Below are 44,510 nucleotides of genomic sequence, written 5' to 3'. Positions count from 1 at the left end.
TTTGGCACGCTGTTGAGTTCTCAAGGAACGGACGCTTCCTTCGGACCGCCTTCCAGCGGACCCTCCGGGCTTCGTTCTTTCGTGTTTCCAGCTTACCAGACGCTTTCCGCTCCGTTTACCGGGGCTTCATTCATCCGATTCCCGCTGGCGGGATTTCCTGCGAACTTCGTTCCGAAGCCTATCAAGGCTTTCGGAGTGCTCAGTCCGTGGGATTTGCTTCGTCGGAGGGTGCGCATTTCGTGAAATGCACTCGCCTCGATTCGGCGGTGTCGTAGACACTAACGCCCGGAACCGACCGTTGTCCAGTCAGTCCCAACCGTTGAAACCTACTAGCCCGCCCTCACCACGTCAATGGTTTGGCCGGACGAGAGGAAGACTAGCAGGTCAGGGGCCTGTGGATCACATCGGCTCAGGCGGCGACCGGCTGGAGGTCCGCCCGGTCGGCCGCCTCCAGATCGCCGAACTCCCCGCCCTCGGCGGCCCTTCGGCCCAGCACCAGGGCGTAGAGGAGGAAGGCCGCCTCGGCCAGCACGCCGATGGAGATGCGGGCCCAGGTCGGCAGGCCGGACGGGGTCACGAAGGCTTCCAGGACGCCGGAGACGGCCAGGACCGTCGCCAGGCCGATCGACATGCCGATGATCGCGCGGCCCTGTTCGGCCAGCGCCACCGAGCGGGTGCGCGGGCCGGGGTCGATCACGGTCCAGCCGAGGCGCAGCCCGAGGCCGCCGGCCACGAAGACCGCGGTCAGCTCCAGCAGGCCGTGCGGAATGAGCAGGCCGAGGAAGACGTCGAGGCGCCCGGCGGAGGCCATCAGTCCGACGCCGATGCCGAGGTTCACCACGTTGGTCCACATCACGTAGAGCACCGGAACGCCCAGCGCGATCCCGAACAGCAGGCACTGCACGGCGATCCAGGCGTTGTTCGTCCACACCTGTGCCGCGAAGGAGCTGGCCGGCCGGTCCGAGTAGTACGCCTCGTACTGGCCGCCGGGGCGGGTCAGCTCGTCGAGGTGCTCGGGGGCGATCAGGCTGTTGCGGACCTCGGGGTGGGTGGCCATCCACCACGCGAGCAGTGCGGTGGCCACCATGGAGACGATCGCCACCGGCACCCACCAGCGGCGCGCGCGGTAGAGCGCGGCGGGGAAGCTCACCGCGTAGTAGCGGGCGACGTCCTGCCAGCCGTTGGTCCGGGCGCCGGTGACCGCGCTGCGGGCGCGCGAGACCAGTCCGGTCAGCCGGCTCACCAGGGCCGGGTCGGGCGCGGCGGCCTGGACCTTGGCGAGGTGTCCGGTGGCGCGCTGGTAGAGCGTGACCAGTTCGTCGGCCTCCTCCCCGCCGAGCCGGCGCCGGCGGGCGAGGGCGTCCAGCCGGGCCCACTCCCCCTGGTGGGTGGCGACGAAGACGTCCAGGTCCATTTCGGCGGCTCCATGATCGGCGGCGGGCGCGGACGTGCGTGCGCGGGCGGGTGCGTCCGGGCGGGCGGCGGGTCCGGGCGGACACGTGCGGCCCAGCATGCCAGCAACGGCCGCCGCTGCGGCCGCCGGGATCTCACTTCCCGTGCGCCCACTGGGCCCCGTATGTTTGCGGCTGCGGATCAGACTGCGGAGAGCGGGTCAGGGGGGCCGATCCGGGGTGATTCCCTCCCCCGGCACTGCCGCACTCCCAGGCGCGGATCTCCATGGGCGAGCCGTACGGGCTCCAAGAACGTGAACGGACAGGTGTCTTGAGCGACCTGGTGACGGGTGAGGCGGTCGTTCTCGGCCTCCGGACGGCGAAGCTTCCGAGCAGGGCCCTGGCGATCGTGATCGACCTGCTGGTGGAGTTCGCGGCCCTGCTGGTGTTCACGCTGCTGCTGAGCCTCGCCCTGATCGGGCTCGACGGCGCGGCGCTGGCCGCCACGATGATCGGCCTGATGGTGTTCTTCCTGGTGGCCGTGCCCGTGATGGTCGAGACCCTCACCCGCGGCCGTTCGCTCGGCAAGGCCGCGCTCGGCCTGCGGGTGGTGCGCACCGACGGCGGGCCGGTGCGGTTCCGGCACTCGCTGGTGCGCGGGCTGGTCGGCTTCTTCGAGATGATCGTGCTGACCGGCGCCCCGGCCGTGATCACGTCGGTGGTGCACTCGGACGGCAAGCGGCTGGGCGACATCTTCGCCGGGACGGTGGTCGTCCGCGAGCGCACCCCGGGCGCGGGCGGCTCCGCCTCCCCGCTGCCGCCGGTCCACCCGCACCTGCTGCAGGCGATGGGCCACGAGCTGGTCGCGATGGACCTGTCTGCCGTACCCGAGCCGCTCTGGCTGGCCATCCGCCAACTGCTGGGCCGGATCGGCCAGTTGGATCCGACGGTGATGCTCCGGATGTCCACCCGGCTCGCCGAGGACCTGTCCGCCCGGATCGGCCACCCGATCGCGCCGGGGCTGCACCCGGCGGCGTACCTGGGCGCGGTGCTCACCGAGCGCCAGCGGCGGGAGTGGATGCGGGCCCAGGAGCAGCTGTGGGCGGCCGGGCGGGGCCCCGCCCAGGTGCCCGCTCCCCGTCCGGCCTCCGGTCCGGTCCCCGCGCCGGCTCCGACGGTCACGGCCGACGGACGGCCCGTCCGCGTCCTCGGCCTGCCGGCGCAGCGGCCCACACCGGTGGCACCGACCGCGCCCGCCGCACCGCCGATGCCCGTACCGCCCGCCGCCCCTGCTTCGCCCCCGGCCCCGGCGGCTCCGTCCCTCGACAAGCCCGCCGCCGACACCGGCTTCGCCCCGCCCGCCTGAGCCGGCACGGCCCTACCGGACCGCTACTCCTCCTCCGCCCCCACCCGCCAGGCGTTCGGCGGCGACGCCAGCTCCTCCAGCTCGATCCCCTCCGCCGCCAGCACCACGTCCCCCGCCAGGTGCACCACCTGCTGCTCGCCCGTCTCCAGGTCCGCCACCTGGTACCGCTCGACCAGCAGCGGCCCGGAATCCGTCGCGTGGGTGTCGACGCCCTCCAGCAGCCACCCCTGGTCGAGGGTGCGCGGGGCCAGCACCGGCTCGGTGAAGGCCACCAGCCGCACCCGCGCGCTCGCCCCCTCCGCCAGCCTCAGCAGCCGGGCGGTGGCGACCAGGAAGCCCGGCGACCGGCCGGTGAAGGCGTGCGCCCGGTCGTGGCCCTCCGCCGCGTGCTCGCCGCCGGGGTCGGCCGCGTCGGTGCGGACCCAGGCCACCCCGTCCACCGCTCCGCCGCGCACCTGCCAGCCCCCGGCCCGCAGCTCCATCCGCAGCGGCCGGGCGCGCGAGTCCAGCGTGAGGTCGGTGCTGCCGAGCACCCGGCCGTCCGGCGCGTAGGTCTTGGAGACGTACCGCCACCCGGCCGCCCCGGGCGCGCAGCTGAAGCGCTCCTCCCCGAGCGGGACGTGGTCATGAGGGTCGTGGAGCGAGTACCGGCCGTTGGGCATGCCGGCAAGCCTACGTGCGCGCCGCGCGTGCAACCTTCCGGCCGGTGCCCGCATTAGAGCGGCGGACGGCGCGGCTGTGCGTCGCCACCACGACGAGAGGGGGTGCGGATGGCGAAGCGGACGCGCGACGCGGAGTTCACGGAGTACGTGGCCTCCAGGAGCGGCTGGCTGCGCAAGGTCGCCTATCTGCTGTGCGGGGACTGGCACCGGGCCGACGACCTGGTGCAGGAGTGCGCGACCAAGCTGTACGTGAACTGGTCACGGGCCGGCCGGGTCGAGAACCTGGACGGCTACGCCCGCAGGGTGCTGGTCAACACCTTCCTCGCCGAGCAGCGCTCGTCCTGGTGGCGGCGGACGTCGCGGACCGCAACGCCGGTGGACGTCGCCTCGGTGGCCGCCGACCTCGACGTCCAGCTCGACCTGCGCAGGGCACTGGCCGCGCTGCCGCCCAGGCAACGGGCCACCGTGGTGCTCCGGTACTACTGCGACCTCACGGTCGATCAGACCGCCGAGGCGATGCGCTGCTCCTCGGGCAATGTGAAGAGCCAGACCTCGCGCGCTCTCGCCACCCTCCGGACGACGCTCGCCGCTCGCCCCACCACCGCCGAGAGGACGTCATGAGGACGCACGAGCAGCGTGATCTCACCGCCCGGCTGGGCGCCCTCGCCGAGACCCCGGCGCCGCCCGCCGCGCTCGACACCTCGGCGGTGATCGCCCGCGGGCGGGTCCGGCTGCGCCGCCGCCGGCAGGCGCTGATCGGCGTGGTGGCCGGGTCGACCGCCGCCGTGCTGGCCGGCGTGCTGCTGTTGCGCCCGGCCGGCGGGCCTCCCGCACCGGCCGTCCCCCCGCCGACCGCCCCGGCCTCGCCCACGCCGTCCCCGACCGCCACCCCGACGCCGACGGCGTCCACCGGCCCACTGAGCGCCGAGGCCCGCTTCGGCTGGCTGCCGCCGTGGCTGGCCCGACCCGCCGTCGGCTACGCGAACGGCGACGGACGGTCCGTCACCACCGCGGCCACCACGACCGCCGTCGAGAACGCCGTCCCCACCCTGAAGCTCGAACTGCTGCGCGGCCCCGGCGAGTCCCTCGCCCCCGGGGTGCACACGGTCGCCGCGCCCGCGGTCGCCGGCCGGGAGGCCCAGTGGCTGGTCACCGACGCCTCGGGAGTCCCGGTCGGCCTGCGCTGGATGACCGCCTCCGGCCGCTGGGCCGAACTGAGGGCCACACTGTGGACGGGGGCGAAGGTCAAGGAGGACCTGATCAGGGTCGCGGCCGGGGTCGAGTTCGGCGGCCGGGACGTCCCGTTCCCGGTGCGGCCGACCGGCGTGCCCGCCGAGCTCAAGCCGCGGAACATCGAGATCCACCGGCCCTCGAAGGACACCGAGCCCCCGTGGAGCGCCATCCTGTCGTACACCGTCGACGGGAAGTGGCTGAGCGTCACCGTCCAGCCGGAGAGCTTCGGGGTGTTCGTCGACGGCAGGCCGGACGGCGGCACCCCGGTGTGCCGCGTCGACAAGGGCGTCCGGCTCTGCGCCAACGGGACGGCCGCGGGGAGCCCGCCGGTGCAACAGGCCGGCGGACTGGCGGGCCTGCTCAGCCGGTTCACCGTGCTCGGTGCGGACGAGGCCTCCTGGACGGCGACGGGGCCCGCGGACCGGCCCCGCTGACGGGAGCGGCCGACGAACCTGCCGCCGGACGGTTCACCGATCAGTAGCGGTACTGCTCGGCCTTGTACGGGCCGTCGACCGGGACGCCGATGTAGTCGGCCTGGTCCTGGGTCAGGGTGGTCAGCTTCACGCCCAGCGCGTCGAGGTGCAGGCGGGCGACCTTCTCGTCCAGGTGCTTCGGCAGCACGTAGACGCCGATCGGGTACTGCTCGGTCTTCGTGAACAGCTCGATCTGGGCGATCGTCTGGTTGGCGAAGGAGTTGGACATCACGAAGGACGGGTGGCCGGTCGCGTTGCCCAGGTTCAGCAGGCGGCCCTCGGACAGCATGATGATGGTGTGGCCGTCGGCGAAGCGCCACTCGTGGACCTGCGGCTTGACCTCGGTCTTCACGATGCCGGGCAGCTTCGCCAGGCCCGCGATGTCGATCTCGTTGTCGAAGTGGCCGATGTTGCCGACGATCGCCTGGTGCTTCATCTGCTCCATGTGCGAGGCAAGGATGATGTCCTTGTTGCCCGTGGTGGTGATGAAGATGTCCGCGATCGAGACGACGTCCTCCAGGGTGGTGACCTGGTAGCCGTCCATCGCGGCCTGGAGCGCGCAGATCGGGTCGATCTCGGTGATGATCACGCGGGCGCCCTGGCCGCGCAGCGACTCGGCGCAGCCCTTGCCGACGTCGCCGTAGCCGCAGACGACGGCGACCTTGCCGCCGATCAGGACGTCGGTGGCGCGGTTGATGCCGTCGATCAGCGAGTGGCGGCAGCCGTACTTGTTGTCGAACTTCGACTTGGTGACGGCGTCGTTGACGTTGATGGCCGGGAACAGCAGCTTGCCGTCACGGTGCATCTCGTACAGGCGGTGGACACCGGTGGTGGTCTCCTCGGTCACGCCCTTGATCGTGGCGGCGACCTCGGTCCACTTGTTCGGGGTGTCCTTGAGGGTGCGGTTGAGCAGCTCCAGGATGATCCGGAACTCGTCGTTGTCCGCGGTGGACGGGTCCGGCGCGGCACCGGCCTTCTCGAACTCGACGCCCTTGTGGATCAGCAGGGTGGCGTCGCCGCCGTCGTCCAGGATCATGTTCGGGGTCTTGCCGTCAGGCCAGGTCAGGGCCTGCTCGGTGCACCACCAGTACTCGTCCAGAGTCTCGCCCTTCCAGGCGAAGACCGGCACGCCCTGCGGGTTCTCCGGGGTGCCCTCCGGGCCGACGGCGATGGCCGCGGCCGCGTGGTCCTGGGTGGAGAAGATGTTGCAGGAGCACCAGCGGACCTCGGCACCGAGCGCCGTCAGGGTCTCGATCAGGACGGCGGTCTGCACGGTCATGTGCAGCGAGCCGGTGATGCGGGCGCCGGCCAGCGGCTGCGACTCGGCGTACTCGGCGCGGATCGCCATCAGACCGGGCATCTCGTGCTCGGCCAGCTGGATCTCCTTGCGGCCGAACGGCGCCAGGGAAAGGTCGGCGACCTTGAAGTCACCGGTGATGTCGGTCGACATGCGTCTGCTCCTCGCTGATGGGGGTGGGGCCAAAGGTCCGGGCGTGCGTCGCGTGCGTCAGGCCGTACGGGTGCACGGCCACGCCGGAACAGCCGGGTCCGAGATGGACCGGCTTCCCGTTGCGCAGCACAAACCGTCGGAGGACCTCTCTCCCTCGACCGGCGCACACCCTACGGGTGCGGACCGCCGATCGACCGCCATCAGCAGCGACGTTCTGGCTCTGATGACGAATCTACACCGACGGCCCCGCCGGCCGTCCGCCGATGACCGATTTCGGCCCCCGGTCCGAGCGGCGCTCCAGCCGGGCCCCAGGGGCCCCGGCCGCGGGGCCGGGGCAAGGTTCAGTGCGCGTCGGCCGGGCCCGGACCACCGGGCGTGGCGGCCGGGTCGTCGCCCGCCGCGGCCTTCTCGGCGCTGTACACGTCGGGCTCCAGGTAGATCGCCCGGGCGATCGGGACGACCGCGCGGACCCGCTCCTCGGCCGCGTCGATCGCCGCCGCCACCCGGGCGGCGCTGTCCTCGGCGTTGACGGCGATCTTGGCAGCGACCAGCAGCTCCTCCGGGCCGAGGTGCAGGGTGCGCATGTGGATCACCCCGGTGACCGTCTCGCCGTCCACCAGCGCCTCCCGGATCCGGTGCACCGAGTCCTTGTTCGCCGACTCGCCGAGCAGCAGCGACTTGGTCTCCATGGCGAGCACCACGGCGATCACCACCAGCAGGACGCCGATGCACAGGGTGCCGACGCCGTCCCAGACGCCGTTCCCGGTGATCACGGTGAGCCCGACGCCGAACAGCGCGAGCACCAGACCGATCAGCGCACCGGTGTCCTCCAGCAGTACCACCGGCAGCTCCGGCGCCTTCGCGGTGCGGATGAACTGCACCCAGCCCTGCCGGCCCTTGGCCTTGGCGGACTCCCGCATCGCGGTGAGGAAGGACCAGCCCTCCATCGCTATGGCGAAGACCAGCACGCCGACCGCCCAGCCCCAGGCGTCCAGGGTCTCCGGGTGGCTGATCTTGTGCCAGCCCTCGTAGATCGCGAACAGGCCACCGACGCTGAACAGCACGACGGCCACCAGGAAGCCGTACACGTAGCGCTCGCGGCCGTACCCGAAGGGATGCTCCTCGTCGGCCTCCCGGCGCGCCCGCTTGCCGCCGATCAGCAGCAGCACCTGGTTGCCGGAGTCGGCCACCGAGTGCACGCCCTCGGCCAGCATCGAGGAGGAACCGGTGAAGCCGAAGGCGGTGAACTTGGCCGCCGCGATCGCCAGGTTCGCGGACAGTGCCGCGATCAGTGCCTTGGTGCCGCCTTCGGTACTCATGCCTCGAAAGTCCTCACGGGTCGATCAGCTCGTCGAGCGCTTACCGTACCGGCCCGGAGGTTCCACCCGGCCGACCGTCTCAGGACTGCGCGGCGAGCCCCAGGTAGACGGCGGCGAAGTCGGTCAGCGCGACCAGGTCGGCCAGCGCGTGCAGCGGGTCCGGCCGGGCGCTCGCGTACTCGGTCAGCCGGACGTCGTGCGCGGCGGCAAGCCGGTGCGCCCGGGTCACGCCGAAGCTGCGCGGCCCCGCGTCCTCCTCCGGCACCTCGGCCGGGCCGTCCTGCCCGTCCTCGGCCGCCGGGCCGGCCGCGCCCGGGGCGTGCCGCAGCAGCAGCACCTGAAGGTGCAGCGGGTCCGGCTCCTCGACCCGGTCGCGGAAGAAGTCGTCCGGATCGGCACCCGCGCCCAACTGACCGGTGAACATGCCGCGGTGGGCGGTGAGCACCTGCGGCAGCGGCCCGGCCAGCGCCGGGCGCCCGGCCCGGTCGGCCAGCTGGGCGGCGAACCGGGTCGCGGCCGCCCCCGCGATCGGGCCCTCGGCCCACAGCAGCGGGACCGTCCCGGCCAGCCGGGCGGCCAGGCCCTTCGCCGGGTTGGTGTAGGCGGCGGCGTCCGGACGGCAGCGCACGGCGGTGGCGTCCAGCAGGTCGGCGACGGCCGGCAGCGCGTCGTACGGGAGCTGGGTGAGGCCGATCTTCTGGGCCAGCGCCAGCAGCGGGGTGAGGTGGGACCAGAGCGCCGCCGGGTCCTCGGCCGGCAGGTCCGGCTCGGCCGCCACCACCGGCGCGAGGTCCTCGGAGGACGCCGAGGCCACGAAGGGCAGCGGCAGGGCGCGCACCTGCAGAGCGGCCTCGGCCAGCGCGCTGCCGGCCGGGGCGGTGACGACGATCGCGCAGCCGCGCGCGTACGCCTGCTCGGCGAGGCCGACCAGGCCCTGCTCGCCGCCGTCGGCGGAACTGATCACCAGCAGGTCCAGCGGGCCGGCCCAGCCGGGCAGCTGCCAGCCGAGCCCGGCGGTGAAGGCGGGCGGGGCGCCGGCCCGGTCGGCGCGCGGGGCGGCCGCCTCGGTCGGCGGCAGCGGGGTGACCAGGGAGGCCGTGCCGGCCAGCGCGGACAGCATCTCGGCGGCGGTCAGCGCGCTGCCGTGCCCGGCGACCAGGACGGACCGCGGCCGGCCGTCCGGACGCAGCCGGTCGAGCCCGGCCGCCTCGGCCCGGCGCAGCGCGGTGCGGACCCGTGCGCCCGCGCCGGCCAGGGCCAGCAGGGCGCGGTCGTGGTCGGCGCGCCGAAGGGCGGCCGGATCGTCGAGCAGGGTGTCGTCGAGCATGCGGCGAACCTCCGGCTGCGGTCCTCTGGGCGCGCGCTCCGCTGCGCGCCGGGCGGTCGGGGTGGGGCTTTCGCCCCGGGCAACGCCCCCAGCATCAGGCCGGGCGGCGGGCCTCGTCCACCAGGAGGACCGGAATGCCCTCGCGGACCGGGTACGCGAGGCCGCAGTCCGCGCCGGTGCAGACCAGCTCGGGCTGCTCCTCGGTGCCGCCCTCGGCGAGCGCGGCCCGGCACTGCGGGCAGACCAGGATCTCCAGCAGGAAGGATTCGAGCTTCATGGGGCTCTCCAAAGTTCGGGGGTGGCACGGAGGTGCCCCGGCCGATAGGAAACCCTACCGGCCGGGGCACCGGGGCCCGTGATCAGGCTCAGCCGCGGACGACGGCGAGCACGCCGTCGCGCAGCTCGGCCATCTTCGCCGGGTCCTTGGCCTCGACGTTCAGGCGCAGCAGCGGCTCGGTGTTGGAGGCGCGCAGGTTGAACCACCAGTCCGGGCCGGCCACGGTCAGGCCGTCCAGCTCGTCCACCGTGGTGCCCTCGGCGCCGGCGAAGGCGGCGCGGACGGCGGCCGTGCTGGCGGCCTGGTCGGCCACGGTGCTGTTGATCTCGCCGGAGGCCGCGTAGCGGTCGTACTCGGCGGTGAGCGCGGACAGCGTGCCCGGCTGCCCGCCGAGCGCGGCCAGCACGTGCAGGGCGGCCAGCATGCCGGTGTCGGCGCGCCAGAAGTCGCGGAAGTAGTAGTGCGCGGAGTGCTCGCCGCCGAAGACGGCGTCGGTCTCGGCCATCTCCTGCTTGATGAAGGAGTGGCCGACCCGGGTGCGCACCGGCTTGGCGCCGAGCTCGCGGACCACCTCGGGGACGGTCCAGGAGGTGATCAGGTTGTGGATGACCGTCGGCTCGGCCTCGCCGGCGGCGCGGGCGCGGGCAATCTCGCGGACGGCCACCAGGGCGGTGATCGCCGACGGGGAGACCGGCTCGCCGCGCTCGTCCACGACGAAGCAGCGGTCGGCGTCGCCGTCGAAGGCCAGGCCCAGGTCGGCGCCGACCTCGCGGACCCTGGCCTGGAGGTCGACAAGGTTCTTCGGGTCGAGCGGGTTGGCCTCGTGGTTCGGGAAGGTGCCGTCCAGCTCGAAGTACATCGGCACGAGGTCGATCGGCAGGCCGTCGAAGACGGTCGGCACGGTGTGGCCGCCCATGCCGTTGCCGGCGTCCACCGCGACCTTGAGCCGGCGGATCCCGGTGAGGTCGACCAGGCCCAGCAGGTGGTCGGCGTAGCCGCGCAGGGTGTCCTGGGCGGACAGCTCGCCCGGCTTCACGTCCTTGGCCGGGACGGTGACGGTGTCGTCCTCGGCGGTCCAGGACTCGACCAGCTCGCGGATCTCGGTCAGGCCGGTGTCCTGGCCGACCGGGGCGGCGCCGGCCCGGCACAGCTTGATGCCGTTGTACTGGGCCGGGTTGTGGCTGGCGGTGAACATCGCGCCGGGCAGGTCCAGCTTGCCACTGGCGTAGTACAGCTGGTCGGTGGAGCACAGCCCGATCTGCACCACGTCGGCGCCGTAGGCCGCGGCGCCCTCGGCGAAGGCCAGGCTCAGCGCCGGGGAGGAGGGCCGCATGTCGTGCCCGACCACGATCGCGGACGCGCCGGTGACCTGCACGAACGCGGCACCGAAGGCCCGGGACAGGCTCTCGTCCCACTGGTCCGGGACGACGCCCCGGACGTCGTACGCCTTCACGAGCTGCTTGAGGTCGCGCACTGCGGCTCCACCCTGGTCTTAGGACTGATCACGGAACGTCTGGGCCACCGCGCGTCGGATCGACGGGCGCGGTGACGGTAGACGGGCAGCGTACCCGGGCCGGACGAACACCCCGTGCCGGGTTGGTCCCGATCAGGCACGATCCGCCCGGCGGGCCCCGGTCCTCAGTTGTCGGGCGAGCGCAGGACCCGGAGGTGGCCGCGGCGGCCGCCCTCGGTGGACTCGCCCTCGGGGCCGCGGCCCTGACGGGGGTTCTGCGGGCGGGCGGCCTCGCGCACGGCGTTGGCCAGCGCCTCCAGGTCGTCGCTGCTGCGGCGCAGCGGCCCGGCCTCGGCGGCGAGCCGGACGACCTCCCAGCCGCGCGGGGCGGTGAGGCGCTCGGCGTGCTCGGCGCACAGGTCGTAGCAGTGCGGCTCGGCGTAGGTCGCGAGCGGGCCGAGGACGGCGGTGGAGTCCGCGTAGACGTACGTCAGCGTCGCGACGGCCGGCCGGCCGCACGCGGTCCGCGAACAACGACGTACAGAGCTCACGAGGGTGGACGGTACCGCACTCCTCGCCGGGGAGCGAAGACCGCCTGCCCGGAAGGGGTGCCGTGTCGCACCGCGGGCGCCGGGGCCGCGTATCCAACGCCCCGTGCGATTCCCCGCCGGAGTGGTCCACTTCCGACCGTCCAAGGACTACCCTCGGCAGTGATATGGACAGCTCCGCACCGCAGTCATCGACAGGCCCGGCGCGCCGCCCCCGGCACCGCGACCGGCACGGGCGGGGCCTGCGCGGCCCGCTGGCGCCGCCCCAGGTGCCGATCTCGCTCACCCGCTCCGAACTGTTCGACGACTACGTGCGCGAGTCGGTGGAGCGCCTCGAGCGGCGTTGGCCGCAGTTGATCGAGGTGGAGTTCGCCGTCCAGGAGGTGCCGCTGCACGAGCCGGACGGCGCCGACGCCGAGGACGGCGTGCCGCTGGGGCGGGTGTCGCCCGGCAAGCAGGGGCACAAGAGCCAGATCGTGGTGTACCGGCGGCCGGTGGAGATCCGGGCGAAGACCCGCGAGGACCGCGCGGCGCTGGTGCACGAGATCCTGATCGAGCAGGTCGCCGAGCTGCTGGGGCTGTCCCCGGACGCCATCGACCCGCGCTACGACGAGGACTGATCCCTCCGGGGCGGCACCAAGGGTGCCGCCCCGTCGGCTGCTCAGCGCAGGACGACGCCCGGATCCTGGCCGGCCTGCGGGACCTTGACGGTGCTGCGGTCGTCGCGCAGCGCCTGGACGGTGAACATCGGCACGTCCTTGGCCGGCAGGGAGAGCATCCGGGCGGCCACCACCGGGCCGCCGGAGACGGTTTCCACGGTGAGCGCGAAGACACCGTTCAGCCCGGCGGGCTCGGGCGCCGGGAGGGCGACCGTGCCGCCGGCCGGGACCTGGACCTCCTTGGTGGCCGGGGTGCCGCCGCCGCTGCCGGCCGAGGCGGTGACCCGGACGGTGGCGGCCTCGCCGCTGGAGGTCAGGTAGAGCGTGGAGGCGCCGGCCCGGTTGTCGGCGACGGTGGCGCGGGCTCCGACCGGGTTGCTGCCGGTGAGCCAGGCCGCGTCGGTCTTGCCGTTGGCCGCCGCCCGGTCGATCCGCAGTCCGGCCACGATCGGGGTGCGGTGCTTGTCGTCGCTGGGCGACAGCCGCAGCCCGGCGACCTCGTCGCGGGTGACCTTGCCGAGGTCGACGGCGGCCACCATGCCCGCCTTGACGTGGATCGACTCGTTGCCGGCCGGGCTGAACCAGCCGTTCTTGCCGGACAGCTGGATCTTCAGGTCGGCGTCGTCCTCCGGCGGCGCCCAGACCACCAGGCGGGCGGAGGCGGTGTCGGCGGGCAGGCCGGGCAGCACCTGGACGGGGGCCGGGTCGGCCGAGGCCGGGATCCAGTCCGCGCCCTTGCCGCCGTCGGCGGCGTGCAGCGCGGCGCCGACCCGTCCCGAGCGCACCACCACGTGCACCGCGAGGTCGGCGACCGCGCCCTTGCTGATGGTCGACAGCAGGACGGCCTGGGAGCTGCCGGGCGCGACGGTGATCCCGTTGGCCGAGTCGTTGTCGATCAGGCCCTTGTCGCCGTACAGCTTGATGTCCACCACCGCGGCGGAGGACTCGGTGTTGACCAGGCTGACGTAGTCGACCCGGTCGCCGGCGGTGCTGGCCCCGGCGAACCAGAAGCCGGTCCCGGCCGGGGCGCAGGTGAGGCCGGACAGGCCGAGGCCGCGCTGCTCGGTGACCACCGTGGTCTGGGTGACGGTGAAGCCGGGGGCGAGGGCGCCGGTGGCGACCGCCCCGGTGCCGGGCGCGGCGTCGCCGTTGGCGGCCGGGCCGGTGGCCGGGGTTCCGGGCTTGGGCACCGTCAGCCGGGCGTCGGCGGGCGCCGCGTTCTTGTCCTGGGCCGGGGCGGCGGGGGCGCCCGAGCCGGTCGGGGCCGGGGCGGCGGGGGCCGCCGGGGTCGCCGGGGCGGCGGTCGGCTGGGCGGCGGGCACGGCCGGCGCGGCCGCGTCGGAGAGCCAGCCGGCCCCGCCGGTGGCGGAGCCCGTCCCGGGCGGGGTGTAGGCGGTGAGCGTGGTCGAGCCGGTCAGGCTCTGGATCGGCTGCGGGCAGACCACCGAGGTCCGCTCGACCTGCTCGGTGGTGGGGGCGGCTCCGGTGGCCGCCTTGGCCGGGGCGGCCGGCGGGCGCACCTCGGCGATCCCGAACACCGCCGCGAGCACCACGGCCGCGGCGAGCAGGGACGGGGTGGTCCTGGCCCCGCCGCCGGCCCCTGCGGCCCCCCCGGCGAACGGGCTGCGGCCGGGCCGGGCGGCCGGGGCCGGCCCGGTCGGCTCCGCCGGGAAGGCGGGCCCGGCCGGCCCGGCGGCCTCGCCGGCGCCGGACTTCTTCCTGAATGCGGGCTTCTTCATCGCGGGTCAGCTCCCCGATCCGTGCTGGTGCGGGTACCGGCCGGGGCCGTTGGGGTCGTTCGGGTCGTAGTAGGGCTCGCCCTGCTGCTGGCCAGGCAGCCAGGGCTGCTGCTCCGGCTGCTGCTGGTGGCCGTCGTACCCGTGGGCGTCGTAGCCGTACGGCTGCTGCTGTTCGGGCTGGTACGGCTGCTCGTAGCCCTGCGGCCGGGTGCCGTCGTACCCGTGGTTCTCGTAGCCGTGGGCGTCGTAGCCCTGGCCGCCGTACGGCGCGGCGACCGGCTGCTGGGCCGCGTACTGGTCGTAGCTGTACGGGTCGGCCTGCTGGTACGCCTGGTACGGGTCGGTGTACTGCTCGGCGTCCTGGATGGCGGCGGCCGCCTGGACGGCTCCGGTCACCGGCTCGCCGGCGGGCTGCGCCGGGATCGCGCCCGGCCGGTCGTACACCCCGGACTCGTCGGCACCGCCCTCTGCACCGTCGGCGCCCTCGCCGCCTTCGCCGCGCTCGGCCATCCGGCGGGCCCGGCGGCTGCCGGGGGCGGGGGCCTGCGCCTGGGCGGCGGCGGCCAGCGCGGCGGCCGCGACGGCCTCCTCGGGCAGGTCGTCGTCCTTGTGGCTGCGGCGGCCGGGCAGGGCCAGCACCAGGATGGTGAGGCCGAGCAGCACCTGGGCCCAGATCCAGCCGGTGTGGGCGGCACCGCCCTCCCGGGTGACGGCCAGCTTGCCGCCGGCGGCCGGGAGCTTGAAGCCCTGCGCCCAGCCGTCGACCGTGGTGGGCTCCAGCGCGGTGCCGTCCACGGTGGCCTTCCACTCCGAGGCGGCGGACTCGGCGAGCCGCAGCACCCGGCCGTCCGGACCGGCCGGGACGGTGGCGGACAGGTCGCGGGCCCCGGACGGGACGACCACCGGGTTGGCGCCCGGGGCGGTGATCACCGCGCGGACCGCGGGGGTGCCGTTGACCTGCCAGAGCGCGGCGGCGCCGTCCTGGTTGGCCTTGACCAGGCCGGGGGTGGTGTCCAGGACGTCCTTGAAGACGTCGATCACCGGCTGCTGGACCAGCACGTAGGCGATGCCGTAGCCGGCCAGCGCGCTCGCCTGGTCGGCACCGGACCCGGCCAGCAGGCTGCCGACCATCTTGTTCAGGCCGTCCTGGGTGCCGGACGCCGGGTCGACGGTGGACTCGGCCTGGCCGAGCGTCAGCCCGGCGCCGCGCAGCACGGTGTAGCGGACCGCGCCGCCGCTCTTCTCCCCGGTGACGACCAGGGTGCGGGCCCGGTCGGTGGTGCCGGCCTCCTCGGCGATGAACGCGGGGACCTGGTCGGCCTGGCCGCGGTGCAGCGGGCCGCCGGCGCCGGTCAGCGCCCACCACAGGCCGGTGCCCAGCGGCGCCAGCACGGCCGTGGCCACCACCAGGGCGGCCACCGGCTGGCGCCAGCCGAAGGCGATCCCGGCCACGCGGGCGTTGGCGCCGTCGGCGCCGATCGCGGCGGCGGCCAGCAGGGCGATGCCGGCGATCAGGGTGGCCGGACCGGCCCAGGCGGGCACCGCCGGGCCGCCGGAGGCCGGGGTGACGGAGGTGCCCGCCACCGCGACCGAGAAGACCAGGCCGGCACCGGCCGCACCCCAGGCGACGAGCACCGCGCGGCGGCGGTCGGCGCGCAGCAGCGCGGCCAGCGCGGCGAGCACGACACCCGCCGAGAGCCAGATCGGCGGCACGCCGGCGCCGCCCGGGTTGACCAGCAGCAGGCCGGCCGCGCTCGCGCCGCTGCCGTGCAGGCCGGGCAGCCCGGCCTCCAGCAGCAGCCGCTGCGGGTGCGACAGCACCGCGAGCGACCACGGCGCCAGCACCACGACGGGCACCGCCAGGATCACCAGGACGCGCAGGCCGAGCAGGCGCAGCGCCGCGCCGCCGGAGCCGAAGGCGCCGCCGCGCAGCACCGCGACGACCAGCATCGCCAGGCAGAGCGGCACCGCGAGCGCCCAGGTCAGCGGGACGAAGGCGGTGGCCAGGGTGAGCAGCAGGACGGCCATCCAGACCGGGCGCCAGCCCGGGCGGGCGCCCTTGGCGGCGCTCTCGTCCCGGATGCCGAGGCCGGCCGCGATGGCGGCGGCGCGGGCCAGCGGCGGCAGCAGCACGGCGAGCACGGCGGTGCCGATCCGGCCCTGGGCGAGCGCGCCGGTCGCGGCGGGCAGCAGCGCGTAGGTGGCGCTGGCCCAGGCGCGGACCACCTTGGAGTCCAGCAGCGGCCGGGACACCAGGTAGGCGCTGACCGCGGCCAGCGGGACGGCGAGCACCACGATCAGGGTGAGCGCGAGGTCGGCGTGGTCGAAGAGCAGCCAGGAGAGCACGGCCAGCACGCCGAGGTACGGCGGCGCGGCGGCGGTGGAGCCGGTGCCGACCGGGTGCCAGGCGTCCGCGTACATCGACCAGAGGCCGCTGGCCCCGTCGGCCGCGGGCAGCAGGGCGCCGCCGAACAGCTCGCCGCTGCCGAACAGGCCGCGGCAGGCGATCAGGGCGAACACCAGCACGGCCGCGAACAGCACCGGCGCCGGGCGCCGGGCGAGCTTCTTGAGCAGCGCGAACTGCTCGACGACCAGGTCCTCGGCGTCCTCGTCGCCGCCGGCCTCGGCCGAGCCGTGCCGGCCGCTGTCGTCGCCGCCCCCTATCCCGAGCGAACCGACGACGCCCTCGACCGCCAGCCGGGTGGTGGCGCCGGGGGCCGGGAAGAGCGTGCGGTCGTCCAGGGCGTCCGCCGCCCGGGACCGGGCACGGCGCTTGCGCGCGGCCAACAGCCTCGGGAAGCGGACGAGTTCGTGGCCGAGGCCGGCGAGTTCGTCGAAGGCCTGGCGCGGGTCCTTGCCGAGCAGGTTGGTGACGGCCCGCAGCAGGGTGCCGAGCACCAGCCGCAGCAGGACGTAGGGGAAGAGCGCGCCCTTGCAGTTGGTGAGCAGGGTGTAGACCGCGCCGGCCTTGTCCACCCGGTGCGGGTGGGAGGGGCCGCAGTCGATCGCGCGGCGCTCGCGGGAGGACGCCTCGGCGTGCCGCAGCACGGCGTCGGGGGCGACCACCACGCGGTGGCCGGCGGCGTTGACCCGCCAGCAGAAGTCGGTGTCGTCCCGCATCAGCGGGAGGGCCCTGTCGAAGCCGCCGAGCTCCTCGAAGACGTCCCGGCGCACCAGCATGCCCGCGCTGGAGACGGCGAGCACCGGGCGGACCTGGTCGTGCTGGCCCTGGTCCTGCTCGCGGCGGTCCAGGCCGGTCCAGCGGCGCCCGGAGTGGGCGATGGTGACGCCGACCTCCAGCAGCTGGCGGCGGTCGTACCAGCTGCGCAGCTTGGGGCCGACCACGGCGGCGCTGGGGGTGGAGTCGGCGACCTGGAGCAGCCGGCGCAGCGCGTCGGTCTGCGGTTCGCAGTCGTCGTGCAGCAGCCAGAGCCATTCGACCGGCCGGGTCTCGCGGGGGCCGCCGCGGCCGAGGTCGTCCTCCTGGGCGAGCGGGTCGCCGAAGTCGTCCCAGCCGCCGGTGACCGGGTCGTAGCCGGAGGGGTCGAGCCGGTACGGCAGGTCTTCCGGACGCAGGGGCGCGCTGCTCGACACGGCCTCGGCGACGGCGGTGCCGAAGCCGGCCCGGCGGCCGAGGACCAGCGGGCCGCTGTCCGGCAGCCAGTCGGCGAGGGTGTCGGCGAGCAGTTGCGGAGAGTTGTCGGTGGATCCGGTGTCGACGGCGAGGATCCGCTGGACCTGGCGGTCCTGACCGAGCAGGCCGGCCATGGCCTGCGGCAGCCAGCGGGCGCCGTCGTGCGAGACGATCACGGCGGTGACCAGGTGGCGCGGGTAGGCGGGCGGCCGGGAAGCGGTGGAGCCGCTCTGGTGGCTGTAGACGGTCATCGCGTGCGCGGGCCCCAGTTCTCGGTGGACACAGCCGGTGAACGGCAACCGGATGGCGCACCACACTAACGGCTCCGGGTGGCCGCTTCGTCCGGGGTGTGCGTGCGGAGACCGTGAAGGGGGCCCCGGGAACACGAAAGCGCCCCACCACCGCGGTGAGGCGCCCGTACGGCTGTGCGGCTGTCCGTCGCTGTCGAAGGGTCAGCGAGGGTCGGGGCCGCCCGTCAGACCGCGCTCTTCTTGAGCCGGCGGCGCTCGCGCTCGGAGAGACCGCCCCAGATGCCGAAGCGCTCGTCATTGGCGAGCGCGTACTCCAGGCACTCGGAGCGGACCTCGCAGGCGAGGCAGACCTTCTTGGCCTCGCGGGTCGAGCCGCCCTTCTCGGGGAAGAAGGACTCGGGGTCGGTCTGGGCGCACAACGCGCGCTCCTGCCAGCCGAGTTCCTCCTCGTCCTCCGCGATGCCGTCCCCGATCAACAGCTCAAAGAGCTCGCTCATGTGGCGCGCCTCCTCTGCCCCTACTTGGCGTCCCCGTGGTTGCCGTTGCCTCGTGCGGCCGACGACACGAGTGAAATTACAGTTGCGTCACTCTGGCCCAGTCAAGCCGAGCTCTGGTATTGGGGCCGGGATTCACTCCCTGGCACCAAGCCGTTACGAATAGTGTACATATCCGGACACATCGGACCTTCTGCCTCAAGGTCCTGAACAGTGCCGAACCATCCGCAACCATTCAGCAGGTGACGCCCGGTCACCGCCACAGGCCGGTCATCGGGCTGCCTTCCCGGCGATCTTCCCATCGAAACATAGAGAGTGATGAATCACCCCATCAGGGAAAGATCCGGACCTAACCCACTCGAATGCCGCATCCTTTGGTTTGACACCGCCCCCGCGGATGCGGTGTCCTTGCTTCTATGTCAGAGTTCGCCAGCCCCCGGAGCGGTTCCACCCTCCGCCGTGCCGTGAACTCTTGTTGTCGCCTCTGTTCCTGCTGTATCTAGGCGCCCGCGTCCCACCGCGCGCCGCCCCCAGGAAGCACAGAGGCCGCCCGCGATTCCCGTCCCAGGACATCCGGATCCGGCCGATCCCACGAACCGGCCGACTCCTCCGAGGACGACTCCCGTGCGCATGATCCGCATCCGCAAGCGGAACCGCGACCGCAACAAGCTCGCCCACCGCGGCCCCGCCACCGCCCCTACCGGCACCCCCGCCGGCCCCCGGACCCGCCAGTGGGCCGACGGCCTCAGCGACGTCTCCATCGCCGGCGACCCGCTCGCCTTCCCGCACCTGGCCCGCACCGACCTGCCGGCCCACCCCACCACCGTCGCCGGGTACGCCCGGCTGGTGCGCGAGATCGCCGCCGACCGCACCCGCTGGGAGCCGCTCGTCCGCTACGACGCGCTGACCCGCTGGTACGCCCGGCTGGAGACCGGCCCCGGCTACGAGGTCTGGCTGCTCAGCTGGCTGCCCGGCCAGTCCAGCGGCTTCCACGACCACGGCGAGTCCTCCGGCGTGATGAGCGTCGTCAAGGGCGAGCTGATCGAGCGCTCCCTCACCCACGCGGGCGAGGGCGCCCGCGCCCTGCGGCCCGGTGGGCAGCGCGTGTTCTCCTCCGGCTACCTGCACGAGGTCGTCAACGGCGCGCTCGAACCCGCCGTCTCCATCCACCTCTACACCCCGGGCCTGACCGAGATGAACCAGTACGGCGCCGCCGCCGTCCCCGAGCAGCACCCCGAGCAGCAGGCACAGGCCGGGTCGCACTGATCACGGGCTGACGGAGGGTCCGACCGTGGCAGGATGAGTCCCATGCGCATCGTGGCACTGGCAGGCGGAATCGGCGGGGCGCGCTTCCTGCGCGGACTCCGCGCGGCGGTCGGACCGCAGGACGAGATCACCGTCATCGGCAACACCGGCGACGACATCCACCTCTACGGCCTCAAGGTCTGCCCCGACCTCGACACCGTGATGTACACCCTCGGCGGCGGCATCCACGAGGAACAGGGCTGGGGCCGGACCGACGAGACCTGGTCCATCAAGGCCGAGATGAAGGCGTACGGCGTCGGCCCCGAGTGGTTCGGGCTCGGCGACCGGGACTTCGCCACCCACCTCGTGCGCAGCCAGATGCTCACCGCCGGGTACAGCCTCACCCAGGTCACCGAGGCGCTGTGCGTGCGCTGGAAGCCGGGCGTGCGACTGCTGCCGATGAGCGACGACCGGGTCGAGACCCACGTGCGGATCACCGACGAGCAGGGCACCCGGGCGATCCACTTCCAGGAGTACTGGGTCAAGCTGCACGCCGCGGTGGACGCCGAGGCGATCGTCGCGGTCGGCGCGGACACCGCCAAGCCCGCGCCCGGCGTGCTGGAGGCGATCGCCGGGGCGGACGTCATCCTCTTCCCGCCGTCCAACCCGGTGGTCTCGATCGGCACCATCCTCGCCGTCCCCGGCATCCGGGAGGCGGTCGCCGCCGCGCCCGCGCCGGTCGTCGGGCTCTCCCCGATCATCGGCGGGGCGCCGGTGCGCGGCATGGCCGACAAGGTGCTCGCCGCCGTCGGCGTCGAGGCCACCGCGGAGGCGGTCGCGCTGAACTACGGCAGCAGGGCGGCGCTGCGAAGCGGCCCGGGCGAGAGCGGAGACGGGCGAGGGGCGGGCCTTCTCGACGGGTGGCTGGTCGACAGCGCCGACGAGGCCTCGGTGGCCGCCGTCGAGGCCGCCGGGATCGCCTGCCGGGCCGTCCCGCTGCTGATGACCGACATCGAGGCCACCGCCGAGATGGCGCGCACCGCGCTGGCGCTGGCGGAGCAGGTGCGGAAGTGACGCTGGAGGTCCTCGGAGTCGGCGGCATCCCCGAGATCGAGGCGGGGGCGGACCTGGGCGAGCTCATCGCCAAAGCGGGGACGTACCAGGACGGCGACATCCTGCTGGTCACCTCGAAGATCGTCAGCAAGGCCGAGGACCGGCTGCTGCACGCCACCGACCGCGATGACGCGATCGACGCCGAGACCGTCCGACTGGTCGCCCGGCGCGGACCGATCCGGATCGTGGAGAACCGCAACGGCTTCATCATGGCCGCCGCCGGGGTCGACGCCTCCAACACCGCCCCCGGCACCGTACTGCTGCTGCCCGAGGACCCGGACGCCTCCGCGCGGGCGCTGCGGGCCCGGCTCCAGCAGCTCACCGGCCGCCGGCTCGCCGTCGTCGTCACCGACACCTTCGGACGGCCCTGGCGCAACGGGCTGACCGACGTCGCGATCGGCGCCGCGGGCCTCTCCGTCCTGGAGGACCACCGGGGCCGCACCGACAGCCACGGCAACCAGCTGGAGATGACCGTCACCGCGACGGCCGACGAACTCGCCGCCGCCGCCGACCTGGTGAAGGGCAAGGCCACCGGCGTCCCGGTGGCGGTCGTGCGCGGACTCGGGCACCTCGTCACCGCCGAGGACGGCGAGGGCGTCCGGCCACTGGTCCGGCCCTCCGTCGACGACATGTTCCGGCTCGGCACCTCCGAGGCGCTGCGGCAGGCCGTCACCCTGCGGCGCACCGTCCGCTCCTTCACCGCGGAACCGGTCGACCCGGCCGCCGTCCGCCGCGCCGTCGCCGCCGCCGTCACCGCGCCCGCCCCGCACCACACCACGCCGTGGCGGTTCGTGCTGCTGGAGTCGGCGGACACCCGGGTGCGGCTGCTCGACGCGATGCTCGCCGCCTGGCAGCGCGACCTGCGCGAACTCGACGGCTGGGACGAGGCGAGGATCGCCCGGCGCACCGCCCGCGGCAACGTCCTGCGCGACGCCCCCTACCTGGTGGTGCCCTGCCTGGTGACGGACGGCTCGCACGACTACCCCGACCCGCGCCGGGCCACCGCCGAACGGGAGATGTTCACCGTCGCCGTCGGCGCCGCCGTGCAGAACCTGCTGGTCGCGCTCACCGGCGAGGGCTACGGCTCCGCCTGGGTCTCGTCCACCATGTTCTGCCGCGACACCGTGCGCGAGGCGCTGGACCTCCCGGACGACTGGGACCCGATGGGCGCCGTCGCCGTCGGCCGCCCCGCCGAGCCGCCGAAGGCCCGCCCGGAGCGCGGCGCCGACGCCTTCATCGCGGTGCGGTAGGGAGGTTCAGAGACCGCGGTGGACGTCGCGGCGATTGCCGACGTGAACGACGAGGATCACCAACACGTCGCCGCGCACCTGATGGATCACCCGGAAATCACCGACGCTGAGCCGGTAGAGGTCATCGTTGCCGGCCGGCTTCTTGACGTCGGGTCCGTCGGCGAACGGGTCGTCCCCCAGCTCGGTGAGGGCGGTGAGGCAGCTCGGCCATGGTGACGGTCGGATCGTCCAGATGCTTCCGCAGAACGTGTGCACCAGGAGGGTTTCCGGGTCAGCGGCGGCGGTGGTCGTTGGGGGTCAGGCGCGGGCCGTAGCGGGGGGCGTGGACGCCGGTGGCCAGCAGGAGGCGGCATACGCGGTAGCGCTGGGGACGGTAGGGCTCCAGCAGCGCCAGCATCTGGGCGTCGTCGCTGCGGGGGCGGCCGGCCAGGGCCCAGCCGACCAGATCGGGCAGGTGGAAGTCCCCGACCGAGACCGCGTCCGGATCGCCGTTGCTGCGCTGCAGGGTCTCGGCGGCCGTCCAGACCCCGATGCCCGGGACGGCGGTGAGGCGGGCGAAGGCCTCCTCGTGGCCCATCGCCGAGGCCTCCTCCAACCGCGGCGCCAGCCGGACCGCGCGCATGATCGTCGCCGAGCGCTTCGGGTCCACGCCCGCCCGGTGCCACTCCCAGCTCGGCACCAGCGCCCACTCGCGGGCCGACGGTGCCACCCGCATGCCCTCGGCCGGGCCCGGCGCCGGGGTGCCGAAGTCCCGCAGCAGGGTGCGCCAGGCGCGGTAGGCCTCGTCGGTGGTGACCTTCTGCTCCAGGATCGCCGGGACCAGCGACTCCAGCACCAGACCGGTCCTGGCCAGCCGGACCCCGGCGGTACGGCGCTGGGCGTCCCGCAGCGGGCCGGGCGGCAGGACCAGCGCCTCCGGGGCGTCGTCGGCGCCGAGCAGGGTGGGGAGGCGGTCGAGGAGCCAGTCCGCACCCGGGCCCCAGGCACTCGCCTCGACCTCGCCGGCGGCCGGACGCGGCAGCACCCGCAGGGTGCCGATGCCGGCCGGGGTGCGGGAGGCGCGCCAGACGGCGCCGTCACCGGTGCTGCGGTACGCCGGATCGGCGGGGCCCCGGCGCAGCGGGAGCAGTGTGCGGGCCACGTCCAGCGGGAAGCCCGGGCGCCAGCGCCGTACCGCTTCCACCGCTGTCGCCTCCCGCGTCGCCTCCGGACATGAACGATACGCGCGGGGTCGGACAGACCCGCGGGGGCGGCGAGCGGGACGACGGGGGTCCGCCGGACGACATCGCCTCCCCGGCCCTTCCCCGTGCCCGGTCGGGACACGGGGAAGGGGCGGGGAGGAGCGGTGCGCGCGGGGTCGGACGGGCCCGGGGCGGCACCGGCCGGACGCGGCGAGAGGTCAGCGGGTCTGGAGGAGGGCGGCCGCGGTGCGCAGAGCGGGGAGCAGGGCGTAGAGGGCGTTGCCCGGGCACTCGGTGGCGACGGCGTCGCGGTGTCCGGAGACGGCGTCGAACTCGACGACGCTGCCCCTGGGGTAGCGGCTGGCGCCCGAGGAGGAGGTGAGCTTGGTACGGCCGTCGGCGGGTTGGGCTTCGAGGCCGAGCTTCCAGGCGGCGAGCGCGGCGAGGCCGTCGACGAGCGGCTGGGGCGGCCGGCCGTCGACATAGGTGCCGAGCGCGGCGACGCCGGAGGAGTCGGCGTTGAAGCCGAGGGTGTGGGCGCCCTGGACGGACCGCTCGACGCCGCCCGCCCGGCCCTCGTAGACGGTGCCGCAGCGGTCGACCAGGAAGTTGTAGCCGATGTCCCGCCAGCCGTTGGTCTTCACGTGGTACTGGTAGATCGCCCGGATCACCCGGGGGGCGTCGGCGCAGGCGTAGTCCGTGGCGGTGTCGGTGTGGTGGACGAAGACCTCGCGGACCGGGCCGGTGTACACGAAGTCCCGCTCGCGCAGTGACTCGTCGGCCCCCCAGCCGGCCCGGGTGACGATCGTCGGGCGCGGAGCCTGGCCCTTGGGCCCCGGCTCGGTGGACGGCCCCGTCGGCGGGTTCGCGGGCGGCTCCGTCGGCGCCCCGTTCGTCGGGTCCGTCGGCGGATTCACGGGAGACCCGGTCGGCGGATCTGTCGGCGAGGCCGTCGGCGGGTTCGCGGTCGGGTCCGTCGGCGACCCGGTCGGCGGGTCCGTCGGCGGATTCACGGGAGGCCCGGTCGGCGGGTCCGTCGGCGGATTGGCGGGCGGGTCCGTCGACGGCCCGGACGGCGGCTCCGCGGGCAGGGTCCGTACGCCCGCCGGGGCGGCCCCGTTCCCCGGGTCGACCAGGTCGAGCCGCAGCCCGGCCGGGACTCCGGCGGGCCCGGGCCGGACCTCGACCGCGACGCCGTCGCTGCGGCCGGTCCAGAGCGGGGCGGTGGCGCCGTGCGCCGGGTGGTCGGGGCCGTCCTCGGGACCGGCCTCCAGCCGGTGCCAGGCACTCCAGCGGCCGGTGGCCGCGTCCCGGGTGCGGACCCGGAGCACCGCCCCGGCGAGGGCGTCCGCCGGGCCGTCCCAGCCCAGGCCGAGGAGTTCGAACGGTCGGGTGCCGCGCGCGGCGAGGCCGGTCCCGGCGGGCAGCGGGAAGGTGGTGGTCGAGCCGCCGCCGGCGAACTCGCGGCGCTGCGGCGTCGGCGAGGGGGTCGCGGTGGCAGCGGGTTGGAGCAGGAGGGCGGCGGTGCATCCGGCGAGCAGGGCGGCCGGGAGTGAGAGGCGCATAAACCGGATCGTCGCCGCAAACCGGACCGCCCGCCACGCCGCTCCGCGCCCGTTCGGCCGCCCCTCCCGGCCTCCCACCCGAAGGCCGTAGGCTGGGGCGCACCATGACTGCGCCTTTCGCTGCCGATGCCCGCACCCCCGTCGAGCTGCTGCACGCATTCCTGCGCGGCGGCACCCCTTCGGTCGATCCCGCGGCCCCGCTGGTCACCTTCTACGACGACGCCACCGGCGAACGGGTGGAGCTCTCCGCCCGCACCTTCGACAACTGGGTCGCCAAGACCGCCAACCTCCTCCAGGACGAGCTGAACGCCGGCCCCGGCGACCGGGCGGCGCTGCTGCTGCCCGCCCACTGGCAGAGCGCCGTCTGGCTGCTGGCCTGCTGGTCGGTCGGGGTAGCGGCGGTCCCGGGCGGTGACCCGGCCGCCGCCGACCTGGTGGTCAGCGGCCCGGACGGGCTGGAGGCCGCCCAGGCCTGCGAGGGCGAGCGGGTCGCGCTCGCCCTGCGCCCGCTCGGCGGCCGCTTCCCGCAGCGTCCGGAAGGGTTCCTGGACTACGCCGCCGAGGTGCCCGGCCAGGGCGACCGCTTCGCGCCGTACTCCCCCGTCGCCCCGGACGGGCAGGCGCTGGAGACCGCGGTGGACGGGCTGCCGCTGAAGCTGACGGGCGAGCAGACCGTGGCGCTGGCCCGGGAGGGCGCGGCGCGGCTCGGCCTGAAGCCCGGTGACCGCGTCCTGTCCACCCTCGCGTACGACGACTGGGCCGGTCTGGAGGCCGGTCTGCTGGCGCCGCTGGCGGCCGGTGCCTCGGTGGTGCTGTGCCGCAATTCGCAGGCGCTGGACGCCGGGCAGTGGGAGAAGCGGACGGAATCCGAACGGGTGACACTGCGCCTCGGCTAACCCCCGGCGCGGGCCCGGCGGGTAGGGATCGCTGCCATGGCCGAGGACGACACCGCGCACCCCCCGACCGGCACTCCCCCGGCGAACGGCCCCGCACAGGACGGCCCGCCGACCGACACCCCTCCCGACGGGACCGGACGCCCGCGACGGCGCCGGCGGTGGTTGATGATCACCGCCGGCGCCGTCGCGTTCCTGCTGGTCGCCACCGGCGCGCTGCTCTGGATCGCCTACCGCAAGCTGGACGGCAACATCCGCACCGACTCGGCCACCGACCGGCTGCTCGCCCGGCTGGAGGCCGAGCGGCCGAGCCGCACCGCCGGGGCGCGGGGCGCCGAGAACATCCTGCTGATCGGCAGCGACGACCGCTCCGGCGCGAACGCCTCGTACGGCGGTGGGAGCGGCACCGAGCGCTCGGACACCACGATCCTGCTGCACCTGGCCGCCGACCGCAGGCACGCGACGGCGGTCTCGGTGCCGCGCGACGTCATGGTCTCCGTCCCCGCCTGCGAGAAGCCGGACGGCACCCGCAGCAAGCCCGCGCTGATGCAGTTCAACCGGGCCTTCGAGACGGGCGGTCCGGCCTGCTCCATCCGGACCGTCGAGAAGCTGAGCGGCATCCGGATCGACCACTACGTGATCCTCGACTTCAGCGGCTTCAAGACGATGGTGGACGCGATCGGCGGGGTCGAGGTGTGCGTGCCGCAGCCGATCCACGACAAGGACGCCAGGCTCGACCTGCCCGCCGGCCGGCATACCCTGCACGGCGAGCAGGCGCTCGGCTACGTCCGGGCCCGGGAGAGCCTGGGCGACGGCAGCGACACCCAACGCATGGGCCGCCAGCAGCAGTTCCTGGCCGCGCTGATCCGCAAGGCGCAGTCGCAGGGCGTGCTGCTGAACCCGGCGAAGCTGTGGCCGGTGCTGGACGCCGCGACCTCCTCGGTGCGGGCGGACGGCGGGCTGTCCTCGCTCGGCGCGCTGTACGACCTCACCCAGGACCTGCGCGGCGTCCCCTCGGCGGACGTGGTCTTCCTGACCGCGCCGCGCCGCCCGTACCGCTACGACTCGGACCGGGACGAGTTCGTGCAGCCGCAGACCGGCCAGTTGTTCGCGGCGCTGCGGGACGACCGGCCGGTCGCCGTCCGGCCGCCCGGGTCCTCGCCCTCGTCGGGCCCGTCCCCGTCCCCGTCCCCGGGCTCCGGCCCGACGGCCGAGGCGGCGGCGGCGGTGACGGCCTCGGCGACGGCGACCGCGTCACCCTCCGCGAGCGCCGCGCCCACCTTCGAGGGACGCACCGCCGACGTGGACGCCTGCGCCCCGCACTGAACCGGCCGGCCCCCGACCGCACCGGCGCACCCCGGTCCGGCCCCGTCGGCCGATCCGGACGTTTCCGCAATTGCTCGGCCACGAGCGGTATTTATCCCCGCCCTGCCGGAACATGGCGGAGATCACACCGGGAACGACTCCCCCGTTCGGCTCGTCTAGTGTGTCCGGATCGGCCCGTCCGTACGGGCGGTCCGCAGCCGTGACCGGTCGAAGGTAGGGAACCCCCGTGCACGAGGAGCAACCGGAAGGCGGCCGGTACCGGGTCGACCCGGCTCCCGGCGTCCCCCGGCAGCGCCGGCGGGCCGTCGAGGCACCGGCGGCACCGGCCCCGGAGGGCCGCCGGGACAGCCGGCGGCGGGCGGCCGCGCTCGCCAAGCGCAGCCGGCGCCGACGGGCGCTCAAGTGGACGGCCGGGGCGGGCGCCCTGGTGATGGTGGCGGGCTGCGGCGGGGCGTACTACCTGTACCGGCACTTCAACGACAACCTGACCTCGGTCAAGGTCCAGCTGGGCGACGAGTCCGAGCGGCCCCCGGCCGCCGGGGACGCGCTGAACATCCTGGTGATCGGCACGGACAGCCGGGAGGGCCTCGGCCGGGAGTACGGCGACGAGGGCAGCACCGGGCACGCCGACACCACGCTGCTGTTCCACATCGCCAAGGACCGCACCAACGCGACGGTGATCAGCCTCCCGCGCGACCTGATGCTGCCGATCCCGGAGTGCCAGAACGCCCAGGGGAAGAAGATCCAGGGCTCGGCGCGGGAGGAGTTCAACAACAGCCTCGGCCAGGAGGGGCGCGACGCGGGCTGCACCTGGAAGACCGTCGAGAAGAACACCGGGATCCGGGTCGACCACTTCGTGCAGGTCAACTTCGAGGCGGTGAAGACCCTGTCCACCGCCGTCGGCGGGGTCGAGGTCTGCGCGGCCAAGGACATCAACGACTCCGGCTCCCACCTCAAGATGACCAAGGGCCGGCACGTGGTCCAGGGCGAGGAGGCGCTGGCCTTCGTCCGCACCCGGCACGCGGTCGGCCAGGGCGGCGACCTCACCCGGATCCCGCTCCAGCAGCAGTTCATCAGCTCGATGATCCGCAAGATCAAGAGCGACGACACCCTGACCAGCCCGACCAAGCTCTACAAGCTCGCGGACGCCGCCACCAAGGCGCTCACCGTGGACTCCGGCATCGGCAGCGTGGACAAGCTCAAGGACCTCGCGCTGGACATCAGCAAGGTGGACACCAAGAACATCACCTTCACCACCGCGCCCGTCCTGGACGACCCCAAGGACGAGAACCGGGTGATCCTCAAGCAGCCGGACGCCGGGCAGCTGTTCGCGATGGTCGCGGCCGACCGCTCGCTGACCGAGACCGCCGCCCCGCCGAGCGCCCCGCCCGCCGCCGAGGCCCCGGCCACCGGCGCCGCGACCCCGCCGCCCGCCCCGGCCGCCACCACCCAGCCCGTCTCCGGCAAGGGCGTCCAGCTGACGGTGCGCAACGGCAGCGGCACCCGCGGACAGTCCGGGCCGACCGTGGAGAAGCTCCGGGCGAAGGGCTTCGACAAGGCCGTGGTGGGCAGCGACGCGCCGCCCGCCGAGACCACCACGGTGTCCTACCCGTCCGGCCGGGAGGCCGAGGCCCAGGCCCTGGCCGCCGCCCTCGGCCTGCCCGGCGACGCCGTCCGGCCGGCCGCGAAGTCGGACCCGAAGGGCGGGCTGCTGCTGGTGCTCGGCAAGGACGTGCTGGCCGCCGCCAACCCGGCGGCGGTGCCCACCGAGGCACCCGAGGACCTCCAGCGGGTCCAGGCGGACGACACCGACGTCTGCGCCAAGTAGCTAGCCGGGCAGGAGGGTTCCGCCCTCCTCGCGGTACCGCTCGGAGGTCCGGGGGCACTGCCAGCCGCCGTCCCCGGTGGGCCGCAGCGGCTCGCCGGCCCGGCCGACCCAGCCGATCCGGCGGGCCGGGACACCGGCGACCAGCGCGTAGTCCGGGACGTCCCGGTGCACCACCGCGCCGGCCGCGACCAGCGCCCAGCGGCCGACCGTCACCCCGGCGACCAGCACCGCACGGCCGCCGATCGAGCAGCCCCGACGGAGCGTCACCCCCTCGGCCCGCCAGTCGTGTTGGCCCTTGGGGCGGCCCTCGGGAGTGACCGCGCGGGGGTACCGGTCATTGGTGAGGACGGCGGCCGGGCCGATGAACACCCCGTCCTCGACCACCGCCGGCTCGTACACCAGCGCGTGGTTCTGCACCTTGACCCGGTCCCCGATCCGCACGCCGGGGCCGACGTACGCGCCGCGGCCGATCACGCAGTCCGCACCGACCACCGCGTCCTCGCGGACCTGGGCGAGATGCCAGACCGCCGTCCCGGCGCCGATCGCGGCCCGTTCGTCGACGTCCGCGCTCGGCTCGATCCGGGCCGCACCCGCCCCGTCCTCAACTGTCGCCATGCGCACCGACGATAGCGGCGCCGCACGGCGCCGCGGGCCGCCGGGACGAATCAGCGGGCGCCAGGGCGGGTCTGACGCGCCCCGGGATCAACCCGTCTTCGAGAGCACGTCCTTGGAGGACGGGCCGACGCTGGCGATCACTCTTCGGGCCAGCGAGCGCGGAGAGGTCAGGAAGCCGAAGCCCCAGCTGAGGTGCATGGTCGCGAAGGCCACCGGCAGCAGCGCCCTGGCCTTGAACGACAGCCCCCGGCCCTCGACCGCGGCGCCGCCGAGGATGCCCATCAGGTACGCGCCGGGCACCGCCAGGAAGGCCGGGTGGACGGCGGCGCCGAGCACCAGCCCGAGGACGACCGCCGCCAGCGCGGCCGGCGGGGCGAGGTAGCGCATGTTGACCGAGCCGCGGTGGTAGCGGGTGACCACCCGGCGCCAGCGGCCGTAGTCCTTGTACTGCTTGGCCAGCGCCCGCACCGAGGGGCGGGGCCGGTACGTCACCTTGAGCTGCGGGGTGAACCAGACCAGGCCGCCGTCCTGACGGATCCGGTAGTTCAGCTCCCAGTCCTGGGCACGGATGAACTCCTCGTTGTAGCCGCCGAGCTTCTCCAGCACCTCGCGCCGGAACACCCCGAGGTAGACGGTGTCCGCCGGGCCGGCCAGGCCGCCGGTGTGGAAGGCCGCGTTCCCGACGCCGATCTTGGAGGTCATCGCGGCGGCGACCGCGTGCTCCCACTCGGTCTCGCCCTCGGCGTGCATGATGCCGCCGACGTTGGCCGCCTCCATCTCGCCGAGCAGCCGGACCGCCGTGGTGATGTAGCCGGGGGTGAGCAGGCCGTGGCCGTCCACGCGCACGACTATCGGGTGCCGTGAGCCCCGGATCGCGGCGTTCAGCCCGGCCGGCGTCCGGCCGGTGGGGTTCGCCACCGTCCGCACCCGCGGGTCCTCGGCCACCAGCTCGGCCGCGATCTCCGCGGTGCGGTCGGTGGAGGGGCCGAGGGCGATCACCACCTCCATCGGCCCGGGGTACTCCTGGTCCAGGATGCGGCGGACCGCCGTGCGCAGGTGACGTTCCTCGTTGAGCACCGGCATGATCACGGAAACAGCCGGCAGCTCCTCAGCAGCCTTGGTGTTCATCGGGGCCAACCGTACCGGTGCGGACGCGTCCCCGTCTTGTCCCGGTCTGGGCGGCCGGGGACGCCTCGCGGCGCGGCACCGGTGCTGTGATCAAGAACACCGTACTCCCCCTTACGCGCGGGCCGGAAGCGGTGTGGATCCGGTGCCGGTCCGGGGTGGGTTCAGAGTGCGTAGTGAGCGACGGTGAACACCGCGTAACCGGTCAGCGCGAGCCGGTTCACCAGGTGCTGGGGGCCGCCCAGCCGGTCCGGCAGGGCCTGCGCCGGCCGCAGGTCGGGGCGGTGGGCGGCGGTGGCGACGGTCCGGGCCACCGCCGCCGGGTCGTACCGCCCGCCGAAGAAGGCGGCCAGCCGGGCCGCCGGGCGGCTGAAGAAGGAGAACTCCCGGCCGCCGCGCAGCCGGATCGTCAGCAGGCTCCGGTGCACCGCCGCCGCCGAGATCTCCGCCCAGCGGTAGCTGCGGGTGCGCAGCGCGGTGGCCACCCGCAGGCCGTCGCGGTCGGCCACCAGCTGCCAGGAGAACGTCTGGGCGCAGGCGTGGATCGCCAGCGAGCCGATCCACAGCGGGCGCACCAGCCCCTCCCACCAGCCGTCGTCGTCGAGCAGCACGACGGCGGCGACGACCAGCAGCGCCGCCAGCGGTCCGGCCGCCGCCCGCAGCGGCAGCGGCATCTCCCAGCGGCAGGCGTCCAGCGGCCGGGCGTCCGAGCCGGCCTCGGGGGCGGCGGCGACGGTCTCGGCGGTCAGCGCGGCGACGGCCAGCTCGCGCTCGCGGTAGCGCCCGGAGCGCCGACCGAGCCGCGGGGCCCGGGCGACGGGCGCGACCACGGAGGCCACCCGGTGCGGGTCGCCGTCCAGCAGGGCCGGGCGGACCAGGAGCTGCTGGTCGGGGCCGTCCGGGCCGCGGTACAGCACGGCCGGGACGCTGCGGCCGGCCCGGGCCAGCCAGGCGGCGGCCTGGTCCGGGGTGGCGCGCTCGAAGAGCTCGCCGTACTCCTCCTCGGCCGGGTCGTGCCGAAGTCCCGACTCGGGGTAGTCCTCCTCGTAGCCCTCCAGGTCGGGGTGCTCGGGCAGCCAGCCGGGGCCCGGGCGGTCCGGCATGTCCGGGTGGCCCTCCCGGGCCCAGTAGTAGCGCTCCCACTCCTTCAGCCGCCACAGCGCGGGCCCGTCCGCCGGGCCGTCCACCGGGAGCACCAGCAGGTCGCCCTGGGCGTCGGCCCGGACCCGGACGGCCAGGGCGGGTGCGGTGCCCTCGAAGGCGGGCCGGGTGCGGCGGGCGTCGTGGGCCAGGGCGGAGCCGAGCAGCAGCAGGCCGGGCAGGGCGAGCAGGCCGCCGAGGAGCGCCTCGCCGGACAGGTCGTAGTCGTCGCCCAGCGCGCGGACCCGGTCGCCGTCCAGCAGCAGCGGGACCGCCTGGCCCGGCTGCGGTCGCTCGGCCCACCACACGTCCAGCTTCGCGGTGGGCCCGGCGGCGGCGCCGGGCGGCGCGGCGACCGTCGCGTCACCGCGGTGGGGGTCCTGGTAGTGGACGGTCAGCAGGCCGTCCCGGTCGAACTCCCCCGCGGTGCCGGTGACCCGCACGGCCGCGCCGTCCCGCTCCTCCTGCTGGGACTGCGCCCACAGGCCGTACAACGGCAGCGCGGCGGCGGCGACCAGGAACAGCACGCCGAGCACCCGCCGCCCGACCGGAGCGTGCGGGGGGTGGACGGGCGAGGGCGCGCCGGCGGCCGTCCAGGGGAAGGGGACGGGCGGGGCCATCAGTTCGTCGAGCTGCTGGCGGGCGCGGCGGCGGCCGAGGTCCGCGCCGATCAGGACGGCGGCCAGCAGCAGGTGCAGCAGCACGGCGGACCAGCGGGCGAGCGGGGTGACCAGGCCGTTCGGGAGGTACCAGAACAGGGCCAGGGCGGCGACCGGGACGAGCGGCCGGACGCGGGGCCGGCCGACCAGCAGGACGGCCTCGGCCAGCAGCGTCCAGAGGGCCAGGGTCTCGCCCCAGGTCTCCCGGCAGATGCCCTGGGCGTTGCAGGCCCCTCCGCTGTCCGGCTCCACCGCGGCGGCCAGGGCCAGGAAGGCGATCGGCAGCAGCGCGAGCCACCGGCTGTCCAGCCGCCAGGCGGTCCGGGCGGCGCGCCAGCGGGCGGCGGCGGCACTGGTGAGGGGCGCGGCGCTGGGCAGCGGCGGGGCGTCCGAGGGGAACATCGGACGATCATCCCAGCCCGGGGAAAACGGAACGCACCTCGGCGGCGGCCTCCCGGCAAGGGGCGGGGAACGGCACCGGGGCCGGGTGCTGTACGCACCCGGCCCCGTTCCCCCCGTTCCCCCCGTTCCCCCCGTGCTCCGGGGCCCGGCGACCCCGGAGCCGGCTCAGTCCGTCGCGATGGCCGCGAGGACGTTCATGCGTCCGGCCCGGAAGGCCGGGACGAGCGCGGCGAACAGGCCGATCAGCACCGAGGAGACCAGCGTGATCGCCACCATGGTGGTCGGGACGGAGAGCGTCCCCAGGCCCTGCTCCCGCAGCACCCCCTGGACGGTGACGCCCCAGGCGAGGCCCAGCCCGGTGCCGAGGACGGCGCCGAACAGCGCGATCACCACGGACTCCAGCCGGATCATCCGGCGCAGCTGGCGGCGGGAGAGCCCGATCGCCCGCAGCAGGCCGATCTCGCGGGTCCGCTCGACCACCGACAGCGCCAGGGTGTTGACCACGCCGAGCACCGCGACCGTGATCGAGAGGGCGACCAGCCCGTAGATCAGGTAGAGCAGGGTGTTGATCTGGGACTGGGCGAGCTCCTTGTAGCCGGCCCGGTCCTTGATGGTCAGCTGCGGGTACTCCTTCAGTCCGTCCTCCAGCGCGGTCAGCGTCTTCTGGACGTCGGCGCCCTGGGCGGCCTTGGCGAAGAAGGTCCACACCGGCGGCTGCTCGGCGGCCGGGACCGCCTTCGCCATGGTGTCCATGGCGACGAAGGAGCCGCCGCCGAACAGCTCGCCCTTGCCGAGGACCGCGCCGACCGGCAGCGCCTGGGTGCGGCCCTGGCCGTAGTCGACGGTGACCTGGTCGCCGACCTTCAGGTTGTGGTCCTTGGCGAAGGCGGCGCCGATCCCCAGCGAGCCGCGCTGGAGCGAGTCCACCGCACCGGAGTCGACCGCCGGCCGGAAGTCGGTGCCGAAGAAGGACGGCGGGACCGCGGTCAGCGGGGTCTTGGCCTGCTGCCCGTCCGACAGCCGGACCTTGGCGGCGAAGAACCGCTGGGTGGTGATGTGGTCGATGCCAGGGGTCCGCTCGACGGCGGCCAGCATCTCGGGCGTGATCGCGGTGCGGCCGCCCGAAATGATGTAGTCCGCGCCCACCGACTTGTCGATCTGCGCGCTGGTCGAGGTGACGGCCGAGGAGCTGAACACCGCGGAGGCGATCACCAGCGCCAGGCCGATCATCAGCGCGGCGGCGGTGGCGCCGGTGCGGCGCGGGTTGCGCATCGCGTTGCGCTGGGCGAGCTTGCCGGACGGCCCGAACAGCGCCGGCAGCAGCGCGCCGAGCACCCGGACGACGGCCGAGGCCAGCAGCGGGCCGAGCACCACGAAGCCGATCAGGGTGAGCACCACGCCCAGGCCCAGGTACTGGCCGCCGGTGGCCGCCTTCTCCGCCCGCGCGCCGAGCGCCAGCAGGGCGCCGCCACCGGCCGTCAGCAGCAGGCCGAGGACGGTACGGACCAGGTTGGCGCGGCCCTCGGCCGGAGTGCCGTGGTCGCGCAGGGCGGCCATCGGCGAGATCCGGCTCGCCCGGCGGGCCGGGAACCAGGCCGCGACCAGCGTGACCACGATGCCCAGCGCGTACCCGGCGACGAACACGTCCGGCCCGATCCGCAGGTCGGCCGCATCCAGGTCCATGCCGATCGCGGTCATCAGCTTGATCAGGCCGACCGCCACGCCCAGGCCGGCCGCGACCCCGAGGGTCGAGCCGAGCACGCCCAGGATCAGCGCCTCGACCAGCACCGAGCGGTTGACCTGCCGCCGGCTGCCGCCGATGGCGCGCAGCAGGCCGATCTCCCGGGTGCGCTGGGCGACCAGCATCGAGAAGGTGTTGACGATCAGGAAAGCGCCGACGATCGCCGAGACGAAGGCGAAGCCGAGCATCGCGTACTTCATGAAGTCCAGGCCCTTGCCGACCTGTTCGGTGCGGTCCGCCTTCTGCTCGGCCGCCGTCTTCACCAGGTACCCGCCGCCGAGCGCGGACTGCACGTCCGCCTTGAGCCGGTCGTTGCCGCGGCTGCCGTCGCCGTACGCCTCGACGGTGCTGAAGGCCTGCTCGCCGAGCAGCACCTGCTGGGCGGTCGGGGTGTCCAGGAACGCGAGCGCCGCGCCCGGGTTGGTGGTGGTGAAGGTGCCGATGCCGACGATGGTGAAGTCGTGTCGGCCGAGGGGGTTCTCGACCCTGAGCCGGCCGCCGAGGCCGAGCTTGGCCTTCTTCACGGTGTCCGCGTCCAGCAGCAGCTCGGTCGGGCCGCGCGGGGTGCGGCCGGAGGTGACCTTCAGCGGGTTGGCCGGGGTGTCCGTCCAGTTGCCGAGCAGGGTGGGCGCGCCGGTGGTCGGGCCGACCAGCTTGTTGGTGGCCGGGTCGATCAGCACGGCGTTCTCGACCAGGACCTGGCCGACGGCGCTCTTCACCCCGGGCAGCGCGGCGACCTGCCGCTCCAGCGCGACCGGGACGGTCGGCGGCTTGACGGCGGCCTGCTGCTCCTCGTCCTCGGCCGGCTTGGGCGGATTGACCGAGACGTCGGAGGCGGTCGCGGCGAAGAGCTTGTCGAAGGTGCCGGTGGCGGTGTTGGAGAACACCAGGGTGCCGGAGACGAAGGCCACCGACAGCACGACGGCTATGAGCGAGAGCGCCATCCGGCCCTTGTGGGCGAAGAAGCTCCGCAGTGAGGTCTTGAGCAGCATGATGGTGTCGTCCCGCCGCTCAGCTGGTGCGCTTGCCGTCGAAACGGCGCATGCGTTCGAGGACGGAGTCGGCGGTGGGCGCGTGCATCTCGTCCACGATCACGCCGTCGGCGAGGAAGAGCACGCGGTCCGCGTAGCCGGCGGCGACCGGGTCGTGGGTGACCATCACGATGGTCTGGCCCAGCTCGTCCACCGAGCGGCGCAGGAAGGTCAGCACCTCGGCGCCGGAGCGGGAGTCCAGGTTCCCGGTGGGCTCGTCCCCGAAGATGATCTCGGGGCGGGCGGCCAGCGCCCGGGCCACCGCGACGCGCTGCTGCTGGCCGCCGGAGAGCTGGGAGGGGCGGTGCTTGAGCCGGCCGGACAGGCCGACCGTCTCCACCACCTGGTCCAGCCAGGCCTGGTCGGGCTTGCGACCGGCGATGTCCATCGGGAGCGTGATGTTCTCCAGCGCGCTCAGGGTCGGGAGCAGGTTGAACGCCTGGAAGATGAAGCCGATCTTGTCGCGCCGGAGTCTGGTGAGCTGCTTGTCCTTGAGGCCGGTGATCTCGGTCTCGCCGATCCGGATCCGGCCGGAGGTGACCGTGTCGAGGCCCGCCAGGCAGTGCATCAGGGTGGACTTGCCGGAGCCCGAGGGACCCATGATCGCGGTGAACCGGCCGCGCTGGATGTCCACGTCGACGGAGTCGAGCGCGGTCACCGTGGTCTCGCCCGAACCGTACGCCTTGGTGACCTGACGGGCCGACGCGGCGACGGCTGACGCTCCGCCGGGAAGCTGGGGGTCGTACACGGCTGCTGCTGCCGTCGTCACTGGACTCTCCTAAGGAAGATGCGCTCACCCGTTGGCCCCCAGCCTCGCGGGCCCGCCCGCCTCATGACATGGCGCAGGCGGTAGTCCTCGACCGGGAGTTGTCTCCACCCTCCCGGTGGACCTGGCCACCGGACCCGACGCAACCGGGCCGCTTCCTGGCGGGTGGGGATGTGTGAACCACGTTAGGAGCCGACGGCCGTCGGCTCGTCATCCGCCGGAATGAAGCCGCTCAACCAAGGTTCTACGGGCCGCGGCGCCGCTCCCCCTAGGGGTAGCCGCGGCCCGTCTCGGGGACGCCCCGTACGGGCCGCGGCGGCGGTCCGTCAGCTCGTCAGCGCGGTTGCGGCCAGCCGCTCCAGGGCCGTGGCGAAGCCCTCCACGACCGGGACCAGCAGGGCTTCGGTCTCGCGCTCCACCAGGGTCGTCCCGTCCTCCCGGGCGGTGATGTGGCGGTCGAGTACGAACCAGCCCTGGGTGATGTGGTCGGCGCCCATCGAGCTGAGCACCGGGCGCAGCGCGTAGTCCACCGCTAGGACGTGCGCGGGCGAGCCGCCGGTGGCGAGCGGCAGGACGGCCTTGCCGGCCAGCGCGTACTGCGGGAGCACGTCCAGCAGGGCCTTCAGCAGGCCCGAGTAGGCGGCCTTGTAGACGGGGGTGCCGACGACCACGCCGTCGGCGCGGGCGAACAGCTCGGTGACGGCGACGATCTCGGGGTGGTCGAAGTCGCCCGACAGCAGGGCGTGCGCGGGCAGGCTGCGGGCCTCGAAGGGGACGACGTGGTGGCCGCGCTCCGCCAACCGCGCGTCGACGTGGCGCAGCAGGCGGGTGGTGCGGGAGGTGGGGGACGGGGAGCCGGAAACGGACAGGACGACGGCCATGGGTTCACCTCTGGGTGGAAGCGGGGCGGCGCGGTGCGGCGGGTTCCGGCCGGGTGCGGCGGGGGAAGGCGCCGCGGGTGGGGGCCGGTGCCGGGAGCGGTGCCGGGGCGGCACCGGGGGCGCTGTGCCGGCGGACGTGCACCGGGGGCGCTGTGCCGGCGGACGTGCGGCGGGTACGGGGATTCGGCGGGCGCGCGTCAGCCGCGACAGAGCGAACAGGCCACACCGCGCCGCAGGTCGACGTGCCGCCGACGCGTGAGTGCCCAACGCTGATCCATGCCTGGAATGCAAACACGCTGTGTTCGGGCTGGTCAAGAAACGTTTCAGCAGCTGGAACACCGGGTGTCCGGACGTTGCGGCGGAACGATCCGGTACGTGCATCAAAACTGCTACAAGAAGCCCGGTGGACCCCCCGGGGGGAGTCAGCCCGACCGGGGTCGGGCATCCTCGTCGGCATGAACACGTGGCAGGAGGGCCGCCCGGGGGGCGGCGGGAACCCGTACGGCGGAAACGGCGGGGGCGGCGCGGCCGAGCCGCCGCTGCCGTCCTCGCTGAACCCGCGCGGACCGGGGGCGGCCGCGCCACGGCAGCCGCGACAGCCCGGGCAGCCGGGGCCCTCCCGGCTCGGCGGCGTCCCCCCGCAGGGGGCCGGCGCACCCGGAGGCCGTCCCGGCGCACCCGGCGGTGCTCACGGCGGGCCCGCAGGCCACGGTGCTCACGGCGGGCCCGGTGGCCCCGGTGGCCAGGGCCGCCCCGGCGGGCCCGGCGGTCAGGGCCGCCCCGGTGGCCCCGGCGGGCCCGGCGGCACCCGCCCGCCCGGCGCCCAGGCCCGGCGCTGGCCGCGGCGGCGGATCGTGAAGTGGTCGGTCTTCGGCGTGCTGATCGCCGTCATGGTGACCGCCGTCTCCACCTGGTTCTGGGCGGACTCCAAGCTCAACCACGAGAACGTGCTCGCCGACTACCCCGGCCGCCCGGCCGCGGGCAAGGGCACCAACTGGCTGATCGTCGGCTCCGACAGCCGCCAGGGCCTCACCGACGCCGAGCAGGACGACCTGCACACCGGGCACGACACCGAGGGCAAGCGCAGCGACTCGATGATGATCCTGCACGTCGGGGACAACGGGAACACCCTGATGAGCATCCCGCGCGACTCCTGGGTGCCGATCCCCGACCACCCGGGCAGCAACGGCAAGCCGGTCAAGGGCACCACCGCGAAGATCAACTCCGCCTTCGGCAACGGCGGCGGCCGGCTGCTGGTCCAGACCGTCGAACAGAACACCGGCCTGCGGATCGACCACTACGCCGAGATCGGCTTCGGCGGCTTCGTCGGCATCGTCGACTCGATCGGCGGCGTCGAGATGAAGATCGACCAGGACGTCCAGGACAAGGACTCCGGCCTCGACCTCAAGGCCGGCGACCAGACCCTCACCGGCAAGCAGGCGCTGGCCTTCGTCCGCCAGCGCCACCAGATGGCCGACCAGGACCTCGGCCGGATGCGCAACCAGCAGAAGTTCCTCGGCGCCCTGGCCCACCAGGCCGCCTCCCCCGGCAACCTGATGAACCCGTTCACCTTCTACCCGCTGGTCGACTCGGCGCTCGGCACCCTGATCGTCGACGAGGACTGCGGCCTGACCGACCTCGGCTCGCTCTTCCTCGCCATGAAGGACGTCAACGGCGGCAGCGGCAAGTCGCTGACCGTGCCGATAGGCAACCCGGACTACCGGACCAAGACCGGCGAGTCCGCCGTGCTGTGGGACGCCAACAAGTCCAAGCAGCTCTTCGCCGCCTTCAAGAACGACACCGCGGTGCCGGACTTCAAGTAGTCCGCGACTTTGTGCGACCGCGTCGACACAATGAGCGGATGCCACTCGTCACCGCGCTGATCCACCGCCGGCGCCACCGCCTCCTGGGCCGTCTGGTCCAGGAGGCGCTCGCGCTCTACGGGATGGAGGTGCCCGCCGCCTGCGAGATCGGGCCCGGACTGCTCGTCTTCCACCGCGGCTTCGGCACCGTGCTGCACCCGCACACCACCCTCGGCGCCGGCGTGACGCTCTACAACGGCGTGACCATCGGCCGGGCCGACCCGTGGGTACCGCAGGAGGAGAGCGCGATGCGGCGGGTGGTGGTCGAGGACGGCGCGGTGCTGTGCGCCGGCGCCAAGGTGATGTGCAAGGAGGGCGTGCTGACCGTCGGCGCGGGCACCGTCGTCGGCGCCAACGCGGTGCTCACCCGCTCGACCGGCCCCGGGGAGGTCTGGGCCGGCGTCCCGGCGCGCAAGGTGGGGATGCGGACGGGCGGCCGGTGGGCCCGCCCGGTACCGGCCCGGCCCGCCCCGAGCCCCTCCTGAACGCGCCGGACGCACCGGTGGCGAGGGAACGGCCTAGACGAACGGCAGCAGCCCGGTGCCGCACTCCGGGAAGCGGACCAGCCACTCCCCCTCGCCGCCGGCCGCCTCGGTGGCGCCCGAGAAGCCGTAGTGGATCGGCTGCCCGTCGCCGCTCAGCCACCTCGCGTGGGTCAGCTGCACCGAGAGCGAGGCCGGGCGGTACGGGGCCGCGGCGGCCTGGACGACCGGGGCGGGCTGCTCCAGCACCAGCTCGTGCTCGGTCTCGCCCGGCCGGAAGGTCACCACCGTCTCGGTGCCCGGGCGGCGCGGGAAGGCGCCCGTCGGATCCGTCCAGTACGCGGCGACCATCACCGCGAGGGTGCCGTCCAGGCTGCCGGTGTCCGGCCGCACGTACTCCTCGTCCGCGATCCAGCGGGCGTGGTGGCGGACCTCCTCCGCGCCCCACCGCTCGTCCCAGCGCACCCAGTAGCCGGCCACCCGCTTGACGGTCATGCCCTCGCGGACGACCCGGACGGCGAACCGCGCCGGACCGACCGGCTCGCAGCCGGCCAGGGAGACCACCGTCACCTGTTCGTAGGTCACCTCGCCGTCGTCGGCGCCCTGCTCCACCATCGGTCAACCACCTTGCCGCAGAGTCGAGTTCGGCCGCGGCTTGGGCCGCGTCCGAGAAGTCGAGCGTAGGGCCCCGGCAAAGGAAGGCCGCACGATTGCCCGGTTCCGGCCCGGACGGCGGCGCTCCCGGCTACCCTGCCCGCCGCACCGCGGCCGGGCGTGGAAACGGGCTCGGGGCGGATACGCAAGCGGGTACGGCGAGCGGGTACGAAACCGCCCCGGAGCGGGAGGCCGGAAGATCCGACGTCCCGCTCCGGGGCGGTGCGTGCCAGTGGCGGCGGCGACTACTTGACCTCGCCGGAGGCGGCGATGACGATCTTGGCCGAGGTGCGGCCGCTCTGCGAGCCGAGGCCCTCGATCTTCTTGACCAGGTCCATGCCCTCGACGACCTCGCCGAAGACGACGTGCTTGCCGTCCAGCCAGTCGGTGACGATGGTGGTGATGAAGAACTGCGAGCCGTTGGTGTTGCGGCCGGCGTTGGCCATCGACAGCAGGCCCGGGCGGTCGTGCTTGATCTGGAAGTTCTCGTCCGCGAACTTCTCGCCGTAGATGCTCTTGCCACCGGTGCCGTTGTGGTTGGTGAAGTCACCACCCTGGAGCATGAAGGCCGGGATCACGCGGTGGAAGCCGGAGCCCGCGTAGCCGAAGCCGTTCTGGCCGGTGGCCAGCTCGCGGAAGTTCTGGGCGGTCTTGGGAACGACGTCGTCGTACAGCTTGAAGACGATCCGGCCGGCCGGCTCGTCGTTGATCGTGATGTCGAAGAAAACGTTGGAAGACATGCAGGGATGATGGCACGATCACCTGTTCGGCGCGCGCTGCCCCCGGTCCGGCGCGGCCGGACGCGGCTGTGTTATCCGGTTTCCGCCCCGAGGCGCGACCGGGAAGCTAACATCGATGTCAGGTTCAGGCCTCAGTGCGGCACGGGGACGGGGTGGACGGCGTGCGGATCGGCGAACTGGCCCGTCGGACGGGTGTGAGCGAACGCTCGCTGCGCTACTACGAGCAGCAGGGCCTGCTCGCCGCCCGCCGCACCGAGGGCGGCCACCGCGAGTACCCGGAGGCCGCCGTCGACCGGGTGGTGCACATCCAGGAGCTCTTCGCGGCCGGGCTGCACAGCCGGACCATCTACAAGATCCTCCCCTGCATGCGGGACTCCGACGGCAGCCCGAACGAGGTCGCCACCCCCCTGCTGGTCGAGGAGCTCACCGCGGAGCGCGAACGGATCGACCGGACGATCAGCGACCTGCTGCGCTCCCGCGAGGTGCTGGACGAGGTGATCGCGACCGCCTCCGGGCAGCCGCCGTCCTCGTCCGAGGCCGCGTAGAGGACCGCACGGAAGACCGCACCGGAGGCCGCGCAGGAGGCCCGCTGGAGGCCCGCTGGAGGCCTCAGCCCTTCGGCTTGCGGGCCAGCAGATAGGCCTGCGGGGTCTTCTCGTCCCCCTCCGGCTCACGGACCGTACGGGAGGTGACCGGCAGGCCGGCCTCCCGCACCAGCTCCTCGACGTGCTCCGGCCGCAGCCGGCGGAAGTCCAGCGACACCGGGTGGCCGAAGGGGCGCTCCTGGCGCGACGGCCGGTCGCCGACCTGGAAGGCGAGCATCAGGTGGCCGCCGGGGGCGAGCACCCGGGCGCACTCGGCGAACACCTCGGGCAGCCGCTCCGCCGGGGTGTGGATGATCGAGTACCAGGCCACCACGCCGGTCAGCTCCCCGTCCCGGAAGGGGAGGCCGAACATCGAACCGACGCTGAACGGCACCTCCGGGTGGGCCTGCCGGGCGAGCTCGACCATCCGCGGCGAGAGGTCGATCCCGTGCACGTCCACGCCGAGCCGGTGCAGCGGGCCGGTCATCCGGCCCGGGCCGCAGCCGAGTTCGGCCGTCCTGCCGCCCGGCCGCTCGGCGCGGACCAGGTCGGCGAAGAGCCCCAGCATCGCCCGGTCCATCGGCATGCGGTCCAACGCGTCCCGGAAGAGCTCGGTGTACTCGGTGGCGACGGCGTCGTAGAACGCCCTGGTCTCGGTGAGGAAGTCCGGCTCGGTCATGGCCCCGGACCCTACCGGCGGCCGACCGGCCCCGGGGCGTGTCCGGCGGATCCTTGCCGGGTGCGCGACACCGGGGCACGCGCCTACCATCGGTCCGGCCAACCAGCCCGAGGGGGACGGAAGATGAGCACGATCGGGGTCTACCTGGCGCATCCGCGGCCGGGGAGCTTCAACCACGCGCTGTACGGGGCCGTGGTGGACGAACTGCGGGGGCGCGGCTGCCGGGTGCGCGCCCACGACCTGTACGCGGAGGGCTTCGCGCCGCTGCTGGCCGCCGAGGAGACCGGCACGGTGGCCGCGGCGGAGCGGTCCGGGGATCCGGTCCTCGCCCTGCACCGCGCCGAGGTGGCCGCCCTGGACGCGCTGGTGCTGATCCACCCCAACTGGTGGGGCATGCCACCCGCGGTGCTCACCGGCTGGGTGCAGCGGGTGCTGGTGCCCGGCGTCGCGTACAAGCTCGGGACGGCCGACGGCGAGCCGGCCGGGCTGCTGCGGGCCGGCCGGGCGCTGGTGCTGAACACCTCGGACACCCCGGAGGCCCGCGAGCGCGAGGAGTTCGGCGACCCGCTGGAGCGGATCTGGGCGGCCTGCGTGCTGCCGTACGTCGGGGTCGCCGAGGTGCGGCGGACGGTGTTCCGCACGGTCACCGACTCCTCCGACGCCGAGCGCGCCGGTTGGCTGCGACAGGCCCGGGAACAGGCCGCGGCGCTGCTCAGCTGAGCGGCGGGAGGTCCAGTTCGGCGACGGTCTGGCCGCCGCTCAGCTCGCCGGTCGGGCGGAAGCCGAGACGGGCGTAGAACTCCTCCGGGCCGTCCGGGCCCGGGTGGTGGGTGACGGTGACGCGGGATCCGCCGCGGCGGCGGATCTCGGCGCAGACCTGCTCGACGGCGAAGCGGCCGTAGCCGCCGCGCTGTCGCTCGGCGTCGATCAGCAGCCGCCACAGGCCGGAGCGGGGGCGGTCGCCGGGGCGGTCGGGGTAGAAGGTGAGGTCGAAGAAGGCCATCACGAAGCCGACCGGCCGCCCGTCGTCCAGGATCAGCCGGGGCCAGGCGGCCTCCCCGTACGCGTACGCCTCGGCCAGCGACTTCACCACCGGCGCCACCAGGGCCTCCTGGTCGGGGCGGACCCGCAGGGCGAGGGCGGCGTCGACGTTCTCGGGGGTGATGGGGGCCAGGCTGAGCACGGAGGGCCTGGTGGGCGCGGAGGACATGGCGGGCAGCCTACGGAGCGCGGCTGCCCGCCGTCGCGCGGTTTTCGTCGCGCGGCCCTCCACCGACCGGGGGGCGGGGCCGTCCGCCGCCCGGGGGGGGCGGGGCCCTCAACCGACCGGGGGGCGGGGCCGTCCGCCGCCCGGTGGGCTACTCGCCGGCCGGGAAGTCGGTGCCGCGGCCGACCGCCGCCCACGTCTCGGTCTCCCGTCGCGCCTCGTCGAGGGTGCCGAGGACGCCGTCCACCGCGTCGCTGCCGAGCGCGAGCCGCAGCGGGGTGTGCTCGGCGGCCAGCGCGGCCAGGATCGCCTCGGCGGCCCTCGCCGGGTCGCCTGCCTGCTTGCCGTCACTGTCCGGCAGCCCGGTGCGGACCGGGCCGACGATCGGCTCGTACGCCTCGATCGGGGCGCTGTGGGCGAGCGCGTCGCCGCCCGCGAAGCCGGTCCGGAACGCGCCGGGCTCGACGATCAGCACCTTGACCCCGAAGCCGGCCACCTCCTTGGCCAGCGCCTCGGACAGCCCCTCCAGCGCGAACTTGGTGGCCGAGTAGGCGCCCACACCGGGGAAGCTGAAGCGGCCGCCCATGCTGCTCATCTGCACCACCGCGCCCGAGCCCCGGGCCCGCAGGTGCGGCAGCACGGCCCGGGTGAGTGCGGCCGGGCCGAAGAAGTGCAGCTCCATCAGGTCCCGCAGCTCGCGGTCGGTGGACTCCTCGACGGCGCCGATCAGCCCGCGCCCGGCGTTGTTGACCAGGACGTCGATCCGGCCGTGCCGCTGGACGGTCTCCGCGACGACGGCCGCGATCCGCTCCTGGTCGGTGACGTCCAGCCGGACCGGGAACAGCCGGTCCGGGTGCGCGGCGGCCGGCTCCGCCAGCGTCTCGGGGCGCCGGGCGGCGGCCACGACGGTGTCGCCGGCCGCCAGCGCGGCCTCGGTGAGCGCCCGGCCGAAGCCGGAGTTGGCGCCGGTGATCAGCCAGACCTTGCCGGCGGGGTGCTGCTCGGGGGTGCTGCCCATGATCGTCGATCTCTCGCAATCGTCGCGTGCTGCCCATGAGTTGACGATCATTTATGACACCGTCACGGGGGCCGCGTCCAGGACGGTTCGATTCCGGACGACATACGGCCCCCGACCGCGGACGGGCGGTCGGGGGCCGTGGGTGTACGTCGGGTGGGGTTACGGGTGGGGTTACGGGAGGTTGCGGGCCATCACGATCCGCTGGACCTGGTTGGTGCCCTCGTAGATCTGCGTGATCTTCGCGTCC

At 74.3% G+C, this 44,510-nt stretch carries 41 protein-coding genes; 15 read left to right on the top strand and 26 right to left on the bottom strand.

Annotation, left to right across the window (positions count from 1 at the left end):
- The coding region (locus ACFWJ4_RS25895) for a hypothetical protein (RefSeq protein WP_380547471.1) at positions 1-243 on the top strand (243 nt) is incomplete at its 5' end.
- Between the two features lie 166 nt (positions 244-409).
- Here ACFWJ4_RS25895 and ACFWJ4_RS25890 read toward each other — a convergent pair.
- Positions 410-1,414, bottom strand: a complete 1,005-nt coding sequence (locus ACFWJ4_RS25890; RefSeq protein WP_380359272.1) for a stage II sporulation protein M — start codon at positions 1,412-1,414, stop codon at positions 410-412.
- A gap of 308 nt (positions 1,415-1,722) precedes the next feature.
- On the opposite strand from ACFWJ4_RS25890, the gene ACFWJ4_RS25885 reads away from it, so the two are divergent.
- Complete coding sequence (locus tag ACFWJ4_RS25885; protein WP_380547468.1) at positions 1,723-2,757, top strand: RDD family protein; 1,035 nt, start codon at positions 1,723-1,725, stop codon at positions 2,755-2,757.
- 23 nt (positions 2,758-2,780) lie between these two features.
- Here ACFWJ4_RS25885 and ACFWJ4_RS25880 read toward each other — a convergent pair whose 3' ends face one another.
- Complete coding sequence (locus ACFWJ4_RS25880) at positions 2,781-3,419, bottom strand: hypothetical protein (protein ID WP_380547466.1); 639 nt, start codon at positions 3,417-3,419, stop codon at positions 2,781-2,783.
- 108 nt (positions 3,420-3,527) lie between these two features.
- Here ACFWJ4_RS25880 and ACFWJ4_RS25875 point away from each other — a divergent pair, with 108 nt between their 5' ends.
- A complete protein-coding gene (locus tag ACFWJ4_RS25875) occupies positions 3,528-4,040 on the top strand; it encodes a SigE family RNA polymerase sigma factor (RefSeq protein WP_359915512.1) in 513 nt (170 codons plus the stop codon).
- Positions 4,037-5,086, top strand: a complete 1,050-nt coding sequence (locus ACFWJ4_RS25870) for a hypothetical protein (protein ID WP_380547463.1) — start codon at positions 4,037-4,039, stop codon at positions 5,084-5,086. The genes ACFWJ4_RS25875 and ACFWJ4_RS25870 overlap by 4 nt, the downstream gene beginning before the upstream one ends.
- 40 nt (positions 5,087-5,126) lie before the next feature.
- On the opposite strand, the gene ahcY is transcribed toward ACFWJ4_RS25870, so the two are convergent.
- From ahcY to ACFWJ4_RS25840, 6 genes are all read right to left on the bottom strand, one after another.
- Positions 5,127-6,575 (bottom strand): adenosylhomocysteinase, encoded by a 1,449-nt coding sequence (gene ahcY / locus ACFWJ4_RS25865; RefSeq protein WP_359910063.1) that lies wholly within the window; start codon positions 6,573-6,575, stop codon positions 5,127-5,129.
- A 341-nt stretch (positions 6,576-6,916) separates the two neighbouring features.
- Positions 6,917-7,894 carry a cation diffusion facilitator family transporter gene (locus tag ACFWJ4_RS25860; RefSeq protein WP_359910066.1) on the bottom strand — a complete coding sequence of 326 codons (978 nt, stop codon included), beginning with the start codon at positions 7,892-7,894 and terminating at the stop codon, positions 6,917-6,919.
- A gap of 79 nt (positions 7,895-7,973) precedes the next feature.
- The gene (locus ACFWJ4_RS25855) at positions 7,974-9,221 is read right to left on the bottom strand and encodes an SIS domain-containing protein (protein ID WP_380547460.1); all 1,248 of its coding nucleotides are present in this window, start codon (positions 9,219-9,221) and stop codon (positions 7,974-7,976) included.
- Positions 9,222-9,315: 94 nt separating this feature from the next.
- Positions 9,316-9,498 (bottom strand): Trm112 family protein, encoded by a 183-nt coding sequence (locus ACFWJ4_RS25850; RefSeq protein ID WP_224284587.1) that lies wholly within the window; start codon positions 9,496-9,498, stop codon positions 9,316-9,318.
- Between the two features lie 88 nt (positions 9,499-9,586).
- Positions 9,587-10,972 (bottom strand): phosphomannomutase/phosphoglucomutase, encoded by a 1,386-nt coding sequence (locus ACFWJ4_RS25845; protein WP_380547457.1) that lies wholly within the window; start codon positions 10,970-10,972, stop codon positions 9,587-9,589.
- 164 nt (positions 10,973-11,136) lie between these two features.
- Positions 11,137-11,502 (bottom strand): DUF3499 domain-containing protein, encoded by a 366-nt coding sequence (locus tag ACFWJ4_RS25840; protein ID WP_359910076.1) that lies wholly within the window; start codon positions 11,500-11,502, stop codon positions 11,137-11,139.
- A 164-nt stretch (positions 11,503-11,666) separates the two neighbouring features.
- Here ACFWJ4_RS25840 and ACFWJ4_RS25835 point away from each other — a divergent pair, with 164 nt between their 5' ends.
- The gene (locus ACFWJ4_RS25835) at positions 11,667-12,119 is read left to right on the top strand and encodes a metallopeptidase family protein (protein WP_359910079.1); all 453 of its coding nucleotides are present in this window, start codon (positions 11,667-11,669) and stop codon (positions 12,117-12,119) included.
- Positions 12,120-12,160: 41 nt separating this feature from the next.
- Here the strand turns inward: ACFWJ4_RS25835 and ACFWJ4_RS25830 are convergent, their stop codons facing one another.
- From ACFWJ4_RS25830 to ACFWJ4_RS25820, 3 genes are all read right to left on the bottom strand, one after another.
- Positions 12,161-13,897, bottom strand: coding sequence for a DUF5719 family protein (locus ACFWJ4_RS25830; protein WP_380547454.1), 1,737 nt, complete (start codon positions 13,895-13,897; stop codon positions 12,161-12,163).
- Positions 13,898-13,903: 6 nt separating this feature from the next.
- Positions 13,904-17,782, bottom strand: coding sequence for a glycosyltransferase family 2 protein (locus tag ACFWJ4_RS25825; protein ID WP_380547451.1), 3,879 nt, complete (start codon positions 17,780-17,782; stop codon positions 13,904-13,906).
- 224 nt (positions 17,783-18,006) lie between these two features.
- Positions 18,007-18,279, bottom strand: coding sequence for a WhiB family transcriptional regulator (locus ACFWJ4_RS25820; RefSeq protein ID WP_030062195.1), 273 nt, complete (start codon positions 18,277-18,279; stop codon positions 18,007-18,009).
- Positions 18,280-18,900: 621 nt separating this feature from the next.
- On the opposite strand from ACFWJ4_RS25820, the gene ACFWJ4_RS25815 reads away from it, so the two are divergent.
- The 3 genes from ACFWJ4_RS25815 to ACFWJ4_RS25805 are packed head-to-tail and all read left to right on the top strand — an operon-like array spanning position 18,901 to position 21,884.
- On the top strand, positions 18,901-19,542 hold the full coding sequence (locus ACFWJ4_RS25815) for a cysteine dioxygenase (protein WP_380547448.1): 642 nt from the start codon (positions 18,901-18,903) through the stop codon (positions 19,540-19,542).
- Positions 19,543-19,584: 42 nt separating this feature from the next.
- Positions 19,585-20,595: a 2-phospho-L-lactate transferase gene (gene cofD / locus ACFWJ4_RS25810; RefSeq protein WP_380547445.1), complete on the top strand. Its 1,011-nt coding sequence runs from the start codon at positions 19,585-19,587 to the stop codon at positions 20,593-20,595.
- Entirely contained in the window at positions 20,592-21,884 is a 1,293-nt protein-coding gene (locus ACFWJ4_RS25805; protein ID WP_380547442.1) for a coenzyme F420-0:L-glutamate ligase, read from the top strand. The genes cofD and ACFWJ4_RS25805 overlap by 4 nt, the downstream gene beginning before the upstream one ends.
- Positions 21,885-21,890: 6 nt before the next feature.
- Here ACFWJ4_RS25805 and ACFWJ4_RS25800 read toward each other — a convergent pair whose 3' ends face one another.
- The 3 genes from ACFWJ4_RS25800 to ACFWJ4_RS25790 form a co-directional block, all read right to left on the bottom strand.
- Complete coding sequence (locus ACFWJ4_RS25800) at positions 21,891-22,139, bottom strand: type II toxin-antitoxin system RelE/ParE family toxin (RefSeq protein WP_380547439.1); 249 nt, start codon at positions 22,137-22,139, stop codon at positions 21,891-21,893.
- A 16-nt stretch (positions 22,140-22,155) separates the two neighbouring features.
- Complete coding sequence (locus tag ACFWJ4_RS25795; RefSeq protein WP_380547436.1) at positions 22,156-23,067, bottom strand: DNA-3-methyladenine glycosylase family protein; 912 nt, start codon at positions 23,065-23,067, stop codon at positions 22,156-22,158.
- A 216-nt stretch (positions 23,068-23,283) separates the two neighbouring features.
- Positions 23,284-24,630 (bottom strand): N-acetylmuramoyl-L-alanine amidase, encoded by a 1,347-nt coding sequence (locus ACFWJ4_RS25790; RefSeq protein WP_380547433.1) that lies wholly within the window; start codon positions 24,628-24,630, stop codon positions 23,284-23,286.
- Between the two features lie 104 nt (positions 24,631-24,734).
- On the opposite strand from ACFWJ4_RS25790, the gene ACFWJ4_RS25785 reads away from it, so the two are divergent.
- The 3 genes from ACFWJ4_RS25785 (at position 24,735) to ACFWJ4_RS25775 (ending at position 28,677) form a co-directional block, all read left to right on the top strand.
- The gene (locus tag ACFWJ4_RS25785; protein ID WP_359910100.1) at positions 24,735-25,526 is read left to right on the top strand and encodes a TIGR03089 family protein; all 792 of its coding nucleotides are present in this window, start codon (positions 24,735-24,737) and stop codon (positions 25,524-25,526) included.
- A gap of 36 nt (positions 25,527-25,562) precedes the next feature.
- On the top strand, positions 25,563-26,849 hold the full coding sequence (locus ACFWJ4_RS25780; protein ID WP_380547430.1) for an LCP family protein: 1,287 nt from the start codon (positions 25,563-25,565) through the stop codon (positions 26,847-26,849).
- A gap of 226 nt (positions 26,850-27,075) precedes the next feature.
- A complete protein-coding gene (locus tag ACFWJ4_RS25775; RefSeq protein WP_380547427.1) occupies positions 27,076-28,677 on the top strand; it encodes an LCP family protein in 1,602 nt (533 codons plus the stop codon).
- Here ACFWJ4_RS25775 and ACFWJ4_RS25770 read toward each other — a convergent pair whose 3' ends face one another.
- The 6 genes from ACFWJ4_RS25770 to ssuE all read right to left on the bottom strand — a co-directional run bounded on the left by ACFWJ4_RS25770 (position 28,678) and on the right by ssuE (position 37,037).
- The gene (locus ACFWJ4_RS25770; RefSeq protein ID WP_380547424.1) at positions 28,678-29,292 is read right to left on the bottom strand and encodes an acyltransferase; all 615 of its coding nucleotides are present in this window, start codon (positions 29,290-29,292) and stop codon (positions 28,678-28,680) included. It lies immediately after the preceding gene.
- An 87-nt stretch (positions 29,293-29,379) separates the two neighbouring features.
- Entirely contained in the window at positions 29,380-30,420 is a 1,041-nt protein-coding gene (locus ACFWJ4_RS25765) for a glycosyltransferase family 2 protein (RefSeq protein ID WP_359910112.1), read from the bottom strand.
- Positions 30,421-30,581: 161 nt separating this feature from the next.
- Positions 30,582-32,618 (bottom strand): hypothetical protein, encoded by a 2,037-nt coding sequence (locus ACFWJ4_RS25760; RefSeq protein WP_380547421.1) that lies wholly within the window; start codon positions 32,616-32,618, stop codon positions 30,582-30,584.
- Positions 32,619-32,783: 165 nt separating this feature from the next.
- Positions 32,784-35,351, bottom strand: coding sequence for an ABC transporter permease (locus tag ACFWJ4_RS25755; protein WP_380547419.1), 2,568 nt, complete (start codon positions 35,349-35,351; stop codon positions 32,784-32,786).
- Between the two features lie 19 nt (positions 35,352-35,370).
- Positions 35,371-36,159: an ABC transporter ATP-binding protein gene (locus ACFWJ4_RS25750; protein WP_380547416.1), complete on the bottom strand. Its 789-nt coding sequence runs from the start codon at positions 36,157-36,159 to the stop codon at positions 35,371-35,373.
- Between the two features lie 323 nt (positions 36,160-36,482).
- On the bottom strand, positions 36,483-37,037 hold the full coding sequence (gene ssuE / locus ACFWJ4_RS25745) for an NADPH-dependent FMN reductase (protein WP_380355371.1): 555 nt from the start codon (positions 37,035-37,037) through the stop codon (positions 36,483-36,485).
- An 854-nt stretch (positions 37,038-37,891) separates the two neighbouring features.
- Here ssuE and ACFWJ4_RS25740 point away from each other — a divergent pair.
- The gene (locus ACFWJ4_RS25740) at positions 37,892-38,860 is read left to right on the top strand and encodes an LCP family protein (RefSeq protein ID WP_380547413.1); all 969 of its coding nucleotides are present in this window, start codon (positions 37,892-37,894) and stop codon (positions 38,858-38,860) included.
- A gap of 38 nt (positions 38,861-38,898) precedes the next feature.
- On the top strand, positions 38,899-39,384 hold the full coding sequence (locus ACFWJ4_RS25735) for a hypothetical protein (protein WP_380547410.1): 486 nt from the start codon (positions 38,899-38,901) through the stop codon (positions 39,382-39,384).
- Between the two features lie 33 nt (positions 39,385-39,417).
- Here the strand turns inward: ACFWJ4_RS25735 and ACFWJ4_RS25730 are convergent, their stop codons facing one another.
- Both ACFWJ4_RS25730 and ACFWJ4_RS25725 read right to left on the bottom strand, forming a co-directional pair.
- Entirely contained in the window at positions 39,418-39,996 is a 579-nt protein-coding gene (locus ACFWJ4_RS25730; protein ID WP_359910131.1) for a hypothetical protein, read from the bottom strand.
- 284 nt (positions 39,997-40,280) lie between these two features.
- Entirely contained in the window at positions 40,281-40,775 is a 495-nt protein-coding gene (locus tag ACFWJ4_RS25725; protein WP_380547408.1) for a peptidylprolyl isomerase, read from the bottom strand.
- 161 nt (positions 40,776-40,936) lie between these two features.
- Here ACFWJ4_RS25725 and ACFWJ4_RS25720 point away from each other — a divergent pair, with 161 nt between their 5' ends.
- Complete coding sequence (locus ACFWJ4_RS25720) at positions 40,937-41,320, top strand: MerR family transcriptional regulator (RefSeq protein ID WP_359910136.1); 384 nt, start codon at positions 40,937-40,939, stop codon at positions 41,318-41,320.
- A 64-nt stretch (positions 41,321-41,384) separates the two neighbouring features.
- On the opposite strand, the gene ACFWJ4_RS25715 is transcribed toward ACFWJ4_RS25720, so the two are convergent.
- Positions 41,385-42,038 carry a class I SAM-dependent DNA methyltransferase gene (locus ACFWJ4_RS25715; protein WP_380547405.1) on the bottom strand — a complete coding sequence of 218 codons (654 nt, stop codon included), beginning with the start codon at positions 42,036-42,038 and terminating at the stop codon, positions 41,385-41,387.
- Between the two features lie 123 nt (positions 42,039-42,161).
- Between ACFWJ4_RS25715 and ACFWJ4_RS25710 the strand changes: the two genes are divergently transcribed.
- The gene (locus tag ACFWJ4_RS25710; RefSeq protein ID WP_380547402.1) at positions 42,162-42,758 is read left to right on the top strand and encodes an NAD(P)H-dependent oxidoreductase; all 597 of its coding nucleotides are present in this window, start codon (positions 42,162-42,164) and stop codon (positions 42,756-42,758) included.
- Here the strand turns inward: ACFWJ4_RS25710 and ACFWJ4_RS25705 are convergent.
- The 3 genes from ACFWJ4_RS25705 to ACFWJ4_RS25695 form a co-directional block, all read right to left on the bottom strand.
- Entirely contained in the window at positions 42,751-43,248 is a 498-nt protein-coding gene (locus tag ACFWJ4_RS25705; protein ID WP_380547399.1) for a GNAT family N-acetyltransferase, read from the bottom strand. The genes ACFWJ4_RS25710 and ACFWJ4_RS25705 overlap by 8 nt on opposite strands.
- A gap of 148 nt (positions 43,249-43,396) precedes the next feature.
- Positions 43,397-44,263 carry an oxidoreductase gene (locus ACFWJ4_RS25700; protein WP_359910148.1) on the bottom strand — a complete coding sequence of 289 codons (867 nt, stop codon included), beginning with the start codon at positions 44,261-44,263 and terminating at the stop codon, positions 43,397-43,399.
- A 171-nt stretch (positions 44,264-44,434) separates the two neighbouring features.
- A partial coding sequence (locus ACFWJ4_RS25695) for an acyl-CoA dehydrogenase family protein (RefSeq protein ID WP_374214750.1) occupies positions 44,435-44,510 on the bottom strand: 76 nt, incomplete at its 5' end.

The organism is Kitasatospora sp. NPDC127067, from assembly GCF_042724755.1.
GTDB classification, from domain to species: domain Bacteria; phylum Actinomycetota; class Actinomycetes; order Streptomycetales; family Streptomycetaceae; genus Kitasatospora; species Kitasatospora lactacystinica.
Note: the sequence above shows the minus strand (reverse complement) of the source record. Positions and strands in the feature narration are given on the sequence as shown.

What these genes read in the sequence shown, in the direction of transcription:
- ACFWJ4_RS25890 (WP_380359272.1), bottom strand. Translation starts at nt 1,414, where the DNA reads ATGGACCTGGACGTCTTCGTCGCCACCCACCAGGGGGAGTGGGCCCGG.
- ACFWJ4_RS25880 (WP_380547466.1), bottom strand. Translation starts at nt 3,419, where the DNA reads ATGCCCAACGGCCGGTACTCGCTCCACGACCCTCATGACCACGTCCCG.
- ACFWJ4_RS25875 (WP_359915512.1), top strand. Translation starts at nt 3,528, where the DNA reads ATGGCGAAGCGGACGCGCGACGCGGAGTTCACGGAGTACGTGGCCTCC.
- ACFWJ4_RS25870 (WP_380547463.1), top strand. Translation starts at nt 4,037, where the DNA reads ATGAGGACGCACGAGCAGCGTGATCTCACCGCCCGGCTGGGCGCCCTC.
- ahcY (WP_359910063.1), bottom strand. Translation starts at nt 6,575, where the DNA reads ATGTCGACCGACATCACCGGTGACTTCAAGGTCGCCGACCTTTCCCTG.
- ACFWJ4_RS25860 (WP_359910066.1), bottom strand. Translation starts at nt 7,894, where the DNA reads ATGAGTACCGAAGGCGGCACCAAGGCACTGATCGCGGCACTGTCCGCG.
- ACFWJ4_RS25855 (WP_380547460.1), bottom strand. Translation starts at nt 9,221, where the DNA reads ATGCTCGACGACACCCTGCTCGACGATCCGGCCGCCCTTCGGCGCGCC.
- ACFWJ4_RS25850 (WP_224284587.1), bottom strand. Translation starts at nt 9,498, where the DNA reads ATGAAGCTCGAATCCTTCCTGCTGGAGATCCTGGTCTGCCCGCAGTGC.
- ACFWJ4_RS25835 (WP_359910079.1), top strand. Translation starts at nt 11,667, where the DNA reads ATGGACAGCTCCGCACCGCAGTCATCGACAGGCCCGGCGCGCCGCCCC.
- ACFWJ4_RS25830 (WP_380547454.1), bottom strand. Translation starts at nt 13,897, where the DNA reads ATGAAGAAGCCCGCATTCAGGAAGAAGTCCGGCGCCGGCGAGGCCGCC.
- ACFWJ4_RS25825 (WP_380547451.1), bottom strand. Translation starts at nt 17,782, where the DNA reads ATGACCGTCTACAGCCACCAGAGCGGCTCCACCGCTTCCCGGCCGCCC.
- ACFWJ4_RS25820 (WP_030062195.1), bottom strand. Translation starts at nt 18,279, where the DNA reads ATGAGCGAGCTCTTTGAGCTGTTGATCGGGGACGGCATCGCGGAGGAC.
- cofD (WP_380547445.1), top strand. Translation starts at nt 19,585, where the DNA reads ATGCGCATCGTGGCACTGGCAGGCGGAATCGGCGGGGCGCGCTTCCTG.
- ACFWJ4_RS25790 (WP_380547433.1), bottom strand. Translation starts at nt 24,630, where the DNA reads ATGCGCCTCTCACTCCCGGCCGCCCTGCTCGCCGGATGCACCGCCGCC.
- ACFWJ4_RS25785 (WP_359910100.1), top strand. Translation starts at nt 24,735, where the DNA reads ATGACTGCGCCTTTCGCTGCCGATGCCCGCACCCCCGTCGAGCTGCTG.
- ACFWJ4_RS25780 (WP_380547430.1), top strand. Translation starts at nt 25,563, where the DNA reads ATGGCCGAGGACGACACCGCGCACCCCCCGACCGGCACTCCCCCGGCG.
- ACFWJ4_RS25770 (WP_380547424.1), bottom strand. Translation starts at nt 29,292, where the DNA reads ATGGCGACAGTTGAGGACGGGGCGGGTGCGGCCCGGATCGAGCCGAGC.
- ACFWJ4_RS25765 (WP_359910112.1), bottom strand. Translation starts at nt 30,420, where the DNA reads ATGAACACCAAGGCTGCTGAGGAGCTGCCGGCTGTTTCCGTGATCATG.
- ACFWJ4_RS25760 (WP_380547421.1), bottom strand. Translation starts at nt 32,618, where the DNA reads ATGTTCCCCTCGGACGCCCCGCCGCTGCCCAGCGCCGCGCCCCTCACC.
- ACFWJ4_RS25755 (WP_380547419.1), bottom strand. Translation starts at nt 35,351, where the DNA reads ATGCTGCTCAAGACCTCACTGCGGAGCTTCTTCGCCCACAAGGGCCGG.
- ssuE (WP_380355371.1), bottom strand. Translation starts at nt 37,037, where the DNA reads ATGGCCGTCGTCCTGTCCGTTTCCGGCTCCCCGTCCCCCACCTCCCGC.
- ACFWJ4_RS25735 (WP_380547410.1), top strand. Translation starts at nt 38,899, where the DNA reads ATGCCACTCGTCACCGCGCTGATCCACCGCCGGCGCCACCGCCTCCTG.
- ACFWJ4_RS25730 (WP_359910131.1), bottom strand. Translation starts at nt 39,996, where the DNA reads ATGGTGGAGCAGGGCGCCGACGACGGCGAGGTGACCTACGAACAGGTG.
- ACFWJ4_RS25725 (WP_380547408.1), bottom strand. Translation starts at nt 40,775, where the DNA reads ATGTCTTCCAACGTTTTCTTCGACATCACGATCAACGACGAGCCGGCC.
- ACFWJ4_RS25715 (WP_380547405.1), bottom strand. Translation starts at nt 42,038, where the DNA reads ATGACCGAGCCGGACTTCCTCACCGAGACCAGGGCGTTCTACGACGCC.
- ACFWJ4_RS25710 (WP_380547402.1), top strand. Translation starts at nt 42,162, where the DNA reads ATGAGCACGATCGGGGTCTACCTGGCGCATCCGCGGCCGGGGAGCTTC.
- ACFWJ4_RS25705 (WP_380547399.1), bottom strand. Translation starts at nt 43,248, where the DNA reads ATGTCCTCCGCGCCCACCAGGCCCTCCGTGCTCAGCCTGGCCCCCATC.
- ACFWJ4_RS25700 (WP_359910148.1), bottom strand. Translation starts at nt 44,263, where the DNA reads ATGGGCAGCACCCCCGAGCAGCACCCCGCCGGCAAGGTCTGGCTGATC.